We start from the raw sequence: 57,671 nt of genomic DNA on the forward strand, positions 1-57,671 counted from the left end.
ATTGCTTGTTCCATAATATTCCGGTCTCGCTCAGGAATTCTTGTCATCGTAAACCTTCTCCTTTTTTAAATATAGAACGTTTGTTCTTATTATATTCTACTCTCATTAAAATATTCATGCAACAGTATCCATTAATTGTTATTTCGTTTTTAACTTGAAAGAGAGGTGCCAATTGCGCACAATAGAAGTGGATAAATAAAGGGGAATATGACTTACGTCACGAATAAAAGTGAGAAGAACCTATAGAGGAGTGAAGAGGATGAATGCAAAGAAACGAATCAAGCCGGAGGATCAATATCAACTAAAGTCGGTAACTGATCCACAATTAAGTAAGAATGGCTATGATTGTGTTTATATAGAAACGACCATGTGTGAAGAAGAAAATACATATCGCTCTCATTTGTTTTACATTAATACAAATCAACTTGAAGAACCGCAACAGTTAACATACGGAAAAGGGAGAAATTTGACACCAAGATGGTCACCAGATGGGTCACAAATCGCATTTGTTTCTAATCGTAATAATGAGGTAAATCAAATATTTATATTATCAATGTACGGAGGCGAAGCAAAACAACTAACAAATGAACCGAATGGGGCGACCAATCCTATATGGTCACCGGATGGTAAAAAAATTGCCTTTCAATCAACTGTCAAGCAAGCGAACCTTACAGAAAAAGACACGGATAAACCACAGCCGGTTGAAGTAGAAAGGATGAAATATAAGTCAGACAGCAAAGGGTTATGGTCTTTTGATTATCAACATATTGGAGTGATTGATATTGCTTCAGGAGAGCGTGAATGGCTTACAACAGGGGAGCAGGATTATTATCTTCAATGCTGGTCTCCAGACAATCGATCAATTGCATTATTAGCCGATTTGGCAACAGATAAAGATCATTCATTCAAAAATGATGTATACATATTAGATGTTGAAAGTAAGCAGATGGAGAATATGACAAAAGGTGTGGCTAGCTTCTCTCATGTTTCATGGTCACCTGATGGCAAATGGTTAGGGTTAATCGGGTCGAAGTTGACCTATAAGAATGCTTCTTTGTCCAGGATATGGACATTAGATGTATCCACGCGGGAATTGACTTGTTTAACAGAAGAATGGGATGTTCAAGTCGGTGATTATGTTGTTGCTGATTTCCATCAGTCGGCAAATACTTCACAGATTTTATGGGCTGAGGATAGCTTGAGCTTTTATTTTCTAGCATCTGACCATGGCAATACAGTACTGTATTTTGGCACAGTTGAGGGAGCGATGTATCCGGCATTATTAGAAGAAAGGCATCATATCTATGGTGTTTCTACAGGGGGAACGATAGATAAGGCGGTAGTAGCGATTAGTACACCTACTAATCCGGGAGATTTATATTTGTTGAGCGTGACTAGTGGAGAAAAAACAAGGCTGACAAATATTAATCAAGCTTTCTTTGAGGAGACGGCTGTTGCTGATGCAGAGGTCCTTCAATATCATTCTATAGATGGATGGGAATTACAAGGTTGGTTAATAAAGCCGATCAATCATGAGACAAGCGAGAAATATCCTCTCATTGTAGAGATTCATGGGGGCCCACATGCGATGTATGCCAATACATATGTCCATGAGTTTCAAGTGTTGGCCGCAGAGGGATATGCGGTGTTATATACAAATCCACGAGGCAGTCATGGCTATGGACAAGCTTTTGTAGATGCTGTAAGAGGAGATTATGGCGGTAAAGATTATGAAGATATCATGACTGCTGTCGATTACGTTCTCGAATATGATGAGAAAATTGACCATGAGAGGTTAGGGGTAACAGGCGGTAGCTACGGTGGCTTTATGACAAATTGGATTGTCGGCCATACAAACCGTTTTAAGGCAGCTGTTACTCAGCGCTCCATATCTAACTGGATTAGCTTTTATGGTGTAAGTGATATCGGTTATTATTTCACTGACTGGCAAATAAAGGGGCAGTTAAATGATATCAACAAATTATGGAAGCATTCACCATTAGCATTTGTAGAACAAGTAGAAACCCCACTATTAATTTTACATAGTGAAAATGATTTAAGATGTCCGATTGAACAGGCAGAGCAATTTTACATTGCATTAAAGCATCATAACAAACAAGCGAAGTTTATTCGTTTTCCACAAGCTAATCATGAACTCTCTAGAAGTGGTCACCCAAATTTAAGAATGAAGAGACTTCATTATATAAAAAATTGGTTTAATCAATATATATAAAGATAATTACCCCGGAAGTGTGATCACTTTCGGGGTATTTGGTAATATTTCATAAGTGAAACTTTTTTCATGCTATATCAGTCATATATAAAGGGACAGAAATATCTTTAAAAAGATGTAAAGATAATAAAGAAATGATTTAGAAAAAAGGCTGCAACGTGTATAATTCTAGTATATCTTTTAAAAGAGTTACTGTTCTGTTTATTCCAAAAGTAACAGTATCGGTATAATCTGATATAATTTACAAATAGAAAGAAAAGATAATAGGATGAAAGGATACATTTAAAATGAGATCTGAAAAACATCAAGGAAAGAAGAAAAGGAAATTTGGCAAAATAATAAGAAATTTATTTATCATATTTTTGCTTGTTGTTGTTGCAGTAGTAGGATATTCTTACTACCAATTTAAACAAGGTCTACAAACTTCTAAAGCAGATAATGATTCAAGTGTACCGGAGCAAGTGTACGAATTTAATGGCGAAAAAGATCAATACGGTGGAACGAATATATTACTCTTAGGTAGTGACTCAAGAGGAGAAGAAAATGCACGTGCAGATACAATTATGGTTGCACATTATCAACCGGATTCAGGCACTTATAAAATGATCTCTTTTATGCGCGATATGTATGTCGATATTCCAGGACATGGTCAAAATCGTATTAATGCTGCACTTGCTTATGGCGGACCAGAATTATTAAGGCAAACGATTAAAGAGAACTTTAATATCGACTCACAATATTATGCGATTCTGGATTTTGAGGGGTTTGAAAAGGTGATTGATGTGGCTTTTCCAAACGGTGTTGAAATCAATGTAGAGAAAGAGATGTCTCAAAAAATCGGGGTAACATTAAAGCCGGGGTTACAGAAATTGGATGGCGAGCATCTTTTAGGATATGTTAGATTCAGAAATGATGCAGTTGGTGATTTCGGACGTGTTGAAAGACAACAAAACGCGATTAAAGCAGTAGTGAATCAATTTACCAGTTTAAATACGATAGCTAAACTACCTAAACTAGTAGGAGTTGTTACACCTTACGTCAACACAAATATGAAAACAAGTGACATCTTATATATGGGTAAAGATGTATTAATGAATGGTAGTCCACAAGTAGAATCATTAAGAATTCCAGCAGACGGCACTTACCAAAATGTTAGAATTAGCGGAATGGCTGTTTTACAAGTTGATCTAGAAGCAAACAAACAAGAGTTACAGCAATTTTTAACTAACTAAAAAAGAAATATCTATGTTTTTTCGAGCGAGAGAAGGAGAGTATGGATGGATTTAGAGAGTATCAGACAGTGGCTTACACTAGAAAATATATTAGCTCTAATTGAAGAATATCGTTCATTTGGTCCTCTTCCAGGGATTTTACTACCTTTAATAGAGGCATTTTTACCTTTTCTCCCGCTTTTTTTATTCGTGATGGCTAATGCGAATGCGTTCGGATTATGGGGCGGATTTTTATATTCTTGGATTGGCTCAGTTGCAGGTGCTTTACTCGTTTTTTTCATCATTAGAAAATATGGTCAAGCGCGATTCTTAAGTGTAATTAAAAACCATGATAAAGTAAAAAAATTAATGGCATGGGTAGAAAAGCATGGTTTTGCCCCTTTATTCTTATTACTATGCTTCCCGTTTACACCATCGGCGATTGTAAACATTGTGGCTGGTTTATCGAGAATAAGTATTGCGCAATATGCATTGGCAGTCATAGCAGGAAAAATGGTGATGATTTTTACAGTGAGTTTTGTTGGGCATGATATTGCATCACTGATTACAAAGCCGACGAGAACGGCCATTGTTATCCTCATCATTTCTATTCTTTGGTATGTAGGCAAAAGAATAGAAATCAAACTAAATACAAGTGTAGAAAAAACGAAAAAATAGATAGGTTAGGAAGACCCAGCATATTTGCTGGGCTTTTTTTTTTGAATGAGAACAGAAAAATATTATAGCGCTAAAATGGATTTACGAGACAGCATCTATTAAGCATTAAGTAGAATTCCCTGTATTTACTTTAAACACAAAAAGAAGAAAAATGTGAGAGATGTGCTAAAATAGGAACAAAGATTCTATAGGTCGATTCACATTGAAAGTGAAGGTGAAAATACATGACAGTAAAGATGTTAATTGGTCGGTCTCAGACGGGAAAAACCGAGAAGATGATCGGTGAGATTAAGCAACTTATGCAAGACAATCCTGAAGGCTCACCAATTATTTATATTGTTCCAGAACAGATGACGTTTCAATCTGAATATAAATTAGCTAGTTCTAAAGGTTTGGGAGGAATGATTAGAACACAAGTTTTTTCTATCACGAGATTGGCATGGCGAGTACTGCAAGAGACCGGTGGAATTAGCCGTTATCATTTAAGCAGTATTGGTACAAACATGCTCATCCGCAAGATTATTGAGGAACAAAAGGATGAGCTGAAAATTTTTCAAAATGCAGCTGATAAAAATGGGTTTATACAACAGATGGAAAGAATGTTAACTGAGTTTAAACGCTATTGCGTGAACCCTACTGAAATAGAAATGCGAATAACGCAATTACAACACGATGACAATGAGAAGAAAGTGTTAGCAGAGAAACTGCATGATTTAGAATTGATTTATTCGAAGTTTGAAGCAGGTATAGTTGATAAATATCTAGATTCGGAAGACTATTTACAATTACTTGCTGAAAAAGCAAATGAATCGGCTTATTTGCAAGAGGCAACAGTTTATATTGACGGTTTTCATAGTTTTACACCACAGGAATACCGCGTGATTGAAGCACTTATCCGTCATTGTCCAAATATAACAATTGCCCTCACGCTAGATCAGCCGTTTGATCACGAAACACCAGATGCCCTCCATTTATTTAGGCAAACAGGTGAGACGTATCAAACAATTCGGGAGATAGCTAAGCAACAAAAACATCAAGTCGAATATGAGTTACTTTCTCAAGTTCCGCCAAACAGACATGAATCATTGAGACATTTAGAATTGAATTTTGAAGTGCGTCCAACTGTCCCATTTAGTGGAGAGGCACCGGTTGTGATTGCCCATGCAATGAATCGCAGAGCAGAAATTGAGGGGATTGCTCGGAAGATTCGTACCCTTGTTCGTGATGAAGGCTTAAGGTATAAGGATATAGCCATACTTATGAGAAACGGTCATGAATATCATGATTTAATTACAACCGTGTTTAATGATTATGAGATTCCTTTATTTATTGATAGAAAGAAGTCGATGTTACATCATCCTGTTGTTGAATTTATTCGCTCCAGTTTAGATGTGTTAATGAGTAATTGGCGATATGAACCTGTTTTCCGTACGATAAAAACTGAGATGCTTTTCCCACTTAACTACTCGTCGCCAATATTACGTGAGAAGATGGACCGTTTAGAAAATTACGTTTTATCTTATGGTATACAAGGTAGTAAATGGACAAAGAAAGAGCGTTGGACATATCGGAGAATTCGTGGTCTTGAGATGACAAACACAGGGCAAACAGATGCAGAAAGAGACATAGAAGAAGAAGTCAATCAATTAAGAGATATGGTAGCTGCACCACTATTGAGACTTTCAAGACGAATGAAAAAAGCGGAAACTGGCAGGGAATATGCAGAAGCCCTTTATTTATATTTAGAGGAAACAGATATCCCAGCCAAAATAGAAAAACTCCAAATAGAGACGGAAGAAAGAGGAGAGCTTGTCAGATCTAGAGAACATAACCAAGCATGGAATGCAGTGGTTGAGCTATTGGATGAATATGTAGAAATGCTTGGTAGTGAGCAGATGACGACAGAGCGCTTTGCGACAATCTTGGATGCAGGTATTGAAGCATTACAATTTAGTATTGTCCCACCTGCAATGGATCAAGTGATTGCTGCTGATATGGAAAGATCACGAGTGGCTGATATGAAAGCTGCCTTTATTATTGGGTTAAATGAAGGAGTTCTACCAGCGAAGTTTAAAGAAGAAGGGGTATTAGCAGATGATGATCGCGAGCAGTTATTGTCACTAGGAATGAAAGTAGCCCCTTCAACGAAAACGAGATTGTTAGATGAAGAGTTTTTGGCGTATAAGGCATTTGTTACACCGTCAGATTATTTATTTGTTAGCTATCCAATGGCAAACGAAGAAGGGAAGGCACTCATTCCCTCTCCATTTATAAAAAGAATACAAGATCAATTTGTACAAGTAAAAGAAGAGTATTTGATGTCAGATCCAGCAGAACTAAATGAAGAAGGACAAATAGACTATATTAGTCATATCAATACAGCATTAACGTTTTTAACATCACAATTACAATTACAGAAACGCAATTATGCCATTTATGACATGTGGTGGGATACGTATAATATTTATTTACAAAAACCGGGCTGGCAAGAGGTCACAAATAAGGTTTTAGCAAGTTTATATTATGAAAATAAGACAGAACCACTAGATGAAGAGATTAGTAAAGCATTATATGGTGAAACGATTCGTGCAAGTGTATCAAGAATGGAACTCTTTCATAGTTGTCCGTTCTCACATTATGCCCAATATGGTTTGCGTTTGAGAGAACGGCAAGTCTTTCGATTAGAGGCACCTGATATTGGTGAATTATTTCATGCCGCTCTGAAATATATAACCGAAACGGTTATGCATAAGAACTTGCAATGGTCAGATATGACAAGGGAACAATGCGAAATACTTGCAAAAGAAGCAGTTGAACTACTTGCACCTAAATTACAGCATGAAATCCTCCTTAGCTCGAATCGATACTTCTATATTAAGCGAAAACTGGAGCAAATCATTAGCCGTGCTTCCTTTATTATGGGAGAACACGCAAAAGCAAGTGGATTCACACCTGTCGGTTTAGAGATGAGCTTTGGACCTTCTGGCGATTGGCCTTCTTTATCTTTCCCATTGAAAAATGGAAGTCAGATGGAACTGGTTGGGCGCATTGACCGTGTTGATCAAGCGAAAGATGAAAAGGCAGGATCTTATTTACGCATTATTGATTATAAGTCAAGTGAGAAAGATGTGAATATTAACGAGGTATATTACGGATTATCGTTACAAATGTTAACCTATTTGGATATTGTCATTGCCCATTCAGAGGAACTCATCGGTATGAAAGCTGATCCAGCGGGTGTACTGTATTTTCATGTTCATAATCCAATGATTAACTCAGGTAAAATGCTTGGTCTAGACGAGATAGAAAAAGAAATCTTGAAAAAGTTCAAGATGAAGGGATTATTATTAGGAGAAGAAAATGTTGTCCGTTTAATGGACAAGTCTTTAACAACAGGCGATTCGCCTATTATTTCTGCTGGCTTTAATAAAGATGGTTCTCTATCAAAGCGATCCAAGGTTGCTGATAAAGCGGAATTTAATTATTTGCGACAATTCGTCAGAAATAAATATATTAAAACTGGTAACCAAATGACGGGTGGTCAAGTGGAGATTGCACCATATAAACTGAAAGAACGGACGCCTTGTACATTTTGTTCTTTTAAATCGATCTGTCAATTCGATGAGTCATTAGAAACGAATACATTTAGATTATTAGATGAAAAACCGAGAGATGAAGTGTTATCACGAATAAGAGAGGAGGCAGAACAGGATGTCTAAATCTATCATTCCAACAAAACCAGAGGGTCTTACTTGGACAGACGATCAATGGAAAGCAATCCATGCGACAAATCAAGATATTCTCGTAGCCGCAGCAGCAGGATCGGGGAAAACCGCTGTACTAGTTGAAAGAATTATTACAAAAATATTAAACACTGACAATCCGATGAATGTCGATGAACTCCTAGTTGTCACATTTACGAATGCTTCAGCAGCGGAAATGCGTCATAGAATTGGAGAAGCGCTAGAGAAGGCCATTCAAGCTGATCCACATTCCTATCATTTACGTAAACAATTAACTTTGCTCAATAAAGCATCCATCTCAACGTTGCATTCTTTCTGTTTAGAGGTAATAAAGAAATATTATTATTTAATCAATATAGACCCAGGATTTAGAATTGCAGATGAGACAGAAGCTCAATTATTAAGAGATGAAGTTTTAGATGATTTATTTGAAGATGCATATGGTAAAGAAGATAACGAAGCATTTTATCACTTAGTGGATACATTCACAAACGATCGCAGTGATGTGGCACTCCAAGATATGATTAGACAAATTTATGATTTTGCTCGAGCAAATCCGTCAATGGATGATTATTTGGACAAGATGATTGAAATGTACAATGTGACTCCTACTGCAAATATGGAAGATATTCCATTTGTCGGTTATCTCCTCTCGGATGTTCGCCTGCAATTACAAGGAGTGAGAAGTCTATTAGCCCACGGACTTGAGTTAACAAAGCAACCTGGGGGACCAGCGCCAAGAGCGGACAACTTTATCGCAGATATCCAACTAGTCGATATCTTAATTCAAGCGGCGGAGCATTCCTGGGAGACATTGTATGAGGCCATGCAGTCTTATAAATTTAAAACTTTAAAGGCTTGTAAAGGGGAAGAGTTTGAGCCAGAACTCATAGAAGAGTCGAAGAAAGTGCGAGATCAAGCGAAAGATGTCTTAAAGAAACTGAAAGAAGAGCTTTTCAGCCGGAAAGCCGAGTCTTTTTTAAGAGATATGTTAGAAATGAAGCCACATATTGCAGGATTAGCACAATTAGTAAGAGCATTTGCAGAGCGGTTTGCAGCAGTTAAAACAGAAAAAGGATTAGTAGACTTCGCTGATTTAGAGCATTATTGTTTGGATATTCTGGGCGTTGTTGATCAATCTGATCAATTCATGCCTACTGATGCTGCCCTTGCTTATAAAAAACAATTTAAAGAAGTGCTAGTCGATGAATACCAAGATACGAATATGGTACAAGAGGCAATTCTTCAACTAGTCACGAATGATAATGAGTTAGACGGAAACCTCTTTATGGTTGGAGATGTAAAACAATCGATTTATCGTTTCCGTTTAGCAGAACCGAACTTATTTTTAAACAAATATAATCGTTTCACGACTGACGGTGAAGCGACAGGCTTACGCATTGATTTGGCGAGAAATTTTCGCAGTAGAAAAGAAGTCCTACACGGAACGAATTTTATCTTTAAACAAATTATGGGAGAGAATGTAGGGGAGATTGTTTATGATGAAGCAGCTGAACTTGTTCCTGGAGCTGCTTATCCTGAAGAAGTGAAGCATCCGATTGAGTTAACGATGATTGATCTTGAAGATGAAGAAAATTCGGACCAACCTGATTCGTTCGAGGAAGAAGAGCTTGCGCAATCACAGTTAGAAGCAAGACTGATTGCGAAGAAAATTAAAGAATTAATGGCTAGCCATAAACAAGTGTACAATGCAAAGCTTAAGCAAGAGCAACCGATGAAGTATCGAGATGTTGTGATTTTATTGCGTTCAATGACATGGGCTCCACAAATGATAGAGGAATTAAAACAGCAAGGGATTCCTGTTTATGCTGATCTTTCACAAGGTTATTTTGATGCTACGGAAGTTTCCATTATGATGTCACTCTTAAAAGTGATAGATAATCCCTATCAAGATATTCCATTAGCCGCTGTATTGCGTTCACCAATTGTTGGTCTAACAGAGAATCAATTAGCGACCATTAGAGTTCCGCATCAAAATGGTGCTTTTTATGAAGCGGTTCAACAATTTTGTTCTGAAGTTCAAACAGGAGATAAAGTTGACATTGCTGACAAGCTAAAGGCGTTTCTATTACAGTTAGAAAATTGGCGGCAAAAAGCCAGACAAGGGGCTTTATCTGATTTGATTTGGCAATTATATCGAGAAACTCGATTTTACGATTTTGCAGGAGGCATGCCTGGTGGAAAGCAACGCCAAGCTAATTTGCGCGCCTTATATGATCGGGCAAAACAATATGAAGCTACATCATTTAGAGGATTGTTTAGATTTTTGCGCTTTATTGAAAGAATGAGAGAAAGAGGAGACGATTTAGGGGCTGCTCGTGCCTTAGGGGAACAGGAAGACGTCGTACGTATCATGACCATTCATAAAAGTAAAGGTTTAGAGTTTCCATTTGTCTTTATGCCAGGGCTAGCGCGTAATTTTAATACGATGGATTTGAAGAAGTCTTTCTTGCTAGATAAGGATTTGGGTTTAGCGTATAAATATGTGAATGCAACGAAGCGGATTTCTCTAACTTCATTACCACAGCTTGCCTTCAAACGTAAGAAAAAAATGGAGATGCTTGCTGAGGAAATGCGCGTGCTATATGTTGCTTTAACAAGAGCGAAGGAAAAGCTTTTCTTGATTGCTTCGCCGAAAAATATGGCTAAGAAGATGAAGGATTGGCAAAGGGTTTCTAGGAAGTCAGACTGGCTACTTGATGATTTTACACGTGCTCAAAGTACAAGCTATCTAGATTGGATTGCACCTGCTATTATCCGACATCAAGATAGCGCTACTTTAGATACTAGTTTGAACCCGGTAGTAGCAGAAATTCATAAGCATCCATCTAGTTGGGAAGTTCAAATTGTCGCAAAAGAAGAAGCAAAGACGAATATTGATGAAAATCAAATGGAATCCGACCATCTTTTAGAAAAAGTACAACAGGGAGAAAGGGTCGATAAAAAATCTCGTTATTATGAAACGATTAAGCATCGTCTAGAATGGTCATATGCTTATCAATCAGCAATGAAATCAAGATCGAAACAGTCAGTCTCTGAAATAAAAAGGCAAAAAGAAATCTTTTCTCAAGAGGAAAGTGGACAAGAATTAGTTAAAGGTTTTCAGAAGCCCATTTTAAATCGACCGTTATTCATGCAAGAAAAGTCCATCACACCTGCTGAAAGAGGAACGGCCTTGCATACAGTGATGCAACACTTAGATTTACATGATACAGCAAATGAACAGCATATAATGGAAAAAGTAGAACATTTAGTGAAAAAAGAGCTGTTAACAGCTGAACAAGCTACGGTTATTGACCCAGCTTTGATTGTTGCCTTCCTTGAAAGTGACCTAGCTGAACGTATGAGAAAAGCAACGACTTTGCAAAGAGAAGTGCCGTTTAACCTTGCTTTGCCAGCTAGTGAAGTTTACTCCCATTGGGACCAGGAAGAAGATACGGTATTAGTACAAGGGATTATTGACTGTTTGTTTGAGGATCATAAGGGCCTTGTGATTGTGGATTACAAATCAGATCGGATTACTGATCGTTATAGAGGCGGAATAGATGAAGCAGCGCCGATTTTAATTGACAGATACCGAGTTCAAATTGATCTATATACGAAAGCGGTCGAACAGATTACAAAAAGGAAAGTCGCAGAAAAGTACCTTTATTTCTTTGATGGCGGTTATTTCGTGCAAATATAAAAAGAGGGCTGATGCCCTCTTTTTATCATATTCTTATAAGTTGCCTACAGTTGGCTGATCCAATAAGTTTGCATCTAATACATTACTTGCGCTGAGCCCATTGTTTGTCATAATAAACCCACCAGTGTTCAATGTTCCAGAACCAGTAGTAGATTTAGAGTTACTTTTTGGTGAGATATAAAGTGAATCGCCGAATTGAACAATTCCACCTGAAACATTGATTATCTGGACAGGGCCAATAATTGCCGGCATAATAAACACCCTTTATTCTTCGTTTTTCACAAATTGCCTAAAATGTTTCACACGAGATTCCATACTAATATCTTTCGTATTACCAATATGAAGGACTGAGCTTGATGACACGCCTAAAATATCTATATTCTTCACTTTAATAATTGGTTTATGTTGAATATAGCAAGTTTGGATATTTTCTGTTATTTTCGGAATAAGAAGTTCCTCGCTATAGAGAGGATAAGCGCTGTAACTACCTTCACTATCATAAAAGATTTCAGCGTCTCGCTGCAGTGCCAATGCTCTGGAATATCCTTGGATATAAGATGTATCACCGATTTCAAAAATGGAGGAGAAGCCAAATGTGTCCACCTTAATCTGGTCTACAACAGATGTTCTTTTAAACATAGAATTACTCCGGTGTTAGTGGTACAAATGGACCAATAATTAGTGATTCAGGTGGTGTATCAAAGGTGGAGGCAAGCTGGATGGTTTCTGCATCACCGACAATAAAAATGGATGAACTAGACACACCAATAATGCGCACGTCTCCCACACATAATTCGCGGTTATACACTTGGAAATTCATTCTTTTTTCATCTCCTTCATATTCTCCGGTAAATGACTAAGAAAGGCATAGACACCATTTCGTATTTCCATTTTTAATGCTTCAATCACTTTTGCTTTCTCTTCTTCTTTGTCTAGATTGCGATTAGACTGCTGTTTCAAATAGTATTCTACACGACTAGAAAGCTGTTTTTTAATATCCTCTTTAATAAATTCTACATAGGAGCTATCATTTGGCATTGCTAATTTTGCTTCTGCTTCTTCAACAATTTGTGGGAGCTCCCCTTCTATAAATGTTAATAATGCTGTTTCTATTTCCATATTTCTTTTAAACAAATTTTTTGGAGAATAAGGTGTTTGTAATTCTTTTTGATCGACAGAGAAATCATCGATATCCTGCAAATCTGATGGATTTAAGCCGATGTTTAATGTCCCTTCCAATGTCTCCACTTTTAATTGGTCAAACTTGTATTCAATCCTGTCGATATGAATAGGCTGGCGATCATTTTGTGCCATTTCATCTTTCATTTTTTTCATTGAAGATTCAAGCTTTTGAATCCGTTGTTCTTGCATTTGTACATATGCTTGTAGTTGTTGAAAATACGTGTAAAGATCATGACTCATCATCAATCGCCGCCTTTCCAATCTGTTATGGTTTCGATGGAGCAGTTAAGGGAACGAGAGGTGTCCCTACTGTCGTCCCTTGAGCAATTGGCGTTTCTTCATATTCAGGTGCAGGTTCAGTAAACTCTCCTGTATTATACAAATGGGAGGATGGCTTAATAATACCTGCACTGCCAATTTGAAATACAGAAGAGTTTGAGATGCCGCCGATTTTAATTAACTGAATTGAAATAGATTGTTGAATATAATAGTTATTCATCGCTCATCACCTTAAAGTTATGCATTAAAGTAATTACCTTGGTCGACGCTATCGTTATCATATGTGTTGGTTGTGCTATTGTAGTTTACAACATCCAACCCATCACCCGTATTAAACGAACCTGCGCCAGAAAATGTTTTGGCATTAGATAGAGGCATCACTTTATAAATATCACCAATGTTAAAAACGGAACTACTGCCTATAGAAATCACTTGAACAGCTCCAACAATTGCTGGCATATAAACACCCTTTACTTACACTAAAGTTTTAAAAACGGGCGAATGCCCTAATCATCTATTTATCATTATCCTATGTGCCTAGTGTAATAGTGTGAAGAAACTTTATGATGAGTGGTAAAAAATATAGATGTAAGACTGTTGAAATGCTAAAATAGTTATAATCAGAAAATTTTAATTATTTTTACGAGGAGTGATTTACTATGAAGGTACCATTAATATTAACTGAATTTCTAGATCGTGCAGTAAAGCTATATGGAGATAAAGAGGCCATTTATGGCGATACACTCACACTTACATATAATCAATTAAACAATAGGGTAAATCAATTATCACATGGGCTGAAAAGTATCGGTGTACAAAAGGGAGACCGCGTCGCTTATTTAGCGCCAAATACTGTCGAAATGCTTGAAGGGTTTTATGGGGTATATCAATTAAATGCAATAATGGTTCCTCTTAATATTCGTCTGCAGCCTAATGATTACGTTTTCATTTTAAACCATAGTGAATCAAAAGTACTTTTCGTTGATCAAGAACTGTATAGATTGATACAACCAATAAAGGATCAGTTAGTAACAGTAGAAACCATTATTGTTCATGATAAGAATGATGAAACAAATGAAATTGGTTATGACACTTGGTTAGCATCTTTTCCTGAAGAAAGCTTTCTTAGAGAAGAAATAGACGAAGAGGATGTATGCTCTTTGTTATATACGAGTGGAACAACAGGAGACCCAAAAGGTGTGATGCTTACTCACCGCAATAACTACTTACATGCGTTAAGTACGATGCATCATTTGCGTGTGAGTGATCAAGATACACTTATTCATGTGCTGCCAATGTTTCATGTTAACGGCTGGGGTTCTCCATTTTATTATACAGCGAATGGAGCAAAACAAATATGTTTACGTAAAACGACACCCGAAGTCATCTTTCAAGCAATTGAAAGATATAAAGTATCTATCGTACATATGGCTCCGACCGTATTGAATAGTTTAATGCAATACTATGATCAGCATCAGACAAAGTTCTCGCATGCTATTCGCGTAGTGATCGCAGGTTCTGCCCCACCACCAGCGTTTGTTTCTAAAGTGGAGGCTGAGATGGGCTGGAAGTTTATCCAAGTATATGGGATGACCGAATCTTCACCACTAAGCACGATATCTCAAATCAGATCTCATATCCAAATAAATGAAAAAGAAACGTATCGAATGAAGGCAAAAGCCGGTTATCAAATGATTGGTTCTCAAGTGAAAGTTGTGGATGAATATGGTGCAGCCGTCGCAACTAATGGCAAAGACATTGGTGAAGTGGTTGTGCGTAGTCATGGGGTAATGAAAGGTTACTGGAAAAATGAAAAAGCAACAGCAGAAACGATTCGTGATGGCTGGCTACATACAGGGGATATGGGAACGGTTGATCCATACGGCAACATAGACATTGTTGATCGGAAGAAAGATATTATCATTTCAGGTGGTGAAAATATATCTTCGATTGAAATTGAAGGTGTATTATATGAACATCCTGCAATCCTCGAAGCAGCTGTTATTGCCGTACCACATGAGAAATGGGGAGAAACCCCACATGCCTTTATTGTTTTAAAGGAAGGCATGGAAGCAGTGAACGAAGAAGATATTATTGCTTTTACTCGTGAAAATATGGCACATTTTAAAGCGATTACGAGCGTAACATTTACAAAAGAACTACCAAAAACAGCTTCAGGGAAAATCCAAAAAATTCATTTGCGTAACGATTATTGGGCTACAAGTGGGAAAGATGGTAGATATGTCAATTGAAAATTTGCTTTAAGCGAGCGCGCATGTTTTTTGTTTTATTTCAATAAAGAGAAGTATGAGCATATCTTTTAAGGCAAAGATATGCTTCTTTTCATGTTAGGTAATGTACGTTAAGAAACTCTTTTTCTTTTGGTCTGCAAAAAAGTAGTAAGAGAAAATGATTAAATTCATAGTAGATAATATGCTATATTAAGGTAGTGTGTTGATGAATATTGGTATTAAAGGAAGAAATAGGTTGTGATTAACTCCTTTTTAGGTGGCTATACTTTTATGCTCTAACCAGTTTGTAGTAGAAATAGGTGACCAATTGACAAATACCAGCCCGGCAATTGGAATAGGTTAGGGAGAAGAAGAGGAGGTAATAGGACGACTTAGAAACAGTAAAAACAATTTCTTAGGAGGAATTTATGCAGTCGCTTAATGAAAACAGAAGGATCCATTCCATCGATGCGATGAGGGGATTCGCTTTATTCGGTATTTTAGTAGTCAATTTTTTATCTTTCCATTCACCATATACGCATATAGATCCATTTAGTTATTGGGATACAGCAGGGGATAGTACGGTCTTTCCTATTATTGATGTATTTTTTCAAGCAAGTTTTTATCCGTTATTTTCTTTATTATTTGGCTACGGTGTCATGATTTTAAAAGAAAGGGCAGAATTAAAAGGTGTCCATAGTCCATTATTACTCGCAAGAAGATTTCTATTTTTATTAATCATCGGATTATGTCACGCCTTATTCATTTGGCATGGAGATATTTTAGTTACCTATGCTATCGCAGGGTTTGCTCTTATTTTATTCATAGAACTGTCAGGGAAACTGTTAATCTTACTTGGTTTACTCATTTATATCATTCCTAATCTACTATTAGTTGGGATATTATTTCTTACGTTATTCATAGAACCAGATCTTTCGGCAATGATGACGACATCTGTTGGTGACATTGTTCAGGTATATCAATCAGGTACATGGCTAGAAATCGTGCGCCAGAATATAGATGACTGGTTAATGAATACTAATTTGGCCACATTGCCCATGTTAATGATTAGTATTTTACCATTGTTTTTAATTGGAGCAGGGCTACGAAAGCTTCAAGTTATTGAAAAACTTGAACAAAGACGGATGACAGTGATTGTTCTTATGATTGTATTTCTTATTACTGGGTACCTTATTAAACTATTACCATATTTCATTAGTCCTAATTTAGCATTGCAATATGTACAAGATATCTTTGGTGGCCCACTCGTAGCGATTGGGTATAGCCTACTCATTCTTACGATCGTTAATAGCAAAATAGGTATCATCACAAAACCTTTACAAATAGTCGGGCGCTTGTCTATGACGAATTATTTAATCCAGTCAATTGTGGCTACATTTTTATTTTATAGCTATGGATTTGGACTGTATGACAATGTATCACTCCTGACGGGGACAATGATTGCGATTTTATTATACGTATGTCAAATTGTATTCAGCATGATATGGATGAAATATTTTGTATATGGCCCATTTGAATGGTGTTGGAGATGGTTCACTTATTGGCAAAAGCCGTCTACATTTAAAAGAATCTGAAAGTAAGAGTCATCTATTATTCACAATCATTTGCTAACATTTCAGTTAATTTACGCTATACTTATTTAAAAGGGGTGAAAGAGTGTGAAGTACATTACATATGAATACAATAATAAACAAGCTTACGGCGTACTTGTGAAAGATGAAAAAATGGTTTTACCTTTGCAGGAGGCTGCACAAAACAAAGGGGTATCGTTGCCAGAAGAATTAGTGGATGCCATCGGACATGAAAAATGGAGCGATACATTCATACAGCAATTAATAAGCGATGAAAATGAATCTGCCCAGTTGATTGCCTTAGAAGACGTGCAAATAAAAGCACCAATTCCAAGGCCGAAAAAGAATGTTTTCTGTATAGGAAAAAACTATGCAGAACATGCAATTGAAATGGGAAGTGCAGCAGATATTCCTAAAGAAATGATTGTCTTTACGAAATCACCTACAACAGTAGCTGCTCCAGATGAGGAAATCCCTCATTATCAACAACTAACAGAAATGTTAGATTATGAAGGAGAAGTAGGCGTTATTATCGGCAAAAAAGGCAAAGGGATAGAAGAAGCCGAAGCGTTAGATTATGTGTTTGGTTATACAATTATTAATGATATAACAGCAAGAGATATTCAATCTAAACATAAGCAATACTTTTTAGGGAAAAGCCTAGATCAATCATGTCCGATAGGTCCGTGGATTGTAGGGAAAGAAGAGTTAACAAATCCTAATGATTTGAGTATTACCACTAAAGTCAATGGAGAAGTAAGACAAGATTCTCACACTTCAAAATTTATCTTTCCTATCGAGAAGATTATTCACATCCTTTCAAAAGGGATGACGTTAGAACCAGGAGATATTATTGCCACAGGTACACCTGCTGGCGTTGGTAATGGCTTTAAACCACCACGCTTTTTAAAGCCTGGTGATCATATTGAAATTACGGTTGAAGGTGTAGGGCAGCTATCTAATACAATAATGAGTATTAATTAATCATTATTGTAAAGAATGGTAGTAATCTTTAGGCTTTATCTATTTGATTATGGTATGATGTAAACGAATTATTTCTCTTAGTAAGAGAATAAGAAACTTAAGGGGGTTCTAATGTGACACATGCACATTTAACAACATGGATCGTTGCCTTTATTTTATTCTTTGTTGCCTTATCATTGCAGAAAAATGGCAAAGATAAAGTGGTACATATGATTCTAAGATTATTTTACTTATTAATCATTGCCACAGGCGTAGGCATGCTTTTCTCAATTAATATTGATATTATGTATGTATTAAAAGCACTTGTTGGCTTATGGATCATCGCTATGTGGGAAATGATCTTAATTCGTAGTAAAAAAGGCGAAAAGCCAACCATCTTATGGGTACAATTAATTGTCGCTTTTTTACTTGTTCTATATTTAGGCTTAAGTTTGCCATTAGGATTTACACCTTTTATGTAGGTGAAAAGAATCTGTGAAAGCTGCTGGTTTTAGCAGCTTTCTTTTTTTCGTGTCTTTAACTCGCCTTTTATGGTATTTTTAATCTAATCATACTATATTTGTTTTAATGTTTTAGGTATTTAGCACTTATTTGAGCGAAGGAGCCACTATTGGCACAGGTTCCATTATTTAGGGATTGACTAACGTTGTACAGATAAAAATCTCTACGAAATTGATTATAAAGTAAAAGCGATGGACGGTTATTGAATTAAATGAGAATGAGCCGATAAAAGAATTATAGAGTGTGAGAGGAAAGAGCTTTTCATTATTGTCAAAATAATAAACGTCAGGATCATGAAAAATTGAAATGAAATCTAAAGTATCAAACGTTAACGAATGTAAAAGTGGCTTTACTCTTGCAAAGAGGATACACGAAATGGCAGCTATACTATCAGGAATTGACAAAATGTACATATGTAGCTTGTAAAACCAGGTGCCATCGTTTATTTAAGTAACAAAGGAGGAACCGATGATGGTCGATTCGTTTATTCAACAATTAACTGTCAATGATAGTAATCGAACAAAACAACTAATGATAGAGTGGCAAAACTTAAAACAGTGCTATCATGCTTTGTTCCAAAATAACACAGAATCTATCTTTACTATTGATGTTGAGGGTCGATTTACAAGTGTCAATTCAGCTTTTGAGGAAAATTCAGGCTATCCAGCAAAGGAACTGATTGGTCTGCCATTTACTCGTTTATTTGATCATCGCCAGCTTCCGGTTATCACAGCTTTTTTTGACCGTGCAAAAATGGGGGAAACACAGAAATTACAAGCAGATATCATTGGGAAACTTGGTAAGAAAGACTTTTTTGATATTAAACTCATCCCAGTTATTCGAGATGAAAAGGTAAGTTGTATATATGGGATAGCTAAAAATGTTACAGAACTAAAGAAAATCGAAAATAAATTAACCGAATTATCGTACTATGATCATTTAACGGGACTCCCAAATAAACATAGATTTACTGAACAATTAATCTCGTCAATGAAAAGAGCGAAAAAAAATCAGCAATCGTTTGCTTTACTATCTTTTGATATCGATCGTTTTAAAATAATTAACGAAAGTGTTGGTTATTTAATAGGCGATCAGATCATTAAGCAACTGGCTAATCGGGTCAATCAGGCATTACCAACAGATAGCTTTTTAGGCAGCTTTGGTGGAGACAGCTTTTTATGCTTATTACCTGAGAATATACAGACAGAAGAAATAATAAGACTCACACAGACTTTGCTTGAGGTTATCGATCGTCCCTTTGTTATTCAGCAGCAAGAGATTCATGTTACAGCAAGTTTCGGCATTAGTTTATACCCAAATGATGGGATGGATTCTGAGCAGCTAATGAAAAATGCTGACATCGCCATGCATCTTTCAAAAAAGAAAGGTGGTAATCAATTAACTTTTTTTTCTGAAGAAATGAATGATGAAGTGTTAAAACGATTCGAGATGGAAGGCTATTTAAGAAAAGCGATAAAAAATCAGCAGTTCACACTTCATTACCAGCCCCTCGTTTGCTTAGAAAGTGGGGAGCTTTTTGGTAGTGAAGCATTAATAAGATGGCACCATCCCAATATTGGAAATATCTCTCCGGCACAATTTATCCCTCTAGCAGAGGAAACAGGACTCATTAACGATATTGGCCAATGGGTATTAAATGAAGCATGCAAGCAGAATAAATTATGGCATGATCAAGGTTTTACACATTTACAAATATCGGTTAATGTTGCTGCACGCCAATTTCAACAAAAGCATTTTGTTGAGGTTGTTAAAGATGCCCTGCTACAATCGGGCCTTCCACCAAGGTATTTAATTCTAGAATTAACAGAAAGTACGATGCTAAAAAATAAAAAACATAGTATTGCAGTTATGACAGAGTTGCAAAGAATGGGCATTCAAGTATCAATTGATGATTTCGGTACAGGCTATTCCTCATTAAGTTATTTGAGGGATTTTCCAATTGATACATTAAAGATTGATCGTTCTTTTATACATAATTTACGTATGAATACATCTGACGCTGCGATTGTGAAGGCAATCATTACCATGGGGAAGGGTTTGCAGATAAAAGTGCTAGCAGAGGGTGTAGAAACTGAAGAGCAAATGAAAGTGTTAAAAAAACTGGATTGCCACTTTGCTCAAGGATATTTTTTTCAAAAGCCATTAGGTAATCAAGAATTTGAAAAAGGGTTGCAGCAACACTTATCATAACAATGGAAAAAAGACTGTAGACGAGTTTGTAGAAAAGAGTGTCTACAGTCTTTTTGGATGCCTATATTTATCCAGAAGAGGATATTTTTTCAATGACCATTCTTTTTCCGCTATTTAAAGTAAATTCGAAACGATCCGTCTCTTTTTCATAATAAAAGAAATGATGCTGTACGCTACAAATATGCTCTTGATTATCAAAGATCATAAAATTAACACCGCTTTTTCTTGTTTCATCACCGAAAAATGTCAACTGATTATAGCAGTATATACAATCAAAAATGGAGAAATCAATACTGTTTAAACTAGTGATGAATTGTACAAAGGCATCGTCATTTACTTCTTCTAATAATGATTCTAATGAGAAAACGAGATGTTTTTTAATTCTTATCTGATCTTGATCCTTTAAATGAAGCAGATCACTACCGCAATGGATTTGACCATTGAGTGATAATACGCCTTTTCGCCACCTTTTCAGTCTAAATACCTCAATTTCTTGTTGCCGGTATTCTTCTAATGAAGATGCATCATCTGTTTCTTTATCAAAAAATACCCACTGATTATTAATAAATTCAACATTCCCCTCCATATAGGCTCTTGATTGTTGATCTATTAAATTGAGTCGTTGTTGTCTTTTCATCATAAACCTCCAGTAAAAGTCTTTCACTCTATTTTTTGGCAATCTCCTGTTGTTTTATAACCTTTATCTAGGACAATTAACCATTTATTTTAGTTCGCATAGAATAAATCCATGCATGATGTTCCGGGCAATTCCATTCGTTGACATCATTACTTATCCGCTTAAATATTGCTGCATCTATGATGCTCGTAGAAAGGGTGAAGAAGCCATGTGTGGAATCACGGGCTGGGTTGACTTCAATACAAATATGCAAAATGAACGTCCGACACTAGAAAAAATGACGAATACTTTATCTAAAAGGGGTCCTGATGATACGAATATATTTACTTCTGGGCCAGCCGGATTTGGTCATAAGCGATTAGTCGTTGTTGATCCCGTTGGCGGGAAGCAACCAATGACAATTGAAAAGAATCAAAATCGCTATACAATTTGTTACAATGGCGAACTTTATAATACAGAAGATTTAAGAAAAGATCTCCTTATAAAAGGATATTCGTTTAAGGGTCATTCTGATACAGAGGTTCTACTAACTTCTTACATTGAATGGGGAAAAAATTGCCTTCAATATTTAAATGGGATATTCGCCTTTGCGATTTGGGATGAAAACGGTCAAGAACTTTTTATTGGTAGAGATCGATTAGGGGTTAAGCCGCTTTTTTATAGAGAGACAGTAAAGGGGTTACTGTTCGGTTCAGAAATAAAAGCGATCTTAGCACATCCAGAAGTAAAAACAGAAGTAGATAGAGAGGGGTTAGCAGAGGTATTCGGACTTGGACCATCTAGATCGCCAGGGTCAGGTGTTTTTCGTGGAGTGAAAGAGTTACGACCAGCACATGCACTAACCCTTTCACAACAAGGGTTAAAGATTTGGCGATATTGGAATGTAGAAAGTAAAAAACATGAAGATTCTTTAGAAGAGACAGCTGAAAAAGTCCGCAATCTAGTGACAGACGCAGTCACTCGACAGCTTGTATCGGATGTTCCTTTATGTACGCTTTTATCTGGTGGATTGGATTCAAGTGCGATTACAGCCATTGCAGCCACTGCATATCAAAAAGAAGGCAAACCACCATTAAAAACTTATAGTATTGATTACGAAGGCAATGATCAATTCTTTAAGGCCAACGATTTTCAACCAAATGCTGATGGCTTTTATATTAAGAAAATGTCAGACACTTTCCATACCATTCATCAGAATTGCATTATCTCACAGGAGGAGCTTGCCGCTCATTTAGTTGAAGCGGTTCATGTAAGAGATTTACCGGGTATGGCAGATATCGATTCTTCTCTGCTTTGGTTTTGTCGTGAAATTAAAAAAGAGCATGTGGTTAGTTTGTCAGGTGAATGTGCGGATGAGATTTTTGGAGGCTATCCATGGTTTCATCGTTCGGATGATCTTAGTCGAACTGGCTACCCTTGGATGCGATCAATCGATGAAAGACAGCGCCTCCTGAAAGAAGATTGGAGAAAGAAATTAAACTTAAAAGATTATAGTATGGGTAAATTTAATCAAGCGATTGCTGAAACCCCACTTTTAGAAGGAGAAACATCAGAAGAAGCAAGAAGACGACAATTATTCTATATAAACATGCTCAGCTTTATGACAACATTATTAGATCGTAAAGATAGAATGAGTATGGGAGCTAGTTTAGAAGTACGGGTTCCATTCGCAGATCATCGCCTAGTCGAATATGTATGGAATATCCCATGGGATATGAAAATGCATGGCAATCGAGAAAAAGGAATTTTAAGGAAGGCGTTGGAAGGTGTATTGCCAAACGAGGTACTATACCGTAAAAAAAGTCCTTATCCGAAAACCCATAACCCTGCATATATTAGCATCGTGACAAAAATGTTGAATGAAGTGTTAGAAGATTCATCCTCTGTTCTTTTTGAATTATTCGATGAAAAGAATTTACGAGAAATCGTGGCTACTGAAGGCTCTGCTTTTCAAGTGCCATGGTTTGGGCAATTAATGACTGGACCGCAGCTTCTCGCTCATCTAGCACAAATTCATTATTGGTTTAAAGATTATAATATTAATATTATTGATTAAAAAAAGAGGTGTTCCTTTTAATGGGGCACCTCTTTTGTCTACGATATAAATAGGGGTTTCAACTGCCATTTATTAGTATTATACAAAAGAAATGTTACGATTTTAAATATTTTGTTCACTTCTGTTTGACGAAGTAACAACAAACCGCTAATCTATAAGGGTTAACGTTTATGTAAAATAGAGACAAACTATCATTAAGGAGGAGAAAGATGAAAAAGGTCATCACTCTCATCTTAATTCCGCTATTACTTGTGTCAATGGTGCCAAGTGTATTAGCAGAAGAAAAACGAAGCTTACAGGATGAACTTATTTATTATGTTATGATTGATCGCTTTAGCAATGTAGATAGTAAGAATGATTACCATGTGGATGTGAAGGACCTTGAGGCGTTTCATGGTGGTGATTTTGTTGGTATTATTGAAAGACTTGATCATATTGAAGATTTAGGTATGACAACGATTGCTTTGAGCCCGATATTTGCAAACACCGATAAAGGATATCACGGCTATTGGGTTGAAGACTTTTATGAAACAGAAGAACATTTCGGAACACTGGAAGAATTTAAACGATTAGTAGAAGAAGCACACAAAAGAGACATCAATGTTATCATTGATTTTCCACTTAATTATGTGTCAGCTACTCACCCATGGGTAGGCGACCCTACTAAATCAGATTGGTTGAAGGAATCTGATGAGATCTCATCACCAGATATGTTGACAAAAGATTGGTTAGCTGGTTTGCCACAAATTAATTATAAGAACGAAGAAGCAGCAAAATATATTATCGACGCGGCTAAATGGTGGATAACAGAAACAGGTGTAGATGGTTATCGTTTAGAAGGCATTCAGTTAATGGATCCAGTATTTCTTGAAAATTTTGTAGAAAGTGTAAAAGAAACAGATAACGAGTTTTTTATTTTAGGTGAAGTATGGTCAACAGACCGACAAGAAATCGCCAAATATGAAAAGACAGGAATAGATAGCTTAACAGATTATGCTTCAACAACTAATATAAGGGAAGCATTTGTAAAACCGGATTTGTCAATGACAGATACTATTAGTGACATTGATAGCAACATTGATACATATGAAGCACCAAATATGGTTACAAGACTAATTGATAGTCAAGATATGATTCGCTTTACAAATCAGCCAATCGCATTAAATGAACATCCAGGACCAAGGTGGAGAACAGCGTTAACGTATTTGTTTACAACCCCTGGGATTCCAATGTTATATTACGGTAGTGAAATTGCGTTAATTGGGAATGAAACACCTGATAACCGCAGACAAATGGATTTTCGTACGGATCCTGAGTTAATTGAGTTCATCGGACAGCTGACAACAGCAAGAGAAAAATTACCTTCTATTGCACAAGGAGATTTTACTCTTTTGCATGAAAGTGAAGGTTTTACAGTTTTTAAGAGACAATTTAAGGAAGAAACTTCAGTTGTAGCCATCAATAATACAAGTGGTACAAAAGATTTAGTATTAACAGGTGAAGAGTTAGAGAATGATAAAGAGTTACGTGGATTATTAGCTGGTGGGTTAGTAAGAAGCAATGATCAAAATGAATATCATCTCGTCCTAGATCGAGAAGAAGCTGAAATTTATGTTCTTACTGAAAAGCAAGGGTTTAACTTTGTTTATGGAGCAACATTGTTATCCGTTTTACTCGCCTTCTTTGCCTTTTTATTCTTTGCTCGAAGAAGAGGTAGAAATCGTACAGAAGAATAGTGAAAAGAGGATGCCGAATCTGTTGCGGCATCTTTTTTTTGTAGCAGTAATAGCTGAAATTTGATCGGTTATGTGTATTTCAATGAACTGTACTATTCTCATGGCTTACACTACTTTTAGTGGGGCAGAGGGGAAAGGGATTATTAAGAATCCCTTTTAGTCTTGTCCACTTTACCTTCGTATTCCCTAGCCATTGACAATTTTTCCACCGTTTATATGCAACATTTGTCCACTCATATAACTAGAATCGTCGCTAGCTAAGAAGACATAAGCTGGAGCGAGTTCAAAGGGCTGTCCAGCTCGTTTCATTGGGACGTCTTTACCAAAGGATGAAACTTCCTCAGCAGAGAAAGTGGAAGGAATCAACGGTGTCCAAATCGGACCAGGAGCAACACCATTCACTCTAATCTCTTTGGAAGCTAATTGCATTGAAAGTGACCGAGTAAAAGAGACAATGGCTCCTTTAGTTGAGGAATAATCAACTAATAATTCATTACCTGCATAAGCGGTGACAGAAGCGGTATTAATGATCGTGCTGCCAGCTCCTAGATGCGGAAGGGTGGCTTTTGTTAAATGAAACATAGCATAAATATTTGTTTGGAAAGTTTTTTCAAGTTGTTGACCACTAATGTCCTCGATGTTTTTTTGTGGATGCTGTTCACCAGCGTTATTAACAAGAATATCTATTTTCCCAAATTTATTTAGCGCTTGTTTTACGACTTCCTGGCAAAAAGTTTCTGAAGAAAGGTCTCCGCTAATTAAAAGACATGTTTTCCCAACTTGTTCGACTAATGTTTTTGTTTCTTTTGCATCTTCATGCTCGTTTAAATAAGGAACAATGACGTCTGCCCCTTCCTTAGCAAAGTAAATAGCTGTAGATTTACCTATACCGCTATCACCACCAGTAATAATGGCTACTTTACCTTCTAGTTTTCCAGCAGGTTGATAATCTTCATTCACATAGATCGGCTTAGGGATCATTTCCTCTTCCGTTCCTGGCTGGTGATTTTGGTGTTGGGCAATGAAGTTTTTTGGCAATTGTTTTTTGTCCATCATAATCCCTCCTTGCTGTTGCTTTTCCCTTTTTATTATGTTGAAAACCTTTCATTGTTATGAGGTTAAAATTTGCTACAAAAAAAAGAGACTAGGATATAAGTTTCCCTGCCTCTTTTCTGGTATGTAATTATCGATAATTTGAAAATTGAACATCGATTGTTAAATCCGCTTCTCTGACTAGTGAGATGATATGTTGAAGATCATCTCTATTTTTTCCTGTGACGCGGATTTGATCATCTTGCATTTGGCTCTTAACTTTCACACCACTATTTTTAATTAATGTATTGATTTTCTTAGCGTTATCTTTATCGATTCCTTGAACTAGGCTTGCTCTTTGTCTAACTGTGCCACCTGAAGCAGGCTCAATCTTGCCATAATCTAAATTCTTAATCGGAATCCCGCGTTTAATCATTTTACTAATTAGCACATCTTTCAGTTGCTCTAGTTTGTATTCATCATCAGAAATGAGCACAAGCTCTTCTTTTTCTAAAGTAATCTTACTTTTGCTTCCTTTAAAGTCATAGCGGGTCTGTATTTCTTTCATTGCAATTTGTATTGCGTTAGTGACTTCAGCAAAATCTACTTTTGATACAATATCAAATGAACTTTCTTTAGCCATAAAATAATTGTCCTCCTCATGAAAAGAGTTTCACTTTATGTTCTTATTATAGTAGAATATAGCAATGCAAACAACTTTAGGAGGATATAAATGGCTTTAATAGATGAGATCGGCAAAACTACAGAGTTATTAGTTTCGAGAGAAGCGGCATTTGGTTATTTCTTAACAGATGGTGAAGAGGACGTTCTCCTTCATAAGAATGAGGTGAAAGGAGAAATTACAGAAGGACAAACAATTTCTGTATTTATTTATGTTGATTCTGAAGGTAGAAAGACAGCAACAATGACTTTACCTGAGGTTACTGTTGGCGTTTATGGCTGGGCGAAGGTAGTAGATGTTAATCCAGAGCTCGGTGTATTTATTGATATTGGGATTAGTAAAGATATGTTACTGGGAAAAGAGGATTTACCTGTTCATGAGCGGGTATGGCCGACTGTGGATGATACTTTATACGTTACATTGAGGGTTAATCGAAACGGTAGAATTTATGTGAAACTTGCTACAGATCAAGTGATAGCTAGTATTTCACATAAGGCTGGAAGGGAAGAACTGAATAAAGATATCCACGGATTTATTTATCGTACGGCAAAAGTCGGAAGCTGGATATACACAGCAGATGGCCTAAAAGGCTTCATCCATGAAACAGAAAGACGTCAAGAACCAAGACTTGGGGAAAAAGTGAACGGTAGAATCATTGATGTCAAACAAGATGGTTCGATTAATGTCTCCCTCAATCCAAGAAAACAAGAAGCATTACTTGATGACAGTGAAATCATTCTCAATTATTTGCAATCACGTAATGGAGCTATGCCATACAGTGATAAAAGCGCACCAGAGGATATAAAAGATAGATTTCAACTAAGTAAAGCTTCGTTTAAACGAGCACTTGGTCGATTGATGAAAGATGGTAAGATCTATCAAAAAGAAGGTTGGACTTATATAAAAGAGAATGAGTCAAAATAAATGAAAGCAGGAAGGCGTTAGAGCCATCCTGCTTTTTTGTATGGGGTTTCACAATAATAATGAAATCGAGCAAGAGGTAAGCTGTATAGTTGATAGTAATAGTAAGAACGAGCACTTGGTGCCGGTAGAAGTCTTGGCTAATAAAGCGGGAATATAAGAAGAGTAAAAGAGAGAAACAAAGCTATGAGCGTTAAAGAGAATTATGGTGGCTAAAAAGTAAAGAGGACATTTGCTATTAAGAGTGCAGATTCGCAGCTAAAAGAAATCAACCACTGTACACACAAAGCAGTTTAACCTTACAATATGTTTATTGATACAAAAACCTTGAAAAATGTCCAAAAGTCCCTTTTCGGGAATGTGAACTAAAGAAGTCCTAAAATACTTGAGGTATCTTAGGACTTTATCTTTCTCATTTGTAAACTTTTGCTCAATTAAAGATGATCTGTTTTCTTTGAAAAGCTTTTTCGTCCTTCTTGCTTATTCTTGGTTTCTTCCATATTTTTTTCATGGCGTAATGCATTGTTATCTTTTGCTTTCTTGTCATTATCAGTTGTATGAGACATAAAATAAACTCCCTTCCATTCTTCATCTGTACACGCTTAGTGTTTGAAAGAATGGAAGGAAGTATGTATAAGTGCATTAACCTTTAAGTTTATTTAAAAAGAAAATGGCAATTGTCCCGGCACCGGCATGAGATCCGACTGCTGAACCAATTGGAGAAATATAAAAGTGTTCAACCCCAAATTCTTTTTGAATCATCTCTTTCACTTCTAGGGCAGTCGCTTCATCATCACCATGACTAATAGCAACCATTTGTCTATCAAGGGCCACGCCTCTTTCCCTCATGATATCAATGATTCGTTTAAAGAGCTTTTTACGACCGCGATGCTTTTCAATTGGTACCAGTTTTCCATCTTCAACATTTAATAATGGTTTAATATTGAGTAGCCCACCTAAAAAAGCTGATGCTTTAGAAACTCTACCGCCCTTAGCTAAATACTCTAGATCATTTACCGTAAATAAATGCTCCATATGTTCGCAATTGAATTTTGCATTGCTAACAATTTCATCTTTGGACAGTTGTTCTTTTGCCTCTTTTGCCGCATTCAGTACAACTAATCCATGACCTAAAGAGGCACATTTACTATCTATGATGGTTAAGTTAAAGTCTGGGTAGGCTTCTTTTACTTGATCTAACACCATAACGGCAGTGGAATATGTACCTGAAAGTGCGGAAGAAAAGGCAATATAGATACCATCTTCCTTGTTTTTCGCCATATTCGTAAAGATCTCTTCAAATAAAAGGGGAGAAGCTTGGGAGGTCTTAGGTACCTTACCTTCGCGGATGGCATCATAAATATTCTTGGAATCGATTGTCAACAGGTCATCGTATTCCTCTCCATTTAAATGAACTTTCAATGGAATAAGTGTGACATCGTTTTCTTCAAAGAAACTTAACGGTAAGTCACATGCGCTGTCAGCGAGAATTTTAACTGACATTATTTCACCTGCTTTCAACTTATAGATGATACTAGTTTATAGAAACTTAGGAAAAAAAACAATGGAATGCATTGAAAAACCTAAACTTGGGTAAAGAAAAGATAGAGAGATGATAAAGGAGGTCAATATGAATTGGATTGAAACAAGAAAAATCATCATTATTGTTGTGGGGGCAATTTTAAATGCGGTAGCGATGAATTTTTTCCTTATACCCGCTAATGTATATGCAAGCGGCTTTACTGGGGTAGCTCAACTTCTTTCGAGTATATTAAATGGTGCGGTTTCTACTGGTATACTTTTATTTATTTTAAATGTACCAATTGCTATCTTTGCTTGGAAGCGCGTGGGTAAACTTTTTACCTTATATAGCCTTTTAAGTGTTGTGATTACAACTGTTTCTATGGAGATTATCCCTGTCATAAGTGTATCAAAAGATATTCTATTAAATGCTGTGTTTGGAGGAGTCATTGCAGCTGTTGGTGTCGGTATCACATTGAAGTGGGGTGCTTCCACAGGTGGTATGGATATTATCGCTATGTATCTCTCTAAGGCTAAGGATCGACCAGTAGGTACATACTTTTTTTCATTAAATGCTGTTATTATTATTACAGCTGGCTTTCTTTTCGGATGGGAAAAAGCACTTTATACATTAGTGACTTTATATGCATCCACTCGAGTTATCGATGCGATTCATACAAGGCATGAAAAGCTTACAGCGATGATTATTACTAATAAGCAAGATGAAATGAAGAAAGCCATTCATAAAAAACTGGTTAGAGGTATTACAATGATTCCGGCAAGAGGAGCATTTTCCAATGAACATCGGGAAATGCTAATGATTGTAGTATCAAGATATGAATTATTTGACTTACAAAGAACCATTCAGGAAGTAGATCCTCACGCATTCACTAATATTGTAAATACAACTGATGTCTATGGTGTTTTTAGAAGAGATTAATGAAAGGGGGCAGTTATGCTACATTTACTGCTTAGTGCCATACTTGCAACGAATTTTCTTCCACAGCAGTCTGAAATGGAAGCAAACAAGCATATGGATATTCAATTTGAGGTTCAAGCCGTTTCGGAAGAAAAATTGGTCCTTACTTTTACCGTTCATAATCAAACAAATGAATTGGTCAAAATGCAATTTAACACATCACAAAAGTATGATTATGAGGTATTGGATGAACACGGAAAAGTAGTATATAGATATTCAGATGGTAAGGCCTTTTTACAAATGATTCAAACAGAGAATCTTTCCCCAGGAGAAAAAAAGGAATGGAAGGCTACTTGGGATTATCAAACTGCAAATGAAGGTACCATTAACCCAGGCAGTTATAAGGTTCAGGCGACATTTTTAGGCCAGGTAATAGAGCCAGAAGGAATGGAAATAAACCAGACTTCACAAACCACTTTTACGTATGGTAAAGATCAGCTTTTTAACAATATTACAGTAGAAGGCAAGGATGGTACGTATCATATTAAGGGGCATTATAAGGGGCAATTGCCGGTTATTTATTCTGTAGAAGATGGCCATTTTTTACTCGTTAAAGAAAAGCCTGTTCAAGTGAATAAAGATGGTGATTTTAATATTACTGTTAAAGTGAATGAAGAGGATTTACCGAAAAGTGGTTCGCTGATTGCTTATCTTTCTGAAAAAGGAAGTAAAGGAAAGCCGATTAAACTGCAAAGTTTTTAAGATTGAAAAAGAGCTAACGAGAGAAAGGTTAGCTCTTTTTCTTTAAAATTTTATATTCCACCGAGGGAAGAATCATTCACATTCTTTAACTTTTCAGCTTCTGCTTCCGAGTATGTTGAATGGTAGGGTATACGTGCATCATGCTGAGTGACACTATCGGCACCTTGCTTAATAAAGCGCTTCGATTTATTACGTTTGCCCATTTATAATCTCCCCTTACTGAAGAATATTGAAGTAGCTAATTGCTACGACATCCTTTATTTTGTACCATTTGTACCTTTTTTAAAAAGGGTAGATTTTGGATTAGAGTGTTTTTAAATTCAAATAGTCATTTAAGAAGATACCGATCCCATCTTCTTCATTTGTTAAGGTGACTTCATTAGCCGTTGTTTTAACTGCGTCAATACCATTACCCATAGCAACACCAACGCCCGCAAAATCAAGCATTTCTAGATCATTATCCTCATCCCCGAAAGCAATTACTCGCTCTTTAGGAATATTTAAATAATCACAAGCTTGTTGAATGCCAATTGCTTTGTTTAATCCAGCTTTTACGATTTCGATAATATGGAAAGGTTCACCCCAGCTACGTTGATGAATAACTTCAGCATGCACATCATCCAAATGGCGCTGAATTTGTGTTAAATGCTCTTGGTCTGTATGAATTAGCATACTTGTTGGTGAGGCAGGCAGGAAGTTTCTTAAATCTCCTGTAGTGACTTTAGGATTACCGAGACTAAACATATTCATCAGTTTTTCATCATGATAATGGTAATATACGTCATCCAGCACTTCAGCAATAATATTATTGAACTTGAAATCTTGACTAGCATCAATAATGTCTCTTGTTACTTTCATATCAAGAGGCGTATGGCGTATTCCCCATTTAGGGTTTGTTGGATGATGTATAAAGGCACCATTGAAATTAACGATTGGTGTGGTCATTTGCATTTCCTTATAATACATTTCACTTGAACGATAAGGCCTGCCTGTAGCAATCATGACCTCATGTCCGTCTTCACGTGCTTTAAATAGGACTTCTTTTGTTTTTTGTGAGATGGTTTTATTATCTTTTAATAAAGTGCCATCTAAATCAAGAACGATTAAATGTTTTTGTGTCATAATATCTCCTTCAGTTTTTTTATAGGGAAAAATCATTAAAATAATAAGCATTAAAGTATGGTAAGGCGCAAATAAATGTTAAACTTGAAGACAGTTAATATTTTCAAGTGGTATTTATTATCTAAGTTTACACTATATTACCAATGTATACGGTCATTTGTAAAAGAAATAACCTCTTTTATAAGATGTTTACATTTTCTTATAGTTTTTAACATAGGAGGAGACATAGTGGTTATTATTGAACATCAACAGTTAAAAGGTATTCCTGCTTTGCATATCGTGAAAGATGAGTTTAAATACGAATCATTACCTCTCATATTTTTCATACATGGCTTTACTAGTGCGAAAGAGCATAACCTACATTATGCTTACTTACTTGCTGAAAAAGGATTTCGTGTAATATTACCAGAAGTGAATGAACATGGTGAAAGAGGTCATGGATTACCAGAGTCTGAAATGCAATTGAAATTTTGGGACATGATTATTCAAACAATTAAAGAATTGCCGCAAATAAAAGAAGAGTTAGTAGCTAAAGGATTAGTTGATGAGGACCGTATTGGTATGGCAGGTACTTCGATGGGTGGAATTATTACACTCGGTGCCTTAACACAATATAAATGGTTGAAGGTAGCAGTCAGTTTAATGGGTATGCCATATTATGAGAAGTTTGCTGGGATGCAAATTGAAACAATGCGCAAGAAAGTAAAGGATTTCCCTTTATCTGATACTCAAGTTGAGGCTGTTTTAGATGATATTACAAAGTATGATTTAAGTAAACAAGAGGAAGTTTTATCAGGACGTCCATTGCTATTTTGGCATGGTAAAAAAGATACAACTGTACCATTTGCACCAACTTATGACTTTTTTCAAACAATACAACCTTTATATAAGACCCATCCAGACAGGTTACATTTTATTGTTGATGAAAATGCAGGGCATAAGGTAAGCAGAGAAGGTTTATTAGCAACAGTTGAATGGTTTCAACGATTCTTGTAAGAAAAAGTGATAGTTAAACAGCTATTCCTTTTTCATTGAAGACTTTTTTGTTATGATAGCTATAATATATGAAATGAGGAGTTGTGTTTGATGGACCAAGATTTAAAAGAAAGTATTATGGGCGCACTTGAACTTGTAGTTGACCCTGAATTAGGAGTAGATATTGTTAATTTAGGACTCGTTTATGATGTTACTATGGATGATGAAGGAAATACGGAAGTTGAAATGACTTTAACTTCCATGGGTTGTCCTTTAGCTGGCACAATTGTTGACCAGGTCAAAACAGCACTTGCTGATATCCCAGAAGTAAAAAGCACAGAAGTAAATATAGTATGGAGTCCGCCTTGGACGAAAGATAAAATGTCTAGATATGCAAAGATTGCATTAGGCGTACGTGATTAATTCAAGTAGCAGAAAAAACAGCAAAGCATTGCTTGCTGTTTTTTTGTATGAATGAAGATGGAAATGTATACCTAATCTATTCCTTAGTTAAAAATGAAGCCGCTTAAAATATAGGGAGAGAACGGTATTTAGTACGCTTATGGGCATATGCCGATAAAAGATTTCATGTTATATTGGAATAAAATCATTTTACATTTTATTTATAGAAAAAGTTATTGACGTAATCGATAAGACGGAGTTGATTTACATGAAACAAACTCATATTAAGGATTCACTTAATCGGCCATTACGAGATTTACGTATTTCCGTAATTGACCGATGCAATTTTAGGTGTCAATATTGTATGCCAGCAGAAATTTTTGGACCAGATTTTGTTTTTCTACCAAAAAATGAATTGTTATCTTACGAAGAAATTGAAAGGTTAGCACGGATTTTTGTTGGTTTAGGTGTAGAAAAAATCAGGTTAACGGGTGGAGAACCTTTACTACGGAGAGAATTGCCTTTATTAGTGGAGAAACTCTCTCAAATTGAAGGTTTAGAGGATATCGGGTTAACTACTAATGGTGTATTATTGCCTAAGTTTGCTCCTCAATTAAAAGCCGCCGGGTTAAAACGGGTGAATATTAGCTTAGATAGTCTGAAAGATGAATTGTTCGGTGAAATTAATGGACGCAATGTTGGGACAGGCCCGGTGATAAAGGGGATACACGCAGCAAAAGAAGCGGGACTCGGTGTCAAAATTAATATGGTCGTGAAAAAGGGCTTAAATGATGAAGAAATCCTACCCATGGCGAAGTTCTGTAAAGAACATTCATTACAGTTAAGATATATTGAGTATATGGATGTTGGTGATACAAACGGTTGGAAAATGGATGATGTAGTAACGAAGAAAGAAATATTCCAGCAATTAAAGGCACATTATGATCTTGAGCCAGTGGATCCGGAATACTTTGGCGAAGTTGCTAAAAGGTATCGCTATACTGGTACTGATATAGATGTAGGATTCATTACCTCCGTATCTGAATCTTTTTGTTCTAGTTGTACCCGTTCAAGATTATCTGCTAATGGGCAGTTATATACATGTTTATTTAATGGTGAAGGGCATGATATTAAATCATTTATCCGTTCAAATGTCTCTGATGATGATATCGTCACGTATGTTACTGACATATGGAACCACCGGGATGATCGTTATTCTGATGTCAGAACAGATGAAACGAGAAAAAATCGCAAAAAACTTGAAATGTCTTATATTGGCGGATAAAGATTATATAGGGGATGGAAACAGATGCTAGAGAAGAGGAAGCCGATTCAAGTTGCTGAAGCAATTGAAAAAGTAATGAAATATAAACAAAAGGGCACCATTGAATATGTCTCAATTAAAGAAAGTCATGGTAGATATTTAGGAAAAGATTTAACTGCAACGAGTGACGTACCACATTTTAATCGTTCCCCATATGATGGCTTTGCAGTGAGGTCTATAGATACGAAGGATGCTTCTTTACAAAATGAGGTCGTTTTTGAAGTAGTTGATCATATTGGAGCGGGCTATGTATCATCAAAAGAAATAGGACCAATGCAAGCCGTTCGTATTATGACGGGGGCAAAGATCCCTGATACCTGTGATTGTGTCGTTATGCTTGAGGTTGCGAGAGCGTTTGAGGATGGGGACCAATCGTATATGTCTATTAAGCGTAGCTTTAACGCTGGTGACAATGTTTCTTTTCAAGGGGAAGATGCAAAAAAAGGTGAGGTACTCGTTGAAAAGGGGACAAAAATCAATCCTGGTATCCAAGCCATTCTAGCGACATTTGGGTATGCTGAAGTACCTGTAGCTAAAAGTCCGGTTATTGGGTTATTTGCAACCGGAACGGAATTATTAGAAGTGGAAGAGGAACTAGAGGATGGAAAAATAAGAAATAGTAATAGCACGATGCTCATAGCGCAAATTGAGCGCGTGGGTGCTGAAGTGAAATATTTTGGTAAACTACCAGACGAATTTGATACATGTTATGAAGCGATTGCGACTGCGATTGATGATGTAGACATTCTCATTACAACTGGTGGTGTATCTGTAGGAGACTATGATTATCTCCCTGCTATATACGAGAAGCTTCAGGCAGAAGTTCTGTTTAATAAAGTCGCTATGAGACCAGGCAGTGTTACGACAGTAGCGCAGTTAAATGGAAAATTATTATTTGGCCTCTCTGGGAATCCTTCTGCTTGTTATGTTGGCTTCGAGTTATTTACAAGACCAATCATTCGCTATATGTTAGGTTGTCGGTCTCCACATTTAAGAAAAGAAACGGCGGTCTTACAACAGGATTTTCCAAAAGCAAATCCTTTTACAAGATTCGTTAGAGCGGACGTGTATGTCACAAATGGCTCATTGATGGTGCGACCTAGCGGTGTTGATAAATCAAATATTGTCATGAGTTTGGCAAGAGCGAATGCATTTATGGCATTGCCAGGTGGGACGAGAGGCTATGGTGTTGGAGATATCGTTGATGTTTTCATGCTTGAAGATTTTGTAGGTAGCAATTGGCCATGGTAACCCCTAAGATTTTGCAAGTGGTTGGTTATCAAAATAGTGGTAAGACGACATTTGTAACTCAACTTGTGCAAGCTTTAACAGAAAAAGACTTTAATGTTGCAACGATTAAACATCATGGTCATGGAGAACCTGATGTAGTAACAAATAAAGATAGTAGTAGGCATATCGTATCAGGAGCATCTACCACCATTGTCGAAGGTGAAGGTATGTTATTGATGCAAGCAAAAAAGCATATTTGGACACTTGAAGAGCAGATACAAATACTAACATTTATGAAACCCGATGTTATTATTATTGAAGGACATAAAAAAGCAAACTACCCTAAAGTTCTATTACTTAGGGATGAAAACGATCAATGCCTTATAGAGCAACTGTCAAACATCAAATATACAGTTGCAAAAGAGGAAAACAACGAATGGGTCATAAAGGAAATAGTGAATAAACTTATTCGTTAATGAAGAACATCCATTAGTTCATTTAGATACTCCCCTAAAGGTAGGCTTGGTCTACTTCTAGGGGAGTATTTTATTTTGCACATTCAAGTGCATCAAAATGGTGATAAACGAACGGAAATTCAATTTCTAAAAAAATTAGCAAATAAAATTTTTAAAATAAATTTATCATTTTTGGTTTAATTGACTTTTATTAGGGTAGGGGTTTAAATAGAAGTCTGAAAAATACATAAAATCTAAATTTTTATTTTATTTGTTAAAAAAACTTACAAAAACCTATTGCATTTCTTTTCAGAAATTTCTATAATAGTAGTTAAATATTTAATAAATATAAATTAAAATTTATAAATATACAAAATTAAAGGGTGACGAGATGAAAGCATCAATTATTGGTACAACAGGATATGGTGGGGCAGAACTGTTGAGAATATTAAAAAACCACCCCGAATTTGAAATCTCTTCTATACATTCCACTAGAGATAATTTAGCCATTTCTGATGAATATCCACATTTAATCGGAATCATGAACGATCAATTACAAAAGATAGAGCCTGAGAAAATTAGTGAGAGTGCAGATATTGTGTTTTTAGCAACCCCTTCTGGTGTATCAGGTGAATTAGCGGCACAATTTGTGAATAAAAATATTAAAATAGTAGATTTATCAGGAGATTTAAGGTTACCAGCATCAGAATATAAACAATGGTATAAGAAAGAACCTACTTCAGATGAGGTAATTAATCAGGCGGTATATGGATTGACTGAGTGGAATCGAGACATTGTGAAGGACTCTCACCTGATTTCAAATCCTGGTTGTTATCCGACTGCTACATTATTAGGTTTAGCCCCTGTAGTTGTTGAGCAATTAATAGAAAAAGATCAAATCATCATAGATGCTAAATCAGGCATCTCGGGCGCAGGTCGTTCTCTTTCAAGGACTTCAAGTTTCGCTGAAGCGAATGAGAACTTCACAGCATATAAAGTGAATCAACATCAACATACACCTGAAATTGAACAACAATTAAAGGTGTGGAATAAGGAAATGGAAGCGATCACCTTTACCACACAGTTACTACCGATTACGAGAGGCATAATGGCTACCTGTTATGTGAAACTGAAAGAAAATTATTCGACTAAACAGTTAGTGGAATTATACGAACATACATACCAGCAAAGTCCGTTTGTACGTGTTCGACCGGTCGGAAATTATCCATCGGTAAAAGAGGTAGCCGGTTCTAATTATTGTGATATTGGTTTACATATTGACGAGCGTACAGGGCGTATGACCATTATCTCTGTGATTGATAATTTAATGAAAGGGGCAGCTGGTCAGGCTGTGCAAAATGCAAATTTAATGTTTGGAATGGAAGAAACGACAGGGCTTGAAATGACCCCGTTATACCCATAAGGAGGAACAACAAACAATGGAAGTGACTAAAAACAGCCTTATTACATATATACAAGATGGGTCTATTACAACACCAAAGGGTTTTATGGCTGATGGTATTTATGCAGGGCTTAGTAAAGGGAAAAAGGATCTTGGAATGATTGTTAGTGAACAACCAGCGAGCAGTGCAGGTGTTTATACAACAAGTTCCTTTAAAGCTGCTCCTTTATTAGTAACACAAGAAAGTATTGCTACCATCGGGAAGCTTCAAGCGATTGTCGTAAATAGTGCTTGTGCAAATGCTTGTACAGGGAAGCAAGGACTAGAAGACGCTTATAAGATGAGGAAGCTGACTGCTGAGCAATTTAACTTGACTGAGCACTTAGTCGGTGTTGCATCTACTGGAGTCATTGGCGAATTTTTAGATATGGAAAAAATCGAAAAAGGGATAAAATCCACAAAGCCACAAGCAACAAAAGAACATGCAAATCGTTTTGCAACAGCGATTTTAACAACTGATTTAATTGATAAGCAGACTTGCTATTCAGCTGATATAGCGGGTGGAACGGTTCATATGGCAGGAGCAGCCAAAGGGTCAGGTATGATCCACCCTAATATGGCAACAATGCTTGGTTTTGTGACAACGGATGCACAGGTAAGCCCAAGTGATCTACAAATGGCACTTAAAGAAATCACAAACGAGACTTTTAACCAGATTACAGTCGATGGGGATACATCTACAAATGATATGGTACTTGTTATGGCAAACGGGATGAGCGAAACGGAATTACTGAGTCCAGCTCATACAGATTGGCCCATTTTTATCGCATTGTTAAAACAAACATGTGAAGAATTGGCTAAATCAATTGCTAGAGATGGCGAAGGTGCTACAAAGCTTGTTGAGGTTGAAGTTAATGGGGCAATGACAAACGAAGAGGCCCAGAAGGCTGCTAAACAGATTGTTGGATCTAATTTAGTGAAGACAGCTATTCACGGAGCAGACGCTAATTGGGGGAGAATTATTGGTGCGCTTGGGCAAAGTCAAGTCCAGGTTGATCCGAACAATGTAGATATTTCCATTGGTCCCATTCAAATGTTAAAAGAAAGTACTCCTGTTTCCTTTTCTGAAGAAGAAGCGAAAGCATATTTACTTGGTGAAATGGTTGAAATTCACGTTAATCTACATATTGGTGAAGGTATAGCAAAAGCATGGGGATGCGATTTGTCATATGATTACGTGAAAATAAATGCAAGCTATCGTTCCTAAGGAGGAATAGACAATGAAGCGTATTGTTATTAAATGTGGGGGAAGCGTGATGGATCAGTTATCACCTGCGTTCTTTGAAAGTTTACATTTTTTAAAGAAGAATGGTTATCAACTTATTTTCGTTCACGGTGGGGGTCCTGAAATAAACAAAATGCTGCAAATACACAAGGTGAAATCCCATTTTATTAATGGTTTAAGAAAAACCACGCCAGAAACAATGAAGATTGTTGAAATGGTGTTATCAGGTGTAGCGAATAGGAAGTTAGCGACATTGCTTGATAGTCATGGTTTTGAAGCAGTTGGTTTAAATGGGAGTGACCACGGTTTTTTACAAGCTGATTTTATTAATGAAGCAGAACTTGGGTTAGTAGGAGAAATTACTAGAGTGAAAGCGGAGTTATTAGAGGTCATTCTTAATAAAGGCTATATACCTGTTGTAACACCTATAGCTACAACGGAAGATGGCAAGAAGCTAAACATTAATGCAGATTTTGCTGCTGCATCTGTAGCAAAAGCCATTGAAGCGGAAATGTGTATATTCGTCACCGATGTTGAAGGTGTATTAATTAATAAACAACTCGTAGAGCATTTAGATACAGAAGAAATAAAAGAGCATATTGATAGTGGTGAAATCTCTGGTGGGATGATACCAAAGGTGAATTCTGCTGTGGCGGTGTTAGATCAAGGCCTTGCTAGTGTAATGATTGCTTCCGGGAAGAAAAATTTTTATAACGGAGAAGCATGGACAGGGACTATGTTGACTAAAAAACAAGTAGAGGTGGTACAATGAATCATTTATTCCCCACATATGCTCGCTGGGAAGTGGAACCAGCAGATGCAAAAGGTACAAAACTAATAGATAAAAATGGCAAAGAATATTTAGATTTCACTTCAGGTATTGGTGTCACTAATTTAGGCCATCGCCCTGATGCAGTCCAGGCCGCAATCACAGAACAATTAAACAAGTTTTGGCATGTATCGAATCTATTTACACAAGAAAAACAAGCAGTGGCTGCTGAAAAGTTAGCACATGCATCTAGTTTAGCTTATACATTCTTTGCAAATAGTGGAGCAGAGGCAAATGAAGGGGCAATTAAATTAGCCAAAAAAGCTACAGGTAAAGACAAAATCATCACTTTTAACAAATCCTTTCACGGTAGAACAATTGCTACGATGGGGGCAACAGGTCAGGATAAAGTGAAACAAGGATTTGGAAGTATGCTGCCAACATTTTCGTATGCTGCTTTCAATGATATCGAATCGGTGAAATCATTAATAGATAATGACACAGCAGCTGTGATGGTGGAAGTGGTTCAAGGTGAGGGTGGTATTCATCTTGCAGATTCGGCCTTTTTAAAAGACTTACAGCAATTATGTCAAGAATACAAAGCGTTGTTAATTATTGATGAAATTCAAACAGGCATTGGTAGAACAGGTAAACCATTTGCATTCCAACATTATGACCTCCAACCAGACATTATCACTTGTGCAAAAGGGCTTGGAAGTGGGCTACCAATCGGTGCGATCATAGGCAAAGAAAATTTAAAGGAATACTTCGGTCCAGGCAGTCATGGTTCCACATTTGGAGGAAATCCATTAAGTATTGCTTCAGCAAACGCTACAATGGAAATTGCCTTCAATGAAGACTTTTTGTCAGAAGTGAATGAAAAAGCGGAATATTTACTTGAACAGTTGAAGGAATCGCTATACAATATAGAAGAGGTAACCGCCATTCGTTCATTAGGACTAATGATTGGTATAGAGATGAATACAAATACAGCGCCTTTATTACAATTATTAAGAAATGATGGTTTACTTACGTTATCTGCAGGTGAAAATGTTTTGCGATTATTACCGCCGTTAACAGTAACAATAGAAGAAATAAACCAAGCAGTAGCGATACTGAAAAAGAATATAGTTCCAGTTCAGACAGCCTGAAATATGGCTGCATTTTTAAACCTAAAAATGCATAAAAATTAATTTAGTTCAATGAATATACAGACGTTCACGAGGTGTTTAAGATGGAAGGGTATTTACATTTAAAAAGCGGTCATTGTTATAAAGGGGAATGGCTTAATACGCCACCACAGAATGAGGTTGCAGGAGAAATTGTTTTCTTTACAGGAATGACGGGTTATCAAGAAGTGCTAACAGACCCATCCTATAAAGATCAGATTATCGTTTTCACTTATCCTTTAATTGGGAATTACGGTGTGAATGAAGCAGACTTTGAAAGTAAAGAGCCACACGTAGCTGGAGTGATCGTTTATGAGGGGACTGATGAACCTTCACATTACCAATCTGCCTATACACTGAAGGAGTACTTGCATAAATGGAATATTCCTGTGCTAGGGCATATGGATACAAGGGCTATTGTGAAAAAAATTCGTTCAGTTGGTTCCATGCCAGCAACTATGTCCACTCATTCTGTAAAAGAAACAACATGGTGTATACAGGGGGATCATAAGGTTGAAATGGTCTCTAATCCTCAGATGCAAACATATGGCGAGGGTGATAAGCATGTTGTCCTTTATGATTTTGGCTATAAAAAATCAATTCTCAATAGTTTATTAAAACAAAATTGTAAAGTGACCACTGTGCCCTTTTCTACAACTTTCCATGAAGTTGCTGCGTTAAATCCTGATGGTATCCTGCTGTCCAATGGTCCTGGAAATCCAAAAACGCTTCAAAAAGTTTTACCTGAAATTAAAAAAGTCATTACCAGCTATCCTACTTTGGGGATTTGTTTAGGACATCAGTTAGCAGCACTTGCTCTTGGCGGTAACACAACAAAGTTATCTTTTGGTCATAGAGGGGCGAATCACCCTATTAGTGATCTAAAAACAGGGCGTGTAATGATGTCTTCGCAAAACCATAGTTATGTTGTGGATACAGTAAGTTTAGAAACAACTGGGTTTAAAACAAGGTTCATTAATTTACATGATCAATCTGTTGAGGGTCTCACTCATGAAATTTATCCGATTGAAACGGTACAATTTCATCCTGAAGCTAATCCTGGACCAACAGATACGCATTATTTATTTTTAGAATTTATTCAAACGATTGAAGAGAAGAAAGGGAGCGTTATCGCATATGCCTAAAGACAACAGTATCCAATCTATCCTGGTCATCGGATCGGGACCGATCGTGATTGGGCAAGCAGCAGAATTTGACTACGCAGGCACGCAAGCATGCGCGGCGCTTAAAGAAGAAGGCTATAAAGTAATTTTAGTAAATAATAACCCTGCAACAATTATGTCAGATCACGCTTTTGCAGATAAGATTTACTTTGAACCGTTAACAGTAAATAGTATTGAAAAAGTTATTCAAAAAGAAAAACCAGACGGCTTATTAGGAACTTTAGGCGGTCAAACAGGTCTAAATTTAACCTTTCAACTAAGCGAAGCAGGCGTATTAGATAAATATAAGGTGAAATTATTAGGTAGCAGTATCGAAGCAATAAAAAAAGGTGAAGATCGGGAAGCATTTCGCCAATTAATGAATGACTTAAATGAACCAGTTCCAGAGAGTGAAATTGTTCATCATGTTGAAGAAGCGGTTGCTTTTGCTGAAAAGATTGGTTTCCCTATCATTATCCGTCCTGCTTATACACTTGGTGGAACAGGTGGCGGTATTGCTACAGATATGAATGAATTAAAGCATTTCGTTAAAAGCGGCCTAAAAGAAAGTACGATCACGCAAGTACTTGTAGAAAGAAGTATCGCTGGATTTAAAGAGGTAGAATATGAAGTGATGCGCGACAGCAACAATACTTGTATTACCATTTGTAATATGGAAAATATTGATCCAGTAGGTGTACATACAGGAGATAGTATTGTTGTTGCCCCGAGTCAGACATTAAGCGATGTAGAGTACCAAATGCTTCGCAGTGCTTCTGTTAAAATTATTTCTGAGTTAGGCATCATTGGGGGATGCAATATTCAATTTGCCCTAGACCCAGAAAGTAAAAATTACTATCTGATTGAGGTGAATCCTCGTGTTAGCCGATCTTCTGCTCTTGCTTCTAAAGCAACTGGATATCCGATTGCAAGAATGGCAGCAAAGTTGGCTGTAGGTTATCATCTTTCCGAAATTATTAACCCAGTTACTGGTGATACATTTGCAAGTTTTGAGCCGGCACTTGACTATTGCATTGTCAAATTTCCGAAATGGGCGTTTGATAAGTTCTCTGGTGCTGATCGCAAATTAGGTACGCAAATGAAAGCAACAGGAGAAGTAATGGGGATTGATAGAAACTTGGAGAGAGCGTTAATCAAAGCGGTTCATTCCCTTGAAGGAAAAGGACTTGATCTTCAATATCCTCGCATTAAAAATAATACAAAAGAGACGTTATTGAAGAAGCTAGCAGGTCAAACAGATGAAAGATTCTTTATTATATTGGAATTAATGAGACGTGGTGTAAGCGTTGAGGAGATAAAAAACATCACTAAAATTGATTATTTTTATCTGTCAGCTTTCCAACGTTTAATCTCATTAGAAAAAGAGATTGCACAAACTTCACTCGAGAATATTGAACGGGAAAGGATGCAATTAATTAAAGAAAAGGGCTTTGGCGACGCCTACCTTGCTTCAGTGTGGCAGGTCGATGAAAAAGCTGTCCGTCATAAAAGAAAAGAAATGGGGATTATCCCATCATATAAAATGGTTGATACATGTGCCGCTGAATTCGCTGCGTCTTCCAATTATTTTTACTCTAGCTATTTTGGAGAAAATGAACAAATACCGAGCGATAAAAGAAAAGTGTTAATCATTGGTAGCGGTCCGATACGAATTGGTCAGGGGATTGAATTTGATTATTGCTCTGTACAAAGTGTCTTTGCCCTAAAAGATGAAGGTATTGAAACGATTATGATAAATAATAATCCCGAAACAGTAAGTACGGATTTTACGACAGCCGATCGTCTTTATTTTGAACCGTTAATCATTGAAGACGTGATGAATGTCATTGAAGCGGAGCAAGTGACTGAAGTCATTGTTCAAGTAGGCGGACAAACAGCGCTTAACTTGGCTAATCAGCTAGAGAATTACGGGGTAAAATTACTCGGTACTGATTCGAAAACCATTGATACTCTTGAAGATAGAGAATTATTTTATCAATTATTAGATGAGCTTGAAATCCCACATATTCAAGGATATGTCGCAGAAAATGAAGTTGAACTTGAACAATATGTTAGAAAAATCGGCTATCCTGTTTTGATTAGGCCATCTTACGTTATTGGTGGGATGGGGATGGAAACCATTCATAATGATGAGGAATTCAACGTTTATAAAGCGAAGGATATCCCGTTCCCTGTACTTGTAGATCAATTTTTACAGGCGAAAGAGGCGGAGCTTGACTTAGCCGCAGACGGAGAACATGTTCTGATCCCGGCGGTTATGGAGCATATTGAAAGAACCGGGGTTCATTCGGGTGATAGTATGTCAGTCTTACCGCCACAAAGCTTACCAAAAGAAGTACAAAACCTTATGATTAAGTATGGACAATTGATGGTTAAAAAGCTTGGATATAAAGGACTAATGAACATTCAATATATTATTGATGAAAACAAAGTTTATTTACTTGAAGTAAACCCGAGGGCAAGTCGAACAGTGCCAATTGTAAGTAAAGTGACTGGGATTCCATTGGTCCAAAAGGCAACGAGAGTATTATTAGGAAAGAAATTCTTCGAAAAGGACCAACTTCCAAGTGATACGAACCAAACATTTGTTACTGTCAAATACCCGGTTTTCTCTAACTATGCACTAAAAGGTTTGGATGCTAAAGTAGGGCCAGAAATGAAGTCAACGGGAGAAGGAATCGCGTTAGCGGCAACTTTACCGCAAGCTTTAAAGAAAGTGTTCCAATTACATGGAGATAAAGAAAGAACCGTTTTATATAGTGGTGAATTAACAGACGGAATCAGAGCATTGGCATTAGAGTCAAATACCAAACTGCTAGATGCTCAAGGGGCTGAATTAGATGAAACGACTGTTGCCCTTTATAATCCTTTCACTGGAGAAGAAAATCAACGTATGCGGGAATGGGCGGTTAAAAATCGACTACACACTTTCAGTGAATTAGAGTCACTTGAGGCCTATTTACTTGCTTTAACTGAAAAAGATTGGCACGCAGTAGCAATTGAGGATTGGCAAAATGAGAATGTAAAGGAAGTGACGATATCATGATTACAACATCGACTGTATGTGGTAAAAAGTTAAATATAAAAGGAAATAATATGCTAACATTAGCTGACTATTCTTCTGAAGAAATCATTGGTCTTGTCGAAAAGGCTTATGAAATGAAGCATACGGATCATCAAGCCGAAGAGCCATTGAAGGGCAAAATATTGGGGATGATATTTGAAAAGTCATCTACGCGTACAAGGGTTTCCTTTGAAGCGGGAATGTTACAACTTGGCGGTCATGCCCTATATTTAAATCGCAATGACATGCAGATGGGTAGAGGAGAAACGATTGCAGATACCGCGAAAGTACTATCTAATTACGTTGATGGCATTATGATTCGTACATTTTCTCATGATATTATAGAAGAACTTGCTACACATGCTACGATTCCAGTGATTAATGGGTTAACGGACCTTTATCATCCTTGTCAGGCATTAGCTGACTTGTTGACGATTAAAGAAGTAAAAGGAAAATTAGCAGGTATCCATTGCGTTTATGTAGGAGATGGCAATAATGTAGCTCACTCATTAATGATTGCGGCAGCAAAAGTGGGCATGCATATGACGATTGCATGTCCTAAAGGCTACGAACCAAATGAACAAGTGGTCGCTTTAGCACAAGGATTTGCTGAGGTGACGGGTAGTAAGATTGTCGTTGAAAACGACGTGAAAAAAGCGGTTGATGGCGCTGATGTCATCTATACAGATGTCTGGACGAGTATGGGTCAAGAAGAAGAAAATGACATGCGCTTACAAGTCTTTCATGATTATCAAGTGAACGAGTCACTTGTAGCCAATGCAAAAGAAGATTATGTCTTCCTTCACTGTTTGCCAGCGCATCGTGGGGAAGAAGTCTCAGCGACTGTGATTGATGGAGATCACTCTGCAGTTTTCCAACAAGCCGGCAATCGCCTTCACGCACAAAAAGCATTATTAACTGAATTACTATAAGTTAGTAACGAGTGGAAGCATGGATTATTCTGTTATTCGAATAATTCATGCTTTTTTCGTTAGATGAGAATTCATAAATATAACAGGATTGCGCGGTTACTCAGTGAGGAAAAAACTGAAATGAGTGCCGAGTAAAAGATTTTGCACGTCACTAAGACAAAATTCACAAAGATAAATCATAGCGAATCTCATCACAGCGAAACAACAGAAGTCATTCAATCCCTACAATTTCCTTTATGATTCCACCTTCTCTCGGAAATAATAAAAATGTAAGTTTGAAGGGGGGATTCATTTGGGACAAAATCGACAATTTCGAGCCGGGCAGAAAGCGCCCAATAATGGTAAATATATAGAAATCGGTGAGACAGGTAGTAATGTCAATAATCCGCAAATGGTACATCTTCGAGCTGGTGACCGATTTCCTGAGAACTCAAATCATAATCGGTTATGGACGTATCAAAGAAAACCGTAATAGTAAGTAAAACAGATGCCATCCCAATATGTGGATGGCTTTACATATGACAGGAAATAATTTTATAATGAATATAAAGGTCAAAAAAGGTCAGGAGCGTGACGTGTGATTGGATATTAATCAAATGACAACCTCTTTACAAGAAGGTTTAATGAATGCCAAAAGGATGGCGACAGATAAAGGACATCAAGAGGTGGATACGGTGCATCTTTTCCTTTCCTTCTTGCAAGAGGATCATCTATTTACAAATATTTTAAAACGAAGTGGTTTTACAATTGAAATTGTGAATCAATCATTGCAATATTTATTAGAAAGAAAACCTAGTGTTAGTGGAAATGGTGCGAATTTAGATTCTTTTTATCTTACTAATGATTTAAGAAAATCCTTGTCTAAAGCTGATGAATTAAGACGGCAATGGCAGGACGATTATATATCCATTGAACATATACTATGGGCAGTGATTCTTTCAGAGACGAATATCACTCATCTCTTTTCAGCAAAAAAGAAAGAAATCAAACAATCGATTGAAGAAATCAGGGGGAATCAAAAGGTGACATCACAAAACCCAGAAGGCATATATGAAGTACTAAATAAATATGGTAGAGATTTAGTGGAAGAAGTGAAAGCAGGTAAATTAGACCCTGTCATTGGCCGAGATCAAGAAATACGTAATGTCATACGCATTCTTTCAAGAAAAACGAAAAATAACCCTGTCCTCATCGGTGAGCCAGGTGTTGGTAAAACAGCAATTGTTGAAGGATTAGCACAAAGAATTGTTAGAAAGGATGTACCAGAGGGACTGAAAGATAAAACAATCTTCTCTTTAGATATGAGTGCGTTAATTGCTGGCGCTAAATTTCGTGGTGAATTTGAGGAACGCTTGAAAGCAGTGTTAGCAGAGATTAAAAAGAGTGATGGTCGTATTCTTCTGTTTATAGATGAAATACATACAATCGTTGGGGCTGGTAAAACAGAAGGTGCGATGGACGCTGGTAATATGTTAAAGCCGATGCTTGCTCGAGGTGAGTTACATTGTATTGGTGCAACAACATTGGATGAGCATAGAAAGTATATTGAGAAGGATCCTGCATTAGAGAGAAGGTTTCAACAAGTATTAGTAAAAGAACCCGATGTAGAAGACTCCATCTCTATTTTAAGAGGTTTAAAAGAGCGATTTGAAATTCATCATGGGGTCAATATCCATGACAGGGCTATTGTTGCCGCAGCTACTTTAGCTGATCGTTATATTACCGATCGTTTTTTACCAGATAAAGCAATTGACTTAATTGATGAGGCATGTGCAATGATCCGGACAGAAATTGATTCTATGCCAACGGAACTGGATGAAGTAACGAGAAAAGTAATGCTGCTTGAAATTGAAGAAGCCGCTTTGCTAAAAGAGTCTGATGAAATCAGTCAAAGTAGGTTAGAGAAACTAAGAGAAGAACTGACTAACTATAAGGAACAAGCGAAAGAAATGAGGGCGAGATGGCTAACAGAAAAAGCTGCGATACAATCGATTCAATCAAAACGAGAGCAGTTAGAATTATTGAAAAGAGAGTTAGAGGAAGCTGAGAATAAGTATGACCTTAATAAGGCAGCAGAGTTAAGGCATGGGAAAATCCCCGCATGTGAAAAGGAGTTACAACAATTAGAAGAAGAGGCAAATAATAAAGAGAATGATAACCGTTTATTGCGTGAAGAGGTAACCGAAGAGGAAATTTCAGATATTGTATCGAGGTGGACTGGTATACCTGTCTCAAAATTAGTTGAAGGTGAACGGGAAAAGTTATTGCGATTAGAATCGATTCTACAAAAAAGAGTCATCGGCCAAAATGATGCAGTCACACTTGTCTCCGATGCCGTATTAAGAGCAAGAGCAGGCATAAAAGACCCGAAGCGGCCTATTGGTTCTTTTATTTTCTTAGGTCCTACAGGGGTTGGGAAAACAGAGCTAGCAAAGGCTTTAGCGGAATCTTTATTTGATAGCGAAGAACATATCATTAGAATAGATATGTCGGAGTATATGGAAAAACATGCGGTATCAAGGCTAGTTGGTGCCCCTCCAGGTTATGTTGGCTATGAAGAAGGTGGACAATTAACAGAAGCAGTACGTAGGAATCCCTATGCGGTCATATTACTAGATGAAATTGAGAAAGCACATCCTGAAGTGTTCAACATCCTATTACAAATGTTAGATGATGGAAGGATTACCGATTCTCAAGGTCGAACCGTTGATTTTAAAAATACAGTCATCATTATGACATCAAATATAGGGTCTCATCTATTGCTTGAACTCGCTGAAGCGAAAGAGGATAATTATATAATAGAAGAAACTCGGAATAAAGTATTAGATATGTTACGTTCGCATTTCCGGCCAGAGTTTTTAAATAGAGTAGACGAGGTTATTTTATTTCATCCATTAGGTAAAGAAGAGATGAAAGGAATTGTTGAAAAGCTCATCCATGAGCTTCAACAAAGGTTAACCCACCAACAAATTAGCTTAACGATAGATGATAAGGCAAAGGCTTATATTGCAGAAACAGCTTTTGATCCCATATACGGTGCAAGGCCATTGAAGCGTTATATGCAAAAAGAAATAGAAACAGCATTAGCAAAAGAAATGATCGCGGGGAATATCCAAGAGAAATCACATGTCACTATCTCTAGTGATCAAACACAACTAATCATAAAACATTCATGAACTAGTTCAAACTAGCATAAACTGGATATATTAGCGAAAGTAAAAAAAACAAAAGTCATCCATATTGGATGACTTTTGTTGCCATTCTTAATGTAATCCTTCTTTTTCTTCTGGTGCTGCAGGAATCACAGCAGCAAGAATGTAAAGTAAAATACTTACTACAACCGAAAGGACGGTTGCCGTTTGTAAATCATAACTTACACCATTCATGTTGCTTACTACATAAGTAACCATATTCATAAGTAAGAATGTCCAAATGAACGTCCAAATGTATTGCATTTTTACTCACCTCATACGTATGTCAGTCTATTTAATAGTATCATACAATGGTTGGATTATAAACGTGATTCACTGATTTTTTTCAAAGGATTATGTCTAAAATGTGAATAACAGATGGAATCAAGCGTTTGAACTAATTCATTAAAAGCTAGGCAAATATCCTATTCAAATCACCTGTACAATCATACATTAGTATGAACAATAGTAAAGGGGTTAATAAAATGGATAGCCGAAACTTTCAATTGCATACAGAATGGAATATGATTCATTACCCAGAAAAGCCAAGTGGTTTCGGTATTCTTATCATTGGGGATGAACGCCATTTTGTTGATGAGAAACAAAGCTTTTGGACACAAAATGAAGGAAAATCATCTCTCATATCAGCATTAAGAAGAGATGGTTATACTATCTTTTATTCAAATCTATATGGACGAAATTGGGGAAGTCGTAAAGCCATTGAGATGGCAAAAAGATTGTATGCCCATACGATAAGACATGAAATTATTAATGAAAGAATCCATATTATCGCTGAAGGTATGGGCGCACTTGTCGCAAGTGCATTAATGAATGAAATGAATGAGAATATACGTTCAATGACTTTTATCAATCCCATCTTTTCATTAAAAACACATTTGGAACAAGAAAAAGAACATAAATTTTTCTATAAAAAATTAAAGAAAGAAGTAGAAGCTGCACTTGTGAGTAATATTAAAGAGATCGATGAATCCATCGCAATAAATGAAGAACAATTTCTTCAAGTAGACCTCCCAGTAAAGATTATTCATATCCTCTCAAGTAGTCGTGCATATAAACAATCTCATCATTTAAAAGAATTATCAGTGAAATGGTCTGAAAACAATCAACAAGTCTCAATCAATTATTTATTACCAGAGAAAAGGCATAGTTTAAGTAACCATATCATACGATTTCTTAACGAAAATGAGGCGATATTATAAGTCTGAGGAAAATGTCCCTCAGGCCATTTTTTTGAGAAATTAAACTCGCTAATTTGATTAGTCATATTTGCGTGAGTGATTTCGATGATATCTATCGATTATTTCGCATAGTATACAATAAAACAAACGACTGGAGGCTGGGGTATGAAGCAAGCAGTTGTGATTGATGGTTATAGTTTCGTAGGGTTTGGCGCTTGTAAAGGGTTGTTAGAAGAAGGGGAAGAGGTTTTACTGTTCAATTCATTAAAGGCTGATGATGGGCCAGAAAAACAATTATCCATTGGGAGAAACGCGAACTTAACCGAAGTGGATATGAATAGTTTACAAACTTTGCTCGAAGAAGAAGCCACTGTTTTTATTGATGGTTACAGTTTATATATTAAAGATATAAATCTGGAGCAGTTTTTAGTTCCATTGTTAGATATCATCTCTTTTGAAAAGAGAAAATGTGTGATTATTTTACCCATCCAATGGCTGTATTCAAGTGAATCAAAAAAATGGGTACAAAAGACATTTTCTCATGCTCATATCTATTACTTGCCAACCGTTTATGGCCCGTTTCAACCAGAAGAAATGCTTTTTCAACAAAAACTGATGCATCCTAGTTTGAAGAAAAGTATAAGTGAAAAGGAATGGCGGAACGATGCTGTTTATATTGACGAAGCCATCACCTGTTTACTGCATGATTTTTCAGCAAGCAAAAAGAGTGGTGAAAAAATAATTAACTCTGGGATTGAAAACCATTGGCAACAATGTGCAGATTACTTACAAATTAATCTTGAAAGTCATACGGTGGACGATGATGTCAGTTGCCTAGAAGAACATGAAACCATTTATATTAAAAACCATCTATCGGTGGAAAAAGGGCTTCGTCAACAGAAAAGACATGTAGATATTCTCCTATAATATAAAAGTACTTTCATCGGAAAAACCTTTTCAATCACTAAGATAAAAGGTTAGAATGATGTTAGTTGGTCTTTTCGAAAGAAAAAATCAACTAACATAAAGGGGCGAAAGATATAGAAATGAAGAAAGCTTTAATTATGTGGGGGAGTTTAGTCCTGTGTCTTTTCTTATTAACGTCATGTGGACAGGTATTTTCTGGGGGGCAGCTGCAAAAGGTAGGCTTATTAGTGCCGGATACGATTAATGATCAAGTGTGGGGCACGAAAGGGTATAAGGGTCTACTTAAGATACAGTCTACTTATGAGATTGATGTGTATTATAAAGAAGGGATGAACTCACAACTCGTTGTCGAAAGAGCAATAAAGGAATTTTCAAAAAAAGGGGTCAATTTAATTTTTGGACATGGAAATGAATATGCAGAGTACTTTAATCAAGTATCAGCACAATATCCAGACATTCAGTTTGTAAGCTTTAACGGAGACGCACAAAATAAAAATACGACAAGTTTAAATTTTGAAGGATATGCAATGGGCTTTTTCGGAGGTATGGTGGCTGGTGAGATGACAGCTACGAATATCGTTGGTATTATTGCGGCATTTGAATGGCAACCAGAAATAAAGGGGTTTATCGATGGTGTGAACTTTCAAAATGATAAAGCAGATGTTAAAATACATTATGTTGAAAATTGGGATGATGCCCATAAGGCTGCGGGGTTAATGGACAAGTTGGTAATAGAAAAAGCAGATGTCGTTTATCCAGCAGGTGATGGATATAATGTCCCTGTCATTGAAAAAGTAAAAGAGCATGGGTTATATGCCATTGGTTATGTTTCTGATCAATCTCATTTAGGGAAATCAGCAGTATTAACAAGTACGATTCAACATGTTGACCATTTGTATGAAATAGTAGCAGAACAATTTCATAATGGGGAACTGCAATCTGGGAATCTTGCTTTCGATTTTCAAGATGATGCCATTTCACTAGGGGCGTATAGTCCAGAATTACCTCAGCCCTTTATTCAACAATTAAATGCAGCAGTAAAAAAATATAAAGAAACAGGTAATTTACCGAACGAACCGTCATAGGAGGATAACAGAATGACAAATGATAAAACAATGGAGTTTATGCAAATCGCGATGAAATACCTACCTGAGGCAAAAGTAGAACTAGAAAAGTCAGGTGTAGATTTATCAATGGAAATGATTCAACCGTTTATGACGATGTTTACTCAAGTGATGAATGAAGCATATGAATTAGGGAAAGCAGACGCACAAAAAGAAAATGAATAAGAGAAAAGCTAGCGGCGTGAGATAGCCGTTAGCTTTTTTTATTCATTAAGATTTCAACGATTGGAGCAGCATGTTTTAAAAGTGGTTTTAATTCCTCTGCAGAATCCATTAGTTGAGACATATTGGCCATTAATTCACCCAGGTCTAATTGTGCGATTGTGTTTAAAATAGAAGCTGATTTTTCCTCTTCCTGCTTATGTTGTCTTCCGAGAATCCAATCTTCACTTTGACGAGCTTCTCTATTACCAAACATAAATTGATTAAAAAACGGTTCTTCACTCATATAAGCAATCCTCCTTTTAATCTTTTATTGTATAGGTTATTCCTTATAATATATGGGTGAATGACAGAAAAGGTTGGACGAAAATAATAATTATGAAGAAAAATATTGAAACTTTACCTGCTTATTTGATAAAATTAGTACCAAGTACTAATAATTGATATTAAATCTTAATTAACGTAAATAAAAAAGTTGAATTAATGACAAAGTGGAAAAGAAAAAGGGAGTGGGAAAGATGAATGCTGGAATTGTTGGCTTAGGTAGATACTTACCCGAAAGAATAGTAACAAATGCCGATTTAGAAAAAGTAATGGATACTTCAGATGAATGGATCCGCACGAGAACTGGTATCGAACAAAGGCGGATTGCCGATGATGATACAAATACTTCTGATATGGCATTCGTTGCAGCAAAAAAAGCTTTACAAGATGCAAACTTGTCTCCTGAAGAGATCGATTTAATTATTGTCTCAACTGTCACACCAGATCAGCCATTTCCAAGTGTTGCTTGTTTATTGCAGGAAAGGTTAGGCGCAAAAAAAGCAGCAGCCATGGATGTAAGTGCAGCTTGTGCTGGTTTCATGTACGGTATAATTACAGCGAAACAATTTATTGAAACGAAAACGTATCAGAATGTACTCGTTGTAGGTGTTGAAAAGCTGTCTAAAGTAACCGATTGGTCCGATCGTAATACAGCTGTCCTTTTTGGAGATGGTGCGGGAGCTGCTATTATTGCACCTGTATCTGAAGGAAGAGGCATTTTATCATTTGAACTAGGTGCAGATGGTAGTGGAGCGAAGCATCTTTATCAAGACAAGTACATTGTGATGAATGGTAGAGAAGTTTTTAAATTTGCAGTTAGACAAATGGGTGAAAGTTGTATTAATGTATTAGAAAAAGCAGGTTTAACGAAAGAGGATGTAGATTTTCTTATCCCTCATCAGGCTAATATCCGTATCATGGAAGCTTCTAGGCAACGTTTAGAGTTACCAATTGAAAAAATGTCAAAAACAATTGATAAATATGGTAATACATCAGCCTCTTCGATACCAATTGCAATGATTGAGGAGATAGAAGCTGGGAAAATTAAAGATGATGATATTATCGTAATGGTCGGATTTGGTGGCGGATTAACATGGGGAGCCATCGCCTTAAAATGGGGAAAATAAGTATAAATTTAATAGGCTTTATTGATATAAAAGGAGTGACATAATAGTGGAAAAAAAACGTGTCGTTGTAACAGGACTTGGAGCAGTAACACCGGTTGGAAATAATGTAGAGCAGTCGTGGAGTAATATTAAAGCTGGAAAATCTGGGGTAGGACCGTTAACAAGATTAAATGCCGATGAGTATCCTGCTAAAGTAGCTGCTGAAGTGAAAGATTTTGATATTCATGAGTATTTAGAGAAGAAAGAAGCAAGAAAGATGGATCGCTTTACTCATTTTGCTGTGGCTTCTTCAATCATGGCAGTGAAAGATGCCAATTTGACGATAAATGATGAAAACGCTCATCGCGTTGGCGTTTGGGTAGGATCAGGAATCGGTGGAATGGAAACATTCGAGAATCAATTCGAAACCTTTTTAAATAGAGGCTACCGTCGGGTGAGTCCATTCTTTGTACCAATGATGATACCAGATATGGCTGCAGGGCAAGTATCCATCACATTAGGTGCAAAGGGAGTGAATTCTTGTACAGTAACCGCTTGTGCAACGGGAACGAATTCAATCGGTGATGCTTTTAAAGTCATTCAGCGTGGTGATGCTGATGTCATGGTAACAGGAGGAGCAGAAGCACCTATTACGAGAATGTCTGTTGCAGGATTCTGTGCTAACACAGCACTATCTACGAATCCAGATCCGGCTACAGCAAGTCGGCCGTTTGATAAAGAGAGAGATGGATTTGTTATCGGAGAAGGTGCAGGTATTCTCATTCTTGAAGAACTAGAACACGCGTTAGCTCGCGGTGCTAATATTTATGCTGAAATTGTTGGCTATGGGTCAACTGGAGATGCCTATCATATTACCGCTCCTGCACCAGAAGGAGAAGGCGGTGCACGGGCAATGAAAATGGCACTTGACGATGCGGGGCTTACTCCTGACCAAATCGATTACGTTAATGCTCATGGTACGAGCACAGATTATAACGATAAATATGAAACTGTTGCAGTAAAAAATGTGTTTGGTGAACATGCTTATCGATTAGCTATCAGTTCAACAAAATCTATGACAGGTCACCTTCTAGGTGCTGCTGGAGGCGTTGAGGCGATTTTCTCTATCCTTGCGTTAAGAGACAGTACACTACCACCAACAATTAATTACAAAACAAAAGATCCTGATTGCGATTTAGATTATGTACCTAATGAATCAAGAGAAAAAACCATTGGAGCTGTTATGAGTAACTCATTAGGCTTTGGTGGTCATAACGCAACAATCGTCTTCAAAAAATATCAATAATAAATCATACACGGACAGATTTCTGCTTTGTTACATGGCGGATGTCGTCCGTGTTTTTTATATTTTTATGCTTTTCTTTTGAACCGATTATTTGTCTCGACCATAAAATAAACAACAACATATGATGGGAGAGATCCATATGCCGGTAGTTAGAACAGATGAATGGTTAGATCAGCATTTCGCTGATCCGGAAAAATTGATTGAACCATTATTAGATTCATTCCATGAAAACGAGCCACAGAGACTATACCATTTCTTATCCTCCTTTGGCATGTATGTACCAAACAGAAGATGCAAAGAACAATTCAAGCAGTTGAAAGAAGAAAAAACATGGAAAAAGGTTGAATTATTATTAAACAAGTATAGAAAAAGCTGGCGCGGGCCGGATATCCCCATTTACTTATTCCCGATTGCACAAGGCGGTTTATTCTTTAGAACATCTTATGTGAAGTCTGGCTTGTCATTCCCTGACAAGATGTTTTTATTTCTCGCTCCATTAGAAGACGAAAAAGAGTTAGAAGCATTATTTGTTCACGAATACCATCATATTTGTAGAATGAACAGGCTAAAGAAAGAAATGGCTGATTATACATTATTAGATAGCATTGTATTAGAAGGATTGGCAGAATGGGCAGTTGCAAAGAGCTGTGGAAAATCGTATCGATCCAAGTGGTGCACTACACATGATAGAGAAAGAATAAAATACTATTGGCATAAATATGTAAAAAAAAATATAGACATAAAGAGAGACAATGAATTACATGACCAAATCCTATTCGGTGAGGGGTATCCTAAAATGCTCGGCTATTCTGTTGGCTATGAAATCGTTTCAATGCTTGACGAAGAAAAGAAAATCAGACTAGAGGAAAGTATGGTGATTCCGTCAAAATTATTTGTTCCTAAGTGGGAGGAATAGGAGATTTTTGTGAGAAAGGCAATTTGTAAAGTAAGTAAAATAGTATATTTTCCTTATATTAACACGCGAGTAACAGGATGGAAGAACTATTTCATGCCCACTCCATACTATTTATAATATTATCAAAAGATAGATTTTTTAAAAAATTCCTTGTGTTCGTAATCTATTTGTAATAATATACAGATAATTAATCCTAGTACTTAATATTTTACAATACTGTAAGATATTATGATTGAGGTGTAGAAATGGTAGGAAAAGAAGATAGTCCTAGTTTGGACACAATTTTACAAGTAAAAGAATTAAAAGCAGGTTTTGATATAGACGGAAAGGTCTATCACGCAGTAGATAATGTCTCTTTCGACGTGAAGAAAAAACAAATTCTTGGTGTCGTGGGAGAATCAGGCTGTGGAAAGAGTGTCATGTCTATGTCCATTATGCAGTTATTACCGAAGGAAACAGGCAAAGTCACTGGTGGAGAAATTGTATTTGAAGGAAAGAATATTGAAAATTACTCCATTAATCAAATGAATACCATACGAGGTAATGAAATCTCTATGATTTTCCAAGAGCCGATGACTGCACTTAACCCTGTATTTACAATTGGTTTTCAATTGCAGGAGATTCTCTTTAATCATCAGAAGATTTCGAAAAAGGATGCGCGAGAAAAAAGCATCCATCTTTTAAGACAAGTAGGCATATCAAGGCCAGAGAATATCGTTGATGAATATCCCCATCAACTTTCAGGGGGAATGAGGCAACGGGTAATGATTGCCATTGCCATCGCTTGCCAACCAAAGTTACTTATTGCTGATGAACCAACGACTGCCTTAGATGTGACAGTACAAGCCCAAATATTAGATTTATTAAGGGAAATTCAATCAATCAATAATATGGCGATTATTCTCATTACCCATGATCTTGGAGTCGTTGCTGAAATGTGTGACGATGTAATTGTTATGTATGCTGGGAAAATTGTTGAAAGAACAAATGTTGATGCTCTTTTTCATAACCCTAAGCACCCTTATACACAGTTATTATTACAATCGATACCTAAATTGGATGAAGAAGAGAAAGAATTAGGGTCGATTGATGGTTTAGTACCATCCCTAAAAGATATGCCAGAAGTTGGGTGTCGATTTGCTGATCGTTGTCCAAAAAGAATGCCTGAATGTACTGAAATCACACCTACGTTAGGTTTTGTCGAAAATGGACATGAGGCGGCTTGTCTTTTATATGAGAATAGCTATCAGACTAATGGGAGGAATACATATGTCAAATAACACAGC

54 protein-coding genes (2 of these 54 running past the window's edge) are annotated in these 57,671 nt (G+C 36.7%); 38 read left to right on the top strand and 16 right to left on the bottom strand.

Translation table 11 applies throughout. From position 1 onward, the window contains the following. Nucleotides 1–47, bottom strand: the 5' portion of a protein-coding gene (locus MHH73_RS07760) for a hypothetical protein (protein ID WP_191814803.1). Its footprint begins 331 nt before the window's first position; the window shows 47 of its 378 coding nt (coding positions 1–47); the start codon lies at nucleotides 45–47; its stop codon lies off the left edge, out of view. Between the two features lie 212 nt (nucleotides 48–259). Between MHH73_RS07760 and MHH73_RS07765 the strand changes: the two genes are divergently transcribed. The 5 genes from MHH73_RS07765 to addA all read left to right on the top strand — a co-directional run bounded on the left by MHH73_RS07765 (nucleotide 260) and on the right by addA (nucleotide 11,571). Further along, nucleotides 260–2,233, top strand: coding sequence for a S9 family peptidase (locus MHH73_RS07765; protein WP_341065963.1), 1,974 nt, complete (start codon nucleotides 260–262; stop codon nucleotides 2,231–2,233). A 287-nt stretch (nucleotides 2,234–2,520) separates the two neighbouring features. Beyond that, entirely contained in the window at nucleotides 2,521–3,465 is a 945-nt protein-coding gene (locus MHH73_RS07770) for an LCP family protein (protein WP_191814807.1), read from the top strand. Nucleotides 3,466–3,510: 45 nt separating this feature from the next. Further along, the gene (locus MHH73_RS07775) at nucleotides 3,511–4,122 is read left to right on the top strand and encodes a TVP38/TMEM64 family protein (protein ID WP_341065967.1); all 612 of its coding nucleotides are present in this window, start codon (nucleotides 3,511–3,513) and stop codon (nucleotides 4,120–4,122) included. Between the two features lie 224 nt (nucleotides 4,123–4,346). Beyond that, nucleotides 4,347–7,841, top strand: coding sequence for a helicase-exonuclease AddAB subunit AddB (addB, locus tag MHH73_RS07780; RefSeq protein ID WP_341065969.1), 3,495 nt, complete (start codon nucleotides 4,347–4,349; stop codon nucleotides 7,839–7,841). After that, nucleotides 7,834–11,571 (top strand): helicase-exonuclease AddAB subunit AddA, encoded by a 3,738-nt coding sequence (gene addA / locus MHH73_RS07785; RefSeq protein WP_341065971.1) that lies wholly within the window; start codon nucleotides 7,834–7,836, stop codon nucleotides 11,569–11,571. Before addB ends, addA begins: the two co-directional genes overlap by 8 nt. A 33-nt stretch (nucleotides 11,572–11,604) precedes the next feature. Here the strand turns inward: addA and MHH73_RS07790 are convergent, their stop codons facing one another. From MHH73_RS07790 to MHH73_RS07815, 6 genes are read right to left on the bottom strand one after another with little or no spacing between them, the layout of a single operon-like run. Then, nucleotides 11,605–11,823 (bottom strand): spore germination protein, encoded by a 219-nt coding sequence (locus MHH73_RS07790; RefSeq protein ID WP_095369854.1) that lies wholly within the window; start codon nucleotides 11,821–11,823, stop codon nucleotides 11,605–11,607. A 12-nt stretch (nucleotides 11,824–11,835) separates the two neighbouring features. After that, nucleotides 11,836–12,210: a spore germination protein GerPE gene (locus tag MHH73_RS07795; RefSeq protein ID WP_191814815.1), complete on the bottom strand. Its 375-nt coding sequence runs from the start codon at nucleotides 12,208–12,210 to the stop codon at nucleotides 11,836–11,838. A 4-nt stretch (nucleotides 12,211–12,214) separates the two neighbouring features. After that, the gene (locus MHH73_RS07800; RefSeq protein ID WP_191814817.1) at nucleotides 12,215–12,391 is read right to left on the bottom strand and encodes a spore gernimation protein GerPD; all 177 of its coding nucleotides are present in this window, start codon (nucleotides 12,389–12,391) and stop codon (nucleotides 12,215–12,217) included. Continuing rightward, entirely contained in the window at nucleotides 12,388–12,996 is a 609-nt protein-coding gene (gene gerPC / locus MHH73_RS07805; RefSeq protein WP_341065975.1) for a spore germination protein GerPC, read from the bottom strand. Before gerPC ends, MHH73_RS07800 begins: the two co-directional genes overlap by 4 nt. A gap of 22 nt (nucleotides 12,997–13,018) precedes the next feature. Continuing rightward, nucleotides 13,019–13,252: a spore germination protein GerPB gene (locus MHH73_RS07810; RefSeq protein WP_341065980.1), complete on the bottom strand. Its 234-nt coding sequence runs from the start codon at nucleotides 13,250–13,252 to the stop codon at nucleotides 13,019–13,021. Nucleotides 13,253–13,269: 17 nt separating this feature from the next. Beyond that, a complete protein-coding gene (locus MHH73_RS07815; protein ID WP_095369849.1) occupies nucleotides 13,270–13,491 on the bottom strand; it encodes a spore germination protein in 222 nt (73 codons plus the stop codon). Between the two features lie 200 nt (nucleotides 13,492–13,691). On the opposite strand from MHH73_RS07815, the gene MHH73_RS07820 reads away from it, so the two are divergent. From MHH73_RS07820 to MHH73_RS07840, 5 genes are all read left to right on the top strand, one after another. Then, nucleotides 13,692–15,284 (top strand): long-chain-fatty-acid--CoA ligase, encoded by a 1,593-nt coding sequence (locus MHH73_RS07820; protein ID WP_341065983.1) that lies wholly within the window; start codon nucleotides 13,692–13,694, stop codon nucleotides 15,282–15,284. Between the two features lie 407 nt (nucleotides 15,285–15,691). After that, a complete protein-coding gene (locus MHH73_RS07825; RefSeq protein WP_341065985.1) occupies nucleotides 15,692–16,858 on the top strand; it encodes a DUF418 domain-containing protein in 1,167 nt (388 codons plus the stop codon). Between the two features lie 84 nt (nucleotides 16,859–16,942). Beyond that, entirely contained in the window at nucleotides 16,943–17,839 is an 897-nt protein-coding gene (locus tag MHH73_RS07830; RefSeq protein ID WP_341065987.1) for a fumarylacetoacetate hydrolase family protein, read from the top strand. 113 nt (nucleotides 17,840–17,952) lie between these two features. Beyond that, complete coding sequence (locus MHH73_RS07835) at nucleotides 17,953–18,300, top strand: YisL family protein (RefSeq protein WP_191814826.1); 348 nt, start codon at nucleotides 17,953–17,955, stop codon at nucleotides 18,298–18,300. 511 nt (nucleotides 18,301–18,811) lie between these two features. Next, nucleotides 18,812–20,551: a putative bifunctional diguanylate cyclase/phosphodiesterase gene (locus MHH73_RS07840; RefSeq protein ID WP_341065990.1), complete on the top strand. Its 1,740-nt coding sequence runs from the start codon at nucleotides 18,812–18,814 to the stop codon at nucleotides 20,549–20,551. A gap of 67 nt (nucleotides 20,552–20,618) precedes the next feature. Here MHH73_RS07840 and MHH73_RS07845 read toward each other — a convergent pair whose 3' ends face one another. Further along, the gene (locus MHH73_RS07845) at nucleotides 20,619–21,188 is read right to left on the bottom strand and encodes a DUF2777 domain-containing protein (RefSeq protein WP_191814831.1); all 570 of its coding nucleotides are present in this window, start codon (nucleotides 21,186–21,188) and stop codon (nucleotides 20,619–20,621) included. 208 nt (nucleotides 21,189–21,396) lie between these two features. On the opposite strand from MHH73_RS07845, the gene asnB reads away from it, so the two are divergent. Further along, the gene (gene asnB, locus MHH73_RS07850) at nucleotides 21,397–23,244 is read left to right on the top strand and encodes an asparagine synthase (glutamine-hydrolyzing) (protein WP_341065995.1); all 1,848 of its coding nucleotides are present in this window, start codon (nucleotides 21,397–21,399) and stop codon (nucleotides 23,242–23,244) included. 209 nt (nucleotides 23,245–23,453) lie between these two features. Continuing rightward, nucleotides 23,454–24,980 (top strand): alpha-amylase family glycosyl hydrolase, encoded by a 1,527-nt coding sequence (locus tag MHH73_RS07855; protein WP_341065998.1) that lies wholly within the window; start codon nucleotides 23,454–23,456, stop codon nucleotides 24,978–24,980. Nucleotides 24,981–25,166: 186 nt separating this feature from the next. Here the strand turns inward: MHH73_RS07855 and MHH73_RS07860 are convergent, their stop codons facing one another. Both MHH73_RS07860 and MHH73_RS07865 read right to left on the bottom strand, forming a co-directional pair. Further along, entirely contained in the window at nucleotides 25,167–26,033 is an 867-nt protein-coding gene (locus MHH73_RS07860; RefSeq protein WP_404826099.1) for an SDR family oxidoreductase, read from the bottom strand. A 130-nt stretch (nucleotides 26,034–26,163) separates the two neighbouring features. Continuing rightward, nucleotides 26,164–26,655 (bottom strand): YajQ family cyclic di-GMP-binding protein, encoded by a 492-nt coding sequence (locus tag MHH73_RS07865; protein WP_191814837.1) that lies wholly within the window; start codon nucleotides 26,653–26,655, stop codon nucleotides 26,164–26,166. Between the two features lie 90 nt (nucleotides 26,656–26,745). Here MHH73_RS07865 and MHH73_RS07870 point away from each other — a divergent pair, with 90 nt between their 5' ends. Beyond that, nucleotides 26,746–27,618, top strand: coding sequence for a CvfB family protein (locus MHH73_RS07870; RefSeq protein ID WP_341066001.1), 873 nt, complete (start codon nucleotides 26,746–26,748; stop codon nucleotides 27,616–27,618). A 431-nt stretch (nucleotides 27,619–28,049) separates the two neighbouring features. Here MHH73_RS07870 and MHH73_RS07875 read toward each other — a convergent pair whose 3' ends face one another. Together MHH73_RS07875 and MHH73_RS07880 are read right to left on the bottom strand one after the other, a co-directional pair. Beyond that, complete coding sequence (locus tag MHH73_RS07875) at nucleotides 28,050–28,181, bottom strand: DUF3941 domain-containing protein (protein WP_191814842.1); 132 nt, start codon at nucleotides 28,179–28,181, stop codon at nucleotides 28,050–28,052. A 76-nt stretch (nucleotides 28,182–28,257) separates the two neighbouring features. After that, nucleotides 28,258–29,118, bottom strand: a complete 861-nt coding sequence (locus MHH73_RS07880; RefSeq protein ID WP_191814844.1) for a DegV family protein — start codon at nucleotides 29,116–29,118, stop codon at nucleotides 28,258–28,260. Nucleotides 29,119–29,245: 127 nt separating this feature from the next. Here MHH73_RS07880 and MHH73_RS07885 point away from each other — a divergent pair, with 127 nt between their 5' ends. Both MHH73_RS07885 and MHH73_RS07890 read left to right on the top strand, forming a co-directional pair. After that, nucleotides 29,246–30,076 (top strand): YitT family protein, encoded by an 831-nt coding sequence (locus MHH73_RS07885; protein ID WP_341066006.1) that lies wholly within the window; start codon nucleotides 29,246–29,248, stop codon nucleotides 30,074–30,076. Between the two features lie 15 nt (nucleotides 30,077–30,091). Beyond that, nucleotides 30,092–30,817, top strand: a complete 726-nt coding sequence (locus tag MHH73_RS07890) for a BsuPI-related putative proteinase inhibitor (RefSeq protein ID WP_341066007.1) — start codon at nucleotides 30,092–30,094, stop codon at nucleotides 30,815–30,817. A 50-nt stretch (nucleotides 30,818–30,867) separates the two neighbouring features. Here the strand turns inward: MHH73_RS07890 and MHH73_RS07895 are convergent, their stop codons facing one another. Together MHH73_RS07895 and MHH73_RS07900 are read right to left on the bottom strand one after the other, a co-directional pair. Continuing rightward, nucleotides 30,868–31,020 carry a hypothetical protein gene (locus MHH73_RS07895; RefSeq protein ID WP_191814850.1) on the bottom strand — a complete coding sequence of 51 codons (153 nt, stop codon included), beginning with the start codon at nucleotides 31,018–31,020 and terminating at the stop codon, nucleotides 30,868–30,870. Nucleotides 31,021–31,120: 100 nt separating this feature from the next. Then, nucleotides 31,121–31,939, bottom strand: a complete 819-nt coding sequence (locus tag MHH73_RS07900) for a Cof-type HAD-IIB family hydrolase (RefSeq protein ID WP_341066008.1) — start codon at nucleotides 31,937–31,939, stop codon at nucleotides 31,121–31,123. Nucleotides 31,940–32,167: 228 nt separating this feature from the next. Here MHH73_RS07900 and MHH73_RS07905 point away from each other — a divergent pair, with 228 nt between their 5' ends. The 14 genes from MHH73_RS07905 to clpB all read left to right on the top strand — a co-directional run bounded on the left by MHH73_RS07905 (nucleotide 32,168) and on the right by clpB (nucleotide 49,306). Continuing rightward, nucleotides 32,168–32,935, top strand: a complete 768-nt coding sequence (locus MHH73_RS07905; RefSeq protein WP_191814854.1) for a prolyl oligopeptidase family serine peptidase — start codon at nucleotides 32,168–32,170, stop codon at nucleotides 32,933–32,935. Between the two features lie 90 nt (nucleotides 32,936–33,025). Then, the gene (locus MHH73_RS07910) at nucleotides 33,026–33,337 is read left to right on the top strand and encodes a metal-sulfur cluster assembly factor (RefSeq protein ID WP_341066010.1); all 312 of its coding nucleotides are present in this window, start codon (nucleotides 33,026–33,028) and stop codon (nucleotides 33,335–33,337) included. 247 nt (nucleotides 33,338–33,584) lie between these two features. Next, nucleotides 33,585–34,601 carry a GTP 3',8-cyclase MoaA gene (gene moaA / locus MHH73_RS07915; protein ID WP_341066012.1) on the top strand — a complete coding sequence of 339 codons (1,017 nt, stop codon included), beginning with the start codon at nucleotides 33,585–33,587 and terminating at the stop codon, nucleotides 34,599–34,601. Between the two features lie 24 nt (nucleotides 34,602–34,625). Further along, complete coding sequence (locus tag MHH73_RS07920; protein ID WP_341066014.1) at nucleotides 34,626–35,891, top strand: molybdopterin molybdotransferase MoeA; 1,266 nt, start codon at nucleotides 34,626–34,628, stop codon at nucleotides 35,889–35,891. Further along, nucleotides 35,885–36,346, top strand: coding sequence for a molybdopterin-guanine dinucleotide biosynthesis protein B (gene mobB, locus MHH73_RS07925; RefSeq protein WP_191814862.1), 462 nt, complete (start codon nucleotides 35,885–35,887; stop codon nucleotides 36,344–36,346). The genes MHH73_RS07920 and mobB overlap by 7 nt, the downstream gene beginning before the upstream one ends. A gap of 370 nt (nucleotides 36,347–36,716) precedes the next feature. Then, on the top strand, nucleotides 36,717–37,748 hold the full coding sequence (gene argC, locus MHH73_RS07930; RefSeq protein WP_191814864.1) for an N-acetyl-gamma-glutamyl-phosphate reductase: 1,032 nt from the start codon (nucleotides 36,717–36,719) through the stop codon (nucleotides 37,746–37,748). Between the two features lie 16 nt (nucleotides 37,749–37,764). Beyond that, nucleotides 37,765–38,994 (top strand): bifunctional ornithine acetyltransferase/N-acetylglutamate synthase, encoded by a 1,230-nt coding sequence (argJ, locus tag MHH73_RS07935; protein ID WP_341066019.1) that lies wholly within the window; start codon nucleotides 37,765–37,767, stop codon nucleotides 38,992–38,994. Between the two features lie 13 nt (nucleotides 38,995–39,007). Continuing rightward, nucleotides 39,008–39,784: an acetylglutamate kinase gene (argB, locus tag MHH73_RS07940; RefSeq protein ID WP_191814866.1), complete on the top strand. Its 777-nt coding sequence runs from the start codon at nucleotides 39,008–39,010 to the stop codon at nucleotides 39,782–39,784. Then, nucleotides 39,781–40,932, top strand: a complete 1,152-nt coding sequence (locus tag MHH73_RS07945) for an acetylornithine transaminase (protein WP_191814868.1) — start codon at nucleotides 39,781–39,783, stop codon at nucleotides 40,930–40,932. The genes argB and MHH73_RS07945 overlap by 4 nt, the downstream gene beginning before the upstream one ends. An 83-nt stretch (nucleotides 40,933–41,015) precedes the next feature. Then, entirely contained in the window at nucleotides 41,016–42,095 is a 1,080-nt protein-coding gene (locus MHH73_RS07950; protein ID WP_341066021.1) for a carbamoyl phosphate synthase small subunit, read from the top strand. Further along, nucleotides 42,088–45,180 carry a carbamoyl phosphate synthase large subunit gene (locus MHH73_RS07955; protein WP_341066023.1) on the top strand — a complete coding sequence of 1,031 codons (3,093 nt, stop codon included), beginning with the start codon at nucleotides 42,088–42,090 and terminating at the stop codon, nucleotides 45,178–45,180. The genes MHH73_RS07950 and MHH73_RS07955 overlap by 8 nt, the downstream gene beginning before the upstream one ends. Further along, a complete protein-coding gene (argF, locus tag MHH73_RS07960; RefSeq protein ID WP_191814875.1) occupies nucleotides 45,177–46,130 on the top strand; it encodes an ornithine carbamoyltransferase in 954 nt (317 codons plus the stop codon). The genes MHH73_RS07955 and argF overlap by 4 nt, the downstream gene beginning before the upstream one ends. A gap of 292 nt (nucleotides 46,131–46,422) precedes the next feature. Further along, a complete protein-coding gene (locus tag MHH73_RS07965) occupies nucleotides 46,423–46,602 on the top strand; it encodes a YjzC family protein (protein ID WP_191814877.1) in 180 nt (59 codons plus the stop codon). Between the two features lie 109 nt (nucleotides 46,603–46,711). Beyond that, nucleotides 46,712–49,306: an ATP-dependent chaperone ClpB gene (gene clpB, locus MHH73_RS07970; protein ID WP_225230636.1), complete on the top strand. Its 2,595-nt coding sequence runs from the start codon at nucleotides 46,712–46,714 to the stop codon at nucleotides 49,304–49,306. A gap of 87 nt (nucleotides 49,307–49,393) precedes the next feature. Here clpB and MHH73_RS07975 read toward each other — a convergent pair whose 3' ends face one another. Beyond that, the gene (locus MHH73_RS07975) at nucleotides 49,394–49,585 is read right to left on the bottom strand and encodes a YjzD family protein (RefSeq protein WP_191814879.1); all 192 of its coding nucleotides are present in this window, start codon (nucleotides 49,583–49,585) and stop codon (nucleotides 49,394–49,396) included. A 221-nt stretch (nucleotides 49,586–49,806) separates the two neighbouring features. On the opposite strand from MHH73_RS07975, the gene MHH73_RS07980 reads away from it, so the two are divergent. The 4 genes from MHH73_RS07980 to MHH73_RS07995 all read left to right on the top strand — a co-directional run bounded on the left by MHH73_RS07980 (nucleotide 49,807) and on the right by MHH73_RS07995 (nucleotide 52,736). Further along, entirely contained in the window at nucleotides 49,807–50,541 is a 735-nt protein-coding gene (locus tag MHH73_RS07980) for a hydrolase (protein ID WP_191814881.1), read from the top strand. 144 nt (nucleotides 50,542–50,685) lie between these two features. Continuing rightward, a complete protein-coding gene (locus tag MHH73_RS07985) occupies nucleotides 50,686–51,447 on the top strand; it encodes a hypothetical protein (RefSeq protein WP_191814883.1) in 762 nt (253 codons plus the stop codon). 119 nt (nucleotides 51,448–51,566) lie between these two features. Continuing rightward, nucleotides 51,567–52,532 carry a BMP family ABC transporter substrate-binding protein gene (locus tag MHH73_RS07990; protein WP_341066029.1) on the top strand — a complete coding sequence of 322 codons (966 nt, stop codon included), beginning with the start codon at nucleotides 51,567–51,569 and terminating at the stop codon, nucleotides 52,530–52,532. Nucleotides 52,533–52,544: 12 nt separating this feature from the next. After that, complete coding sequence (locus MHH73_RS07995; RefSeq protein WP_341066030.1) at nucleotides 52,545–52,736, top strand: ComZ family protein; 192 nt, start codon at nucleotides 52,545–52,547, stop codon at nucleotides 52,734–52,736. Nucleotides 52,737–52,764: 28 nt separating this feature from the next. On the opposite strand, the gene MHH73_RS08000 is transcribed toward MHH73_RS07995, so the two are convergent. After that, nucleotides 52,765–53,019, bottom strand: coding sequence for a hypothetical protein (locus tag MHH73_RS08000; RefSeq protein ID WP_341066033.1), 255 nt, complete (start codon nucleotides 53,017–53,019; stop codon nucleotides 52,765–52,767). Nucleotides 53,020–53,251: 232 nt separating this feature from the next. Here MHH73_RS08000 and MHH73_RS08005 point away from each other — a divergent pair, with 232 nt between their 5' ends. The 5 genes from MHH73_RS08005 to MHH73_RS08025 form a co-directional block, all read left to right on the top strand. Beyond that, the gene (locus MHH73_RS08005; RefSeq protein WP_341066036.1) at nucleotides 53,252–54,184 is read left to right on the top strand and encodes a beta-ketoacyl-ACP synthase III; all 933 of its coding nucleotides are present in this window, start codon (nucleotides 53,252–53,254) and stop codon (nucleotides 54,182–54,184) included. A gap of 46 nt (nucleotides 54,185–54,230) precedes the next feature. Continuing rightward, nucleotides 54,231–55,469: a beta-ketoacyl-ACP synthase II gene (gene fabF, locus MHH73_RS08010; protein WP_341066038.1), complete on the top strand. Its 1,239-nt coding sequence runs from the start codon at nucleotides 54,231–54,233 to the stop codon at nucleotides 55,467–55,469. A 139-nt stretch (nucleotides 55,470–55,608) separates the two neighbouring features. Beyond that, nucleotides 55,609–56,385, top strand: a complete 777-nt coding sequence (locus tag MHH73_RS08015) for a DUF2268 domain-containing protein (protein WP_341066040.1) — start codon at nucleotides 55,609–55,611, stop codon at nucleotides 56,383–56,385. A gap of 245 nt (nucleotides 56,386–56,630) precedes the next feature. Then, nucleotides 56,631–57,665, top strand: a complete 1,035-nt coding sequence (locus MHH73_RS08020; RefSeq protein ID WP_341066041.1) for an ABC transporter ATP-binding protein — start codon at nucleotides 56,631–56,633, stop codon at nucleotides 57,663–57,665. Beyond that, on the top strand, nucleotides 57,655–57,671 hold the start of the coding sequence (locus MHH73_RS08025; RefSeq protein ID WP_341066043.1) for an ABC transporter ATP-binding protein. 973 nt of this gene lie beyond the right edge of the window; the window shows 17 of its 990 coding nt (coding positions 1–17); its start codon is at nucleotides 57,655–57,657; the stop codon falls past the right edge of the window. The genes MHH73_RS08020 and MHH73_RS08025 overlap by 11 nt, the downstream gene beginning before the upstream one ends.

The organism is Cytobacillus sp. FSL K6-0265 (assembly GCF_038003465.1).
Classification (GTDB): Bacteria; Bacillota; Bacilli; order Bacillales; family Cytobacillaceae; genus Cytobacillus; species Cytobacillus stercorigallinarum.

What these genes read in the sequence shown, in the direction of transcription:
- MHH73_RS07825 (WP_341065985.1), top strand. Translation starts at nt 15,692, where the DNA reads ATGCAGTCGCTTAATGAAAACAGAAGGATCCATTCCATCGATGCGATG.
- addA (WP_341065971.1), top strand. Translation starts at nt 7,834, where the DNA reads ATGTCTAAATCTATCATTCCAACAAAACCAGAGGGTCTTACTTGGACA.
- MHH73_RS07865 (WP_191814837.1), bottom strand. Translation starts at nt 26,655, where the DNA reads ATGGCTAAAGAAAGTTCATTTGATATTGTATCAAAAGTAGATTTTGCT.
- MHH73_RS07900 (WP_341066008.1), bottom strand. Translation starts at nt 31,939, where the DNA reads ATGACACAAAAACATTTAATCGTTCTTGATTTAGATGGCACTTTATTA.
- MHH73_RS07880 (WP_191814844.1), bottom strand. Translation starts at nt 29,118, where the DNA reads ATGTCAGTTAAAATTCTCGCTGACAGCGCATGTGACTTACCGTTAAGT.
- argJ (WP_341066019.1), top strand. Translation starts at nt 37,765, where the DNA reads ATGGAAGTGACTAAAAACAGCCTTATTACATATATACAAGATGGGTCT.
- asnB (WP_341065995.1), top strand. Translation starts at nt 21,397, where the DNA reads ATGTGTGGAATCACGGGCTGGGTTGACTTCAATACAAATATGCAAAAT.
- MHH73_RS07800 (WP_191814817.1), bottom strand. Translation starts at nt 12,391, where the DNA reads ATGAATTTCCAAGTGTATAACCGCGAATTATGTGTGGGAGACGTGCGC.
- MHH73_RS07820 (WP_341065983.1), top strand. Translation starts at nt 13,692, where the DNA reads ATGAAGGTACCATTAATATTAACTGAATTTCTAGATCGTGCAGTAAAG.
- MHH73_RS07975 (WP_191814879.1), bottom strand. Translation starts at nt 49,585, where the DNA reads ATGCAATACATTTGGACGTTCATTTGGACATTCTTACTTATGAATATG.
- MHH73_RS07855 (WP_341065998.1), top strand. Translation starts at nt 23,454, where the DNA reads ATGAAAAAGGTCATCACTCTCATCTTAATTCCGCTATTACTTGTGTCA.
- MHH73_RS07860 (WP_404826099.1), bottom strand. Translation starts at nt 26,033, where the DNA reads ATGGACAAAAAACAATTGCCAAAAAACTTCATTGCCCAACACCAAAAT.
- MHH73_RS07775 (WP_341065967.1), top strand. Translation starts at nt 3,511, where the DNA reads ATGGATTTAGAGAGTATCAGACAGTGGCTTACACTAGAAAATATATTA.
- mobB (WP_191814862.1), top strand. Translation starts at nt 35,885, where the DNA reads ATGGTAACCCCTAAGATTTTGCAAGTGGTTGGTTATCAAAATAGTGGT.
- gerPC (WP_341065975.1), bottom strand. Translation starts at nt 12,996, where the DNA reads ATGATGAGTCATGATCTTTACACGTATTTTCAACAACTACAAGCATAT.
- MHH73_RS07770 (WP_191814807.1), top strand. Translation starts at nt 2,521, where the DNA reads ATGAGATCTGAAAAACATCAAGGAAAGAAGAAAAGGAAATTTGGCAAA.
- MHH73_RS07950 (WP_341066021.1), top strand. Translation starts at nt 41,016, where the DNA reads ATGGAAGGGTATTTACATTTAAAAAGCGGTCATTGTTATAAAGGGGAA.
- argB (WP_191814866.1), top strand. Translation starts at nt 39,008, where the DNA reads ATGAAGCGTATTGTTATTAAATGTGGGGGAAGCGTGATGGATCAGTTA.
- MHH73_RS07980 (WP_191814881.1), top strand. Translation starts at nt 49,807, where the DNA reads ATGGATAGCCGAAACTTTCAATTGCATACAGAATGGAATATGATTCAT.
- MHH73_RS07910 (WP_341066010.1), top strand. Translation starts at nt 33,026, where the DNA reads ATGGACCAAGATTTAAAAGAAAGTATTATGGGCGCACTTGAACTTGTA.
- moaA (WP_341066012.1), top strand. Translation starts at nt 33,585, where the DNA reads ATGAAACAAACTCATATTAAGGATTCACTTAATCGGCCATTACGAGAT.
- argF (WP_191814875.1), top strand. Translation starts at nt 45,177, where the DNA reads ATGATTACAACATCGACTGTATGTGGTAAAAAGTTAAATATAAAAGGA.
- MHH73_RS08015 (WP_341066040.1), top strand. Translation starts at nt 55,609, where the DNA reads ATGCCGGTAGTTAGAACAGATGAATGGTTAGATCAGCATTTCGCTGAT.
- MHH73_RS07810 (WP_341065980.1), bottom strand. Translation starts at nt 13,252, where the DNA reads ATGAATAACTATTATATTCAACAATCTATTTCAATTCAGTTAATTAAA.
- MHH73_RS07920 (WP_341066014.1), top strand. Translation starts at nt 34,626, where the DNA reads ATGCTAGAGAAGAGGAAGCCGATTCAAGTTGCTGAAGCAATTGAAAAA.
- MHH73_RS07985 (WP_191814883.1), top strand. Translation starts at nt 50,686, where the DNA reads ATGAAGCAAGCAGTTGTGATTGATGGTTATAGTTTCGTAGGGTTTGGC.
- MHH73_RS07895 (WP_191814850.1), bottom strand. Translation starts at nt 31,020, where the DNA reads ATGGGCAAACGTAATAAATCGAAGCGCTTTATTAAGCAAGGTGCCGAT.
- MHH73_RS07815 (WP_095369849.1), bottom strand. Translation starts at nt 13,491, where the DNA reads ATGCCAGCAATTGTTGGAGCTGTTCAAGTGATTTCTATAGGCAGTAGT.
- MHH73_RS07955 (WP_341066023.1), top strand. Translation starts at nt 42,088, where the DNA reads ATGCCTAAAGACAACAGTATCCAATCTATCCTGGTCATCGGATCGGGA.
- argC (WP_191814864.1), top strand. Translation starts at nt 36,717, where the DNA reads ATGAAAGCATCAATTATTGGTACAACAGGATATGGTGGGGCAGAACTG.
- MHH73_RS07890 (WP_341066007.1), top strand. Translation starts at nt 30,092, where the DNA reads ATGCTACATTTACTGCTTAGTGCCATACTTGCAACGAATTTTCTTCCA.
- MHH73_RS07795 (WP_191814815.1), bottom strand. Translation starts at nt 12,210, where the DNA reads ATGTTTAAAAGAACATCTGTTGTAGACCAGATTAAGGTGGACACATTT.
- MHH73_RS07870 (WP_341066001.1), top strand. Translation starts at nt 26,746, where the DNA reads ATGGCTTTAATAGATGAGATCGGCAAAACTACAGAGTTATTAGTTTCG.
- addB (WP_341065969.1), top strand. Translation starts at nt 4,347, where the DNA reads ATGACAGTAAAGATGTTAATTGGTCGGTCTCAGACGGGAAAAACCGAG.
- MHH73_RS07840 (WP_341065990.1), top strand. Translation starts at nt 18,812, where the DNA reads ATGGTCGATTCGTTTATTCAACAATTAACTGTCAATGATAGTAATCGA.
- MHH73_RS07765 (WP_341065963.1), top strand. Translation starts at nt 260, where the DNA reads ATGAATGCAAAGAAACGAATCAAGCCGGAGGATCAATATCAACTAAAG.
- MHH73_RS07875 (WP_191814842.1), bottom strand. Translation starts at nt 28,181, where the DNA reads ATGTCTCATACAACTGATAATGACAAGAAAGCAAAAGATAACAATGCA.
- MHH73_RS07790 (WP_095369854.1), bottom strand. Translation starts at nt 11,823, where the DNA reads ATGCCGGCAATTATTGGCCCTGTCCAGATAATCAATGTTTCAGGTGGA.
- MHH73_RS07945 (WP_191814868.1), top strand. Translation starts at nt 39,781, where the DNA reads ATGAATCATTTATTCCCCACATATGCTCGCTGGGAAGTGGAACCAGCA.
- MHH73_RS07845 (WP_191814831.1), bottom strand. Translation starts at nt 21,188, where the DNA reads ATGAAAAGACAACAACGACTCAATTTAATAGATCAACAATCAAGAGCC.
- MHH73_RS07885 (WP_341066006.1), top strand. Translation starts at nt 29,246, where the DNA reads ATGAATTGGATTGAAACAAGAAAAATCATCATTATTGTTGTGGGGGCA.
- MHH73_RS07990 (WP_341066029.1), top strand. Translation starts at nt 51,567, where the DNA reads ATGAAGAAAGCTTTAATTATGTGGGGGAGTTTAGTCCTGTGTCTTTTC.
- MHH73_RS08000 (WP_341066033.1), bottom strand. Translation starts at nt 53,019, where the DNA reads ATGAGTGAAGAACCGTTTTTTAATCAATTTATGTTTGGTAATAGAGAA.
- MHH73_RS08005 (WP_341066036.1), top strand. Translation starts at nt 53,252, where the DNA reads ATGAATGCTGGAATTGTTGGCTTAGGTAGATACTTACCCGAAAGAATA.
- MHH73_RS07995 (WP_341066030.1), top strand. Translation starts at nt 52,545, where the DNA reads ATGACAAATGATAAAACAATGGAGTTTATGCAAATCGCGATGAAATAC.
- MHH73_RS08020 (WP_341066041.1), top strand. Translation starts at nt 56,631, where the DNA reads ATGGTAGGAAAAGAAGATAGTCCTAGTTTGGACACAATTTTACAAGTA.